The organism is Peribacillus aracenensis, from assembly GCF_025175645.1.
Classification (GTDB): Bacteria; Bacillota; Bacilli; order Bacillales; family DSM-1321; genus Peribacillus; species Peribacillus aracenensis.
Map to the genome: position 1 here is coordinate 57,672 of NZ_JANZMJ010000009.1, position 57,671 is coordinate 115,342.

General features: G+C 42.6%; 51 protein-coding genes, 1 tRNA gene and 1 riboswitch (2 of these 53 cut by a window edge). Of the genes, 35 read left to right on the forward strand and 17 right to left on the reverse strand.

Going from position 1 to position 57,671, the window contains the following annotated elements; translation table 11 throughout:
- The 4 genes in view from N0M92_RS11405 to N0M92_RS11420 are tightly spaced (at most 22 nt apart) and all read left to right on the forward strand, a layout consistent with a single transcriptional unit that may run on beyond the window.
- Positions 1-1,077 carry the 3' portion of an IucA/IucC family protein gene (locus tag N0M92_RS11405; protein WP_260285791.1) on the forward strand. It extends 726 nt beyond the left edge of the window, so 1,077 of the gene's 1,803 nt are visible here — the last part of the coding sequence; its start codon lies off the left edge, out of view; it ends in the stop codon at positions 1,075-1,077.
- Positions 1,067-1,651 carry a GNAT family N-acetyltransferase gene (locus N0M92_RS11410; protein WP_260285792.1) on the forward strand — a complete coding sequence of 195 codons (585 nt, stop codon included), beginning with the start codon at positions 1,067-1,069 and terminating at the stop codon, positions 1,649-1,651. Before N0M92_RS11405 ends, N0M92_RS11410 begins: the two co-directional genes overlap by 11 nt.
- Positions 1,626-2,954, forward strand: a complete 1,329-nt coding sequence (locus tag N0M92_RS11415; RefSeq protein WP_260285793.1) for a lysine N(6)-hydroxylase/L-ornithine N(5)-oxygenase family protein — start codon at positions 1,626-1,628, stop codon at positions 2,952-2,954. Before N0M92_RS11410 ends, N0M92_RS11415 begins: the two co-directional genes overlap by 26 nt.
- A 22-nt stretch (positions 2,955-2,976) precedes the next feature.
- Positions 2,977-4,788 carry an IucA/IucC family protein gene (locus tag N0M92_RS11420; RefSeq protein WP_260285794.1) on the forward strand — a complete coding sequence of 604 codons (1,812 nt, stop codon included), beginning with the start codon at positions 2,977-2,979 and terminating at the stop codon, positions 4,786-4,788.
- 1 nt (position 4,789) lies between these two features.
- Here the strand turns inward: N0M92_RS11420 and N0M92_RS11425 are convergent, their stop codons facing one another.
- Complete coding sequence (locus N0M92_RS11425) at positions 4,790-5,008, reverse strand: hypothetical protein (protein WP_260285795.1); 219 nt, start codon at positions 5,006-5,008, stop codon at positions 4,790-4,792.
- 129 nt (positions 5,009-5,137) lie between these two features.
- Here N0M92_RS11425 and N0M92_RS11430 point away from each other — a divergent pair, with 129 nt between their 5' ends.
- Genes N0M92_RS11430 through rbsB form a run of 6 tightly spaced genes read left to right on the forward strand, consistent with a single transcriptional unit; the run spans position 5,138 to position 10,776 of the window.
- A complete protein-coding gene (locus N0M92_RS11430) occupies positions 5,138-6,124 on the forward strand; it encodes a LacI family DNA-binding transcriptional regulator (protein WP_260285796.1) in 987 nt (328 codons plus the stop codon).
- The gene (rbsK, locus tag N0M92_RS11435) at positions 6,121-7,005 is read left to right on the forward strand and encodes a ribokinase (RefSeq protein WP_260285797.1); all 885 of its coding nucleotides are present in this window, start codon (positions 6,121-6,123) and stop codon (positions 7,003-7,005) included. The genes N0M92_RS11430 and rbsK overlap by 4 nt, the downstream gene beginning before the upstream one ends.
- Entirely contained in the window at positions 7,002-7,394 is a 393-nt protein-coding gene (rbsD, locus tag N0M92_RS11440) for a D-ribose pyranase (protein ID WP_034316088.1), read from the forward strand. The genes rbsK and rbsD overlap by 4 nt, the downstream gene beginning before the upstream one ends.
- Before the next feature lie 18 nt (positions 7,395-7,412).
- Entirely contained in the window at positions 7,413-8,894 is a 1,482-nt protein-coding gene (locus N0M92_RS11445) for a sugar ABC transporter ATP-binding protein (RefSeq protein WP_260285798.1), read from the forward strand.
- 1 nt (position 8,895) lies between these two features.
- Positions 8,896-9,840: an ABC transporter permease gene (locus N0M92_RS11450; RefSeq protein WP_192207343.1), complete on the forward strand. Its 945-nt coding sequence runs from the start codon at positions 8,896-8,898 to the stop codon at positions 9,838-9,840.
- A gap of 15 nt (positions 9,841-9,855) precedes the next feature.
- A complete protein-coding gene (gene rbsB / locus N0M92_RS11455; protein ID WP_260285799.1) occupies positions 9,856-10,776 on the forward strand; it encodes a ribose ABC transporter substrate-binding protein RbsB in 921 nt (306 codons plus the stop codon).
- Positions 10,777-10,979: 203 nt separating this feature from the next.
- Here rbsB and gdhA read toward each other — a convergent pair whose 3' ends face one another.
- Positions 10,980-12,362 (reverse strand): NADP-specific glutamate dehydrogenase, encoded by a 1,383-nt coding sequence (gene gdhA, locus N0M92_RS11460; RefSeq protein ID WP_260285800.1) that lies wholly within the window; start codon positions 12,360-12,362, stop codon positions 10,980-10,982.
- Between the two features lie 156 nt (positions 12,363-12,518).
- On the opposite strand from gdhA, the gene N0M92_RS11465 reads away from it, so the two are divergent.
- The 3 genes from N0M92_RS11465 to N0M92_RS11475 all read left to right on the forward strand — a co-directional run bounded on the left by N0M92_RS11465 (position 12,519) and on the right by N0M92_RS11475 (position 16,116).
- A complete protein-coding gene (locus tag N0M92_RS11465) occupies positions 12,519-13,421 on the forward strand; it encodes a LysR family transcriptional regulator (RefSeq protein ID WP_260285801.1) in 903 nt (300 codons plus the stop codon).
- A 394-nt stretch (positions 13,422-13,815) separates the two neighbouring features.
- A complete protein-coding gene (locus N0M92_RS11470; protein WP_260285891.1) occupies positions 13,816-14,808 on the forward strand; it encodes a PTS transporter subunit IIC in 993 nt (330 codons plus the stop codon).
- Positions 14,809-14,916: 108 nt separating this feature from the next.
- Entirely contained in the window at positions 14,917-16,116 is a 1,200-nt protein-coding gene (locus tag N0M92_RS11475; protein ID WP_260285802.1) for a class I SAM-dependent rRNA methyltransferase, read from the forward strand.
- An 87-nt stretch (positions 16,117-16,203) separates the two neighbouring features.
- Here N0M92_RS11475 and N0M92_RS11480 read toward each other — a convergent pair whose 3' ends face one another.
- Both N0M92_RS11480 and N0M92_RS11485 read right to left on the reverse strand, forming a co-directional pair.
- Entirely contained in the window at positions 16,204-16,875 is a 672-nt protein-coding gene (locus N0M92_RS11480; protein ID WP_260285803.1) for a lysoplasmalogenase, read from the reverse strand.
- 135 nt (positions 16,876-17,010) lie between these two features.
- On the reverse strand, positions 17,011-18,273 hold the full coding sequence (locus N0M92_RS11485) for a dicarboxylate/amino acid:cation symporter (RefSeq protein ID WP_260285805.1): 1,263 nt from the start codon (positions 18,271-18,273) through the stop codon (positions 17,011-17,013).
- A gap of 166 nt (positions 18,274-18,439) precedes the next feature.
- On the opposite strand from N0M92_RS11485, the gene N0M92_RS11490 reads away from it, so the two are divergent.
- The 3 genes from N0M92_RS11490 to N0M92_RS11500 all read left to right on the forward strand — a co-directional run bounded on the left by N0M92_RS11490 (position 18,440) and on the right by N0M92_RS11500 (position 20,753).
- Positions 18,440-19,246 carry an alpha/beta fold hydrolase gene (locus N0M92_RS11490; RefSeq protein ID WP_260285806.1) on the forward strand — a complete coding sequence of 269 codons (807 nt, stop codon included), beginning with the start codon at positions 18,440-18,442 and terminating at the stop codon, positions 19,244-19,246.
- A 285-nt stretch (positions 19,247-19,531) separates the two neighbouring features.
- Positions 19,532-20,287: a threonine/serine exporter family protein gene (locus N0M92_RS11495; protein ID WP_260285807.1), complete on the forward strand. Its 756-nt coding sequence runs from the start codon at positions 19,532-19,534 to the stop codon at positions 20,285-20,287.
- 16 nt (positions 20,288-20,303) lie between these two features.
- Positions 20,304-20,753 carry a threonine/serine exporter family protein gene (locus tag N0M92_RS11500; RefSeq protein ID WP_260285808.1) on the forward strand — a complete coding sequence of 150 codons (450 nt, stop codon included), beginning with the start codon at positions 20,304-20,306 and terminating at the stop codon, positions 20,751-20,753.
- 104 nt (positions 20,754-20,857) lie between these two features.
- Here N0M92_RS11500 and N0M92_RS11505 read toward each other — a convergent pair whose 3' ends face one another.
- The gene (locus N0M92_RS11505) at positions 20,858-22,396 is read right to left on the reverse strand and encodes a solute symporter family protein (RefSeq protein ID WP_098370283.1); all 1,539 of its coding nucleotides are present in this window, start codon (positions 22,394-22,396) and stop codon (positions 20,858-20,860) included.
- A gap of 14 nt (positions 22,397-22,410) precedes the next feature.
- Positions 22,411-22,701: a DUF485 domain-containing protein gene (locus N0M92_RS11510; RefSeq protein ID WP_260285895.1), complete on the reverse strand. Its 291-nt coding sequence runs from the start codon at positions 22,699-22,701 to the stop codon at positions 22,411-22,413.
- A 293-nt stretch (positions 22,702-22,994) separates the two neighbouring features.
- On the opposite strand from N0M92_RS11510, the gene N0M92_RS11515 reads away from it, so the two are divergent.
- The 9 genes from N0M92_RS11515 (at position 22,995) to N0M92_RS11555 (ending at position 31,878) form a co-directional block, all read left to right on the forward strand.
- Positions 22,995-23,963: an efflux RND transporter periplasmic adaptor subunit gene (locus N0M92_RS11515; RefSeq protein ID WP_260285809.1), complete on the forward strand. Its 969-nt coding sequence runs from the start codon at positions 22,995-22,997 to the stop codon at positions 23,961-23,963.
- Position 23,964: 1 nt separating this feature from the next.
- Positions 23,965-24,705, forward strand: a complete 741-nt coding sequence (locus N0M92_RS11520) for an ABC transporter ATP-binding protein (protein WP_311202545.1) — start codon at positions 23,965-23,967, stop codon at positions 24,703-24,705.
- Positions 24,632-25,822 (forward strand): ABC transporter permease, encoded by a 1,191-nt coding sequence (locus N0M92_RS11525; protein ID WP_311202546.1) that lies wholly within the window; start codon positions 24,632-24,634, stop codon positions 25,820-25,822. Before N0M92_RS11520 ends, N0M92_RS11525 begins: the two co-directional genes overlap by 74 nt.
- A gap of 108 nt (positions 25,823-25,930) precedes the next feature.
- Positions 25,931-26,602 (forward strand): response regulator transcription factor, encoded by a 672-nt coding sequence (locus N0M92_RS11530; protein WP_260285810.1) that lies wholly within the window; start codon positions 25,931-25,933, stop codon positions 26,600-26,602.
- A 10-nt stretch (positions 26,603-26,612) separates the two neighbouring features.
- A complete protein-coding gene (locus tag N0M92_RS11535) occupies positions 26,613-27,851 on the forward strand; it encodes a sensor histidine kinase (RefSeq protein WP_260285811.1) in 1,239 nt (412 codons plus the stop codon).
- 125 nt (positions 27,852-27,976) lie between these two features.
- Positions 27,977-28,435, forward strand: coding sequence for a hypothetical protein (locus N0M92_RS11540; RefSeq protein ID WP_260285812.1), 459 nt, complete (start codon positions 27,977-27,979; stop codon positions 28,433-28,435).
- Positions 28,436-28,699: 264 nt separating this feature from the next.
- Positions 28,700-29,884, forward strand: a complete 1,185-nt coding sequence (locus N0M92_RS11545; protein WP_260285813.1) for a NupC/NupG family nucleoside CNT transporter — start codon at positions 28,700-28,702, stop codon at positions 29,882-29,884.
- Between the two features lie 157 nt (positions 29,885-30,041).
- On the forward strand, positions 30,042-31,001 hold the full coding sequence (gene msrB, locus N0M92_RS11550) for a peptide-methionine (R)-S-oxide reductase MsrB (RefSeq protein ID WP_260285814.1): 960 nt from the start codon (positions 30,042-30,044) through the stop codon (positions 30,999-31,001).
- Between the two features lie 22 nt (positions 31,002-31,023).
- Entirely contained in the window at positions 31,024-31,878 is an 855-nt protein-coding gene (locus tag N0M92_RS11555) for an STAS domain-containing protein (protein WP_260285815.1), read from the forward strand.
- 62 nt (positions 31,879-31,940) lie between these two features.
- On the opposite strand, the gene N0M92_RS11560 is transcribed toward N0M92_RS11555, so the two are convergent.
- The 4 genes from N0M92_RS11560 to N0M92_RS11575 all read right to left on the reverse strand — a co-directional run bounded on the left by N0M92_RS11560 (position 31,941) and on the right by N0M92_RS11575 (position 36,121).
- Entirely contained in the window at positions 31,941-33,593 is a 1,653-nt protein-coding gene (locus tag N0M92_RS11560) for a glutamine--tRNA ligase/YqeY domain fusion protein (protein WP_260285816.1), read from the reverse strand.
- Between the two features lie 307 nt (positions 33,594-33,900).
- The gene (locus N0M92_RS11565) at positions 33,901-34,638 is read right to left on the reverse strand and encodes an amino acid ABC transporter ATP-binding protein (protein WP_286182402.1); all 738 of its coding nucleotides are present in this window, start codon (positions 34,636-34,638) and stop codon (positions 33,901-33,903) included.
- Positions 34,639-34,649: 11 nt separating this feature from the next.
- Positions 34,650-35,315, reverse strand: a complete 666-nt coding sequence (locus tag N0M92_RS11570) for an amino acid ABC transporter permease (protein WP_076368450.1) — start codon at positions 35,313-35,315, stop codon at positions 34,650-34,652.
- A gap of 26 nt (positions 35,316-35,341) precedes the next feature.
- The gene (locus N0M92_RS11575) at positions 35,342-36,121 is read right to left on the reverse strand and encodes a transporter substrate-binding domain-containing protein (protein WP_260285817.1); all 780 of its coding nucleotides are present in this window, start codon (positions 36,119-36,121) and stop codon (positions 35,342-35,344) included.
- 438 nt (positions 36,122-36,559) lie between these two features.
- Between N0M92_RS11575 and purU the strand changes: the two genes are divergently transcribed.
- Complete coding sequence (gene purU, locus N0M92_RS11580) at positions 36,560-37,462, forward strand: formyltetrahydrofolate deformylase (protein ID WP_260285818.1); 903 nt, start codon at positions 36,560-36,562, stop codon at positions 37,460-37,462.
- A 66-nt stretch (positions 37,463-37,528) separates the two neighbouring features.
- Here the strand turns inward: purU and N0M92_RS11585 are convergent, their stop codons facing one another.
- The 3 genes from N0M92_RS11585 to N0M92_RS11595 all read right to left on the reverse strand — a co-directional run bounded on the left by N0M92_RS11585 (position 37,529) and on the right by N0M92_RS11595 (position 40,149).
- On the reverse strand, positions 37,529-38,185 hold the full coding sequence (locus tag N0M92_RS11585; RefSeq protein ID WP_260285819.1) for an SIMPL domain-containing protein: 657 nt from the start codon (positions 38,183-38,185) through the stop codon (positions 37,529-37,531).
- 140 nt (positions 38,186-38,325) lie between these two features.
- Positions 38,326-38,520, reverse strand: coding sequence for a YwbE family protein (locus tag N0M92_RS11590; protein ID WP_076368446.1), 195 nt, complete (start codon positions 38,518-38,520; stop codon positions 38,326-38,328).
- A gap of 108 nt (positions 38,521-38,628) precedes the next feature.
- Positions 38,629-40,149, reverse strand: a complete 1,521-nt coding sequence (locus N0M92_RS11595; protein ID WP_260285820.1) for an FAD-dependent oxidoreductase — start codon at positions 40,147-40,149, stop codon at positions 38,629-38,631.
- A 1,202-nt stretch (positions 40,150-41,351) separates the two neighbouring features.
- Here N0M92_RS11595 and N0M92_RS11600 point away from each other — a divergent pair.
- Positions 41,352-42,548 (forward strand): ParM/StbA family protein, encoded by a 1,197-nt coding sequence (locus N0M92_RS11600; protein WP_057278235.1) that lies wholly within the window; start codon positions 41,352-41,354, stop codon positions 42,546-42,548.
- A gap of 8 nt (positions 42,549-42,556) precedes the next feature.
- Complete coding sequence (locus N0M92_RS11605; RefSeq protein WP_192207321.1) at positions 42,557-43,099, forward strand: hypothetical protein; 543 nt, start codon at positions 42,557-42,559, stop codon at positions 43,097-43,099.
- Between the two features lie 97 nt (positions 43,100-43,196).
- On the opposite strand, the gene N0M92_RS11610 is transcribed toward N0M92_RS11605, so the two are convergent.
- Positions 43,197-44,489, reverse strand: a complete 1,293-nt coding sequence (locus tag N0M92_RS11610; protein ID WP_260285821.1) for an NCS2 family permease — start codon at positions 44,487-44,489, stop codon at positions 43,197-43,199.
- 296 nt (positions 44,490-44,785) lie between these two features.
- Here N0M92_RS11610 and N0M92_RS11615 point away from each other — a divergent pair, with 296 nt between their 5' ends.
- From N0M92_RS11615 to N0M92_RS11625, 3 genes are read left to right on the forward strand one after another with little or no spacing between them, the layout of a single operon-like run.
- Positions 44,786-46,471 (forward strand): DEAD/DEAH box helicase, encoded by a 1,686-nt coding sequence (locus tag N0M92_RS11615; protein ID WP_260285822.1) that lies wholly within the window; start codon positions 44,786-44,788, stop codon positions 46,469-46,471.
- Positions 46,472-46,486: 15 nt separating this feature from the next.
- The gene (locus N0M92_RS11620; protein ID WP_260285823.1) at positions 46,487-47,395 is read left to right on the forward strand and encodes a phosphotransferase; all 909 of its coding nucleotides are present in this window, start codon (positions 46,487-46,489) and stop codon (positions 47,393-47,395) included.
- 33 nt (positions 47,396-47,428) lie between these two features.
- Positions 47,429-48,616: a class I SAM-dependent methyltransferase gene (locus N0M92_RS11625; protein ID WP_260285824.1), complete on the forward strand. Its 1,188-nt coding sequence runs from the start codon at positions 47,429-47,431 to the stop codon at positions 48,614-48,616.
- A gap of 106 nt (positions 48,617-48,722) precedes the next feature.
- Here N0M92_RS11625 and N0M92_RS11630 read toward each other — a convergent pair whose 3' ends face one another.
- A complete protein-coding gene (locus tag N0M92_RS11630) occupies positions 48,723-50,273 on the reverse strand; it encodes an ABC-F family ATP-binding cassette domain-containing protein (RefSeq protein WP_260285825.1) in 1,551 nt (516 codons plus the stop codon).
- A gap of 214 nt (positions 50,274-50,487) precedes the next feature.
- Here N0M92_RS11630 and N0M92_RS11635 point away from each other — a divergent pair, with 214 nt between their 5' ends.
- Entirely contained in the window at positions 50,488-52,680 is a 2,193-nt protein-coding gene (locus N0M92_RS11635) for a DNA topoisomerase III (protein WP_260285826.1), read from the forward strand.
- A gap of 146 nt (positions 52,681-52,826) precedes the next feature.
- Here N0M92_RS11635 and N0M92_RS11640 read toward each other — a convergent pair whose 3' ends face one another.
- Positions 52,827-52,991: a hypothetical protein gene (locus tag N0M92_RS11640; protein ID WP_260285827.1), complete on the reverse strand. Its 165-nt coding sequence runs from the start codon at positions 52,989-52,991 to the stop codon at positions 52,827-52,829.
- 612 nt (positions 52,992-53,603) lie between these two features.
- Here N0M92_RS11640 and N0M92_RS11645 point away from each other — a divergent pair.
- On the forward strand, positions 53,604-55,592 hold the full coding sequence (locus tag N0M92_RS11645) for an acyltransferase family protein (protein WP_260285829.1): 1,989 nt from the start codon (positions 53,604-53,606) through the stop codon (positions 55,590-55,592).
- Positions 55,593-55,788: 196 nt separating this feature from the next.
- Here N0M92_RS11645 and N0M92_RS11650 read toward each other — a convergent pair.
- Positions 55,789-55,862: transfer RNA gene (locus N0M92_RS11650), tRNA-Arg, on the reverse strand.
- A gap of 229 nt (positions 55,863-56,091) precedes the next feature.
- Here N0M92_RS11650 and N0M92_RS11655 point away from each other — a divergent pair.
- Together N0M92_RS11655 and N0M92_RS11660 are read left to right on the forward strand one after the other, a co-directional pair.
- Positions 56,092-56,946, forward strand: a complete 855-nt coding sequence (locus tag N0M92_RS11655; protein WP_397443841.1) for a polysaccharide deacetylase family protein — start codon at positions 56,092-56,094, stop codon at positions 56,944-56,946.
- A gap of 86 nt (positions 56,947-57,032) precedes the next feature.
- Positions 57,033-57,207: riboswitch (cobalamin riboswitch) on the forward strand.
- A 173-nt stretch (positions 57,208-57,380) separates the two neighbouring features.
- Positions 57,381-57,671, forward strand: the 5' portion of a protein-coding gene (locus N0M92_RS11660; RefSeq protein ID WP_260285898.1) for an ABC transporter substrate-binding protein. The gene runs 681 nt beyond the window's last position; 291 of the gene's 972 nt are visible here — the first part of the coding sequence; its start codon is at positions 57,381-57,383; the stop codon falls past the right edge of the window.

Sequence of the window (57,671 nt, forward strand, 5' to 3'; positions counted from 1 at the left end):
CCGCTGCAGGCAAAAGTGCTTATCGAAAAAGAAGAGGTCAAGAGGCTGATCGAGCAAGGGACACTAGTTTATGCAGGACCGCTTGGAAAAAAATTCACGGCCACCTCTTCCTTTAGGACGGTATATAATGCCACATCGAGATATATGTACAAATTTTCCGTTCCGGTTAAAATCACGAATTCCTTACGTGCAAATCTGCAAAAAGAATTAGATCGCGGTGTGGAAATTGCTAAATTAATAGATTCTAAAGTGGGCGACGATCTAAAAGAACGGCATCCCTCCTTCCGTATCATCAAGGACCCGGCATACCTAACGATCAAAACAACCGAGCAAGAATCGGGATTCGATGTCGATATCCGGGAAAACCCTTTTTATGAAAACGATAAACAAGCAAGCTTGATTGCCGGCTTATGCCAGGATAATGCCTATGGTGCACCATCAAGGCTTGGAGCGATCATCCGCAAATTATCAGCTGAAGAAAACCGCAGTACCGAAGAAGTAAGTAAGGATTGGTTCAAAACCTATCTGTCAATGACATTAAAACCGATGCTTTGGCTTTTTGAAGAGTATGGGATTGTTTTGGAAGCCCATCAACAAAACTCCATCATTCAACTTCAAGATGGTTATCCAGCCACTTTTTATTATCGTGATAATCAAGGGTATTACTATTGTGAGTCCAAAGTGGACAGGCTGCTGAAGATCTTGCCTGAACTAAGTGAAAAAAGCTTCACGATTTGTTCTGATGAAGTCGCTGAAGAAAGACTGCAATACTATTTCTTTTTTAATCACTTATTAGGCTTAATCAATAATTTTGGTACGGAAGGATTAGTATCAGAGAACAAACTGTTACAGCTCGTTCAGGAACAACTGGAAACATGCAGCAGGGAAAGCGAAGATGAAGGGATGAAACGAGTTGTTTCAAAGTTGCTTCATGCCCGGGAATCATCGTGTAAGGCTAATTTACTGACACGATTCCATGATATGGATGAGCTTGTTGGTTCACTTGAGACACAATCCGTTTATACAACGATTGATAATCCGTTCGCGCAGGGGGTTATGGCCGTCCATGAAAAATAGTTATGAAGAAATACTGAAGGACCGCAATCAACAGCTTTCATTTGTCAAAGTTGAATTTGAGAGGGATTTGGAAATATTGCATAAATGGATGCATGAAGGTCATGTGATACCCTACTGGAATTTGAATTTCACAAAAGAAAAATTCGCCGTTCATTTAAAAAAGGCATTGGCTGATACACATCAAACACTCTATTTGGGCTGTCTGGACTCCATTCCCATGAGCTATTGGGAATCGTATTGGGTAAAAGGCGATATCATCGAAGATTATTATGAATCCGAAGAGGGAGATCAAGGCATACATTTACTCATAGGTGATCCGGAATATCTAGGAAAAGGACTGGCTTTGCCATTTTTACGTGCAATGGTGAAATACAAATTGCTTTCTGCGAATACAAAAAAAGTGATGGCTGAACCGGATATTCGAAATGCAAAGATGATTTACTTATTTGAAAAGTGCGGGTTTACCCCGATTAAAGAAATTGAGCTCCCTGATAAAACAGCATTACTTATGTCATGTACACGGGAGAACTTCGAGAGGAAGTGGAAGTATGGAGAAGCAACAATCTATTTATGACCTGGTAGGGATAGGGATAGGCCCCTTTAACCTTGGACTTGCGGCCCTTTTGGAGAAAACCCCGGAGCTGAATGCCGTCTTTTTTGAGAAAAAGCGGGAATTTAATTGGCATGAAGGAATGCTGTTGGAAGGGACAACTCTGCAGGTACCTTTCTTTGCCGATCTAGTCAGCATGGCAGATGTGACAAGCCCATATAGTTACCTGAATTATTTACAGCAGCATGATCGGCTTTATCATTTCTACTTTCTTGAAAAATTCTTGATTCCACGAAAAGAATATAACGACTACTGCCGCTGGACTGCCGATCAACTTGATAGCTGCCGTTTCGGAAAAGCGGTGGAGGCAGTTGAATATATAGGGGAACAAGGTGAACCCTGCTATCAAATCAGTGTAAGGGATGCACAAACACAAAAGATCGAAGTCTATTATAGCCGTCATGTAGTCATGGGAATTGGCAGCGCCCCGACCGTTCCATCGGCCTTTCATCCATATATGGGAGAGAGCATCCTGCATTCGGCCGATTATTTACGGAATAAAGCAAATGTCTTAAAGAAAAAATCCATAACGGTTGTCGGGTCTGGACAGAGTGCAGCAGAGGTCTTTCTGGATCTGCTTAATGAGCAGGGGGAAAATGGATACCAGCTAAACTGGTATACAAGATCCAAGGGGTTTTTCCCTATGGAATATTCAAAACTCGGTTTGGAATACTTCACTCCGGATTACCTTGATTTCTTTTATCGGCTGCCACAGGAAAAGAAGGATGAAATCCTGCCGAAACAGGATTTATTGTATAAAGGGATCAGTGCTACGACAATTGCAGCAATTTTTGACAAAATGTATGAAAAATCGATTGGAAATGCCGAACTTTCCATTGAACTTCGGGCCATGACGGAAGTTGCGGCCGTTACCCCCGCAGAAAATGGCTGGAGTTTGAAATGCCGACAGTGGGTAGAAGATAGCGAATTTGATGTGGACACAGAGGCGATCGTTTTTGGAACGGGCTATAAATCAACCCTTCCGGCATTCCTTGAAACCATGGAGGACCATTTAGTCCGCGATGATTTAGGGCGTCTTGCAATAACGAAAGACTATAGGGTAGGCACGGACATCCCTACACCGAATCACCTTTTCATTCAAAATGGCGAGATACATACACATGGTGTGGGTGCTCCGGATCTAGGCTTGGGAGCATTCCGAAATTCGATTATCATCAATCAATTGGCAGGTAAAGAAGTTTATCCATCCGAGCCAAAGGGTGCATTTCAGTCATTCCGTGTAAAAACACCTGTCATGGCTTACTAAGAGAAGGGAAGGGGAGAATGATATGCAGTTCATAAATGAGGTGGAACAGGCAGTTTCAGAAAACAATTGGTCGATAGTAAACCAAAACCTGCTGGCCAAGATGATTTCTGAGTATATGTATGAAGATATGATCCATCCAGCTATTCTGAACGAAAATGAAACGGGAAACCTATATGAGTTAAAAATAAATGAGGGGAAATCTTATCAATTTTTGGCATCGCCCCGTCTTTTTGACAGCTATGAAGTACAGGCCGAGTCGATCCAGGTATGTGAAAAGGAAGGCTTTACACAGGCCAATGATGCCATTCAATTCATTTTAGACATCCAGCCATTAATTGGGATGACTGCAGAAACTACAGGACATTTAATCAAGGAATTCCATCATACGCTGCTTGCGGATCTCCAATTGCTATCCAAACCTGAACAAGATGCAGATGATTTAGTCGAACTGGATTATGCATTACTTGAAGGAGAAATGAGCGGTCACCCTTGGATTGCTTATAACAAGGGAAGAATCGGTTTCGGTTATGATGATTATTTGAAGTTCGCTCCAGAAAACCAGAAGGAAGTCCAGTTATCTTGGATTGCCGTCCATAAAACGAGGGGGGAGTTCAATTCAGTCGAAACGTTATCCTATAAGCAATTGATGGAGAATGAACTGGATGGGAAAACCCAAAAATCATTTGCAAAGATATTGACGGAAAAAGGGCTGAACGCAGAAAACTATTACTACCTCCCAGTCCATGAATGGCAGTGGAAGAATATAATCATCCAGAACTTTACCGATGACTTGGCCAAAGGGCTGATCGTAGCTTTAGGAAATGGTCCTGATAAGTATCTGCCGCAACAATCCATCCGGACATTCGTTAATGTATCGAATAAGGATAAACACCACGTCAAGCTGCCGATGAGCATTTTAAATACGCTGGTCTACCGAGGATTGCCAGCTGAACGCACGGTCATTGCACCAAAAATCACAACGTATATAAAGAACATTTATCAAAATGATTCATTCTTGAAAGAACAATGCAAAGTAGTGCTTCCTGGTGAAGTGGCCAGTTTAAATGTTGATCACCCGTATTATTCCAAACTAGAGAATGTACCCTATCAATATTTAGAGATGCTGGGTGGTATTTGGAGAGAAAGCATATACAGTTATATGGAAGACGGTGAAAAGCCCATTACGCTTGCGTCCCTTTTACATGTGGACAGCAAAGGGAAACCATATGTAGAAAGCCTCATTGAAAAATCGGGATTGACTGCAGAAGCCTGGACAGCTCAATTGTTCGACGTCATTCTATCACCATTATTACATTTTATTTATCAATATGGATTGGTCTTCTCGCCGCATGGTCAAAATACCATTTTAGTTTTGAAGGATTACAAGCCTCACCGTTTGGCCATCAAGGATTTTGTGGATGATGTGAACGTCAGTGATCAGCCGCTTCCTGAATTAAGCAAGCTTCCTGATGATTTAAGGAAAGTACTAAGAAGTGAGACTCCCGAGGGGCTGGTTCAATTCATTTTCACGGGACTATTCATCTGTCATTTCCGATACTTGTCAACACTCCTGATGAAGAGGTCCCTTTTGGATGAGAATGCTTTTTGGGAAGGCGTAGCTCAAACAATCCTTACGCATCAGAAAAAATTCCCTATGTTACAGGATCGTTTCGATACATTCAATTTCTTTGCGCCAAAATTAACGAAACTCTGCCTGAATAGAAATCGGATGCTTCAATATGGATATAGCGATGGTGAAGACCGTCCGCATGCATCTGAATTCGGGCATGTGAATAATGCCCTTTATGAAAAGTTACCTGCAAAAACGCTATAAGTTAAACTGGCTCAGACTTTTGGGCCAGTTTTCTTTTGGCTTTTACAAATTGACCGTTGATTTCCGCTCCAGGCACTCGCTTACCGCGGGCGGTCAGCCCTCGGCTTGCGCATGCAGTGTCTCCCCTAGATGCACTTTTCCCGCAGGAGTCTCGTACACCTGTTCCAATCAACTTTGTTACAAAGTTTATAAAGCGGTAATGGTTAATAAATATACGCATAAATAAGAATATGTTATCCTATTTGGTTCGAATTACCTAAAAATTATCTTTGGAATAGGGCTTGCCGTTCATATAATTTGGTGATAAGCTATGTGTAAACGGTTACACAAAATTATTGAGGGTGATATATTGGCAACTATTCGGGATGTGGCAAAGGAAGCTGGGGTTTCTGTGGCAACGGTTTCCAGAGTTATGAATGGCAGTGGTTATGCACATGAGGACACAAAAAAGGTGGTCATGGCAGCTGTTGAAAAATTAAATTATAAACCGAATGAAGTGGCAAGATCCCTCTACAAACGTAAATCCAAATTGGTTGGATTGATTTTACCGGACATTACGAATCCCTTCTTCCCAGAAATGGCAAGAGGTGTCGAGGATTATCTGCAGCAATTTGGATATCGGTTAATTTTTGGAAATAGTGATGAAAAGAGAGATAAAGAAATAGAATATATTGACACTTTTCTGCAAAATAATGTAGTGGGCATGATTGCTTCCACTAGTGTAGAAGCCAATGAAAATTTCGATAATCTGGATATTCCAGTAGTCCTTCTCGACCGTACGGGAGAGAAATTACCAGCTGTTTATTCCGATCAAAAAACAGGCGGTAAACTGGCAGCACGCGTATTGCTGGATAGAGGCAGTACGAATATCGTCCTCATTAGAGGGCCAGTCGAAATAAAGCCTGTATATGAACGGTACATGGCAGCACTGGAGGAATTGAAACAAGCAAAAGTGAACGTGCAAGTCATGGATTCATCCCTAACACTTCAGGGCGGCCAAACTTGCGTGAAGCAGCTGTTCGAGAAATATCCGGAAACGGATGGAATCATTGCTTGTAATGATATTGTTGCAGCTGCCGCACTTCAAGAGATTTTAAAACGGGGAATACGAATACCGGAAGACATACAATTGATCGGCTATGATGATATCTCCTTCACGGCGTTATTGCACCCACCGTTATCGACAATTCGGCAGCCAGCCTATGAGATGGGGGCACAAGCGGCAGAAATGCTAATTAAAAAGATCGATCAAGAAAAAATGGAAGTAACACATAAAAAGCTCCCTGTTTCTTTTGTGGAGAGACAAACAACGAGAAGGAAGGCGGAGAAGACATGATTAGAATTGCAGTAGTGGGAAGTTCCTCAATGGATTTAGTGGTGACATCGACTAAGAGGCCAATGGCCGGGGAAACGGTTTTAGGAGAGTCATTTATCACGGTCCCTGGAGGAAAGGGAGCCAATCAGGCTGTTGCAGCGGCACGTCTTGGTGCAGAAGTGTCAATGGTTGGATGTGTAGGGGATGATGTCTATGGAGAGATCATCTTAGAAAACCTGAAAAAAAATCATGTAAATACGGAGTATGTGGAACCGGTTACAGGTTCCGCTTCCGGGACAGCACACATTACCCTTTCTGAAGGTGATAACAGCATTATTGTTGTTAAAGGTGCGAATGATTTCATTACTCCCGAATATGTACAAAAGGCGAAAAAGGTGATAGAGGAATCGGATATCGTGATGGTTCAGCAGGAAATACCAGAGGAAACCGTAGAATATCTGGCTGAAATGTGCAACACGCTTCAAAAGAGATTACTATTGAACCCAGCTCCCGCCCGCAAGCTAAGCGAGGCTGTCATTCAACAGGCGTCATTCCTTACTCCGAATGAACATGAATTCGAGATTCTATTCAATGGGAGAGATAGAACGAAAGTCCTGACTGAGTATCCAAATAAATTATTCATTACCGAAGGAAAAAATGGCGTCCGTTATTTTGACGGACATGAAGAAAAGGTTGTTCCAAGCTTTGAAGTCGAAGCGGTGGATACAACAGGCGCAGGGGATACATTCAATGCTGCCTTTGCCGTGGCGGTTGCAGAAGGAAAAAGTTTTGACGAATGTTTGTCATTCGCGAACCGGGCAGCCTCCATTTCCGTGACGAAGTTAGGCGCTCAAGGTGGCATGCCGCAAAGGTTAGAGGTCGAGAGGGGCTTTGAAGCATGAAACGTCAAGGAATCATCAACAGTTCAATAGCCAAGGTCCTGGTTGACCTTGGTCATACCGATTATATTGTCGTAGGTGATGCCGGGCTGCCGGTGCCACCGGGAGTTTGCAAGATAGACTTAGCATTGACGCCTGGAACACCATCATTTCAAGATGTCGTCCGGGCGGTTCACGAAGATATGGTTGTTGAAAAAGTTATCGCTGCCACAGAAGTGAAGGTTAAAAACCCGGAACAGCATCAATACATGGAGCAGCAATTCGGAGCAGCGATTGAATATGTTTCCCATGAGGATTTTAAAAGGCTGACAAGTAACGCGAAAGCAATAATCCGGACCGGGGAGACGACGCCATATTCAAATTGCATATTGCAGTCTGGAGTATTCTTTTAAAGAAATGAGATGATGAGCATGCAAATCGAAATGCACAATATTTATAAAGCATTTGGTCAAAATAAGGTATTGGAAGGTGTTCATTTTTCTTTAGAGGCTGGGGAAGTACATGCACTAATGGGGGAAAATGGAGCGGGAAAATCAACCTTGATGAACATTTTGACCGGGCTGCACAAACAAGATCAAGGAACGATTGAGATTAACGGTAAAGAAACCTCATTCAAGGATTCAAAGGAAGCGGAAGAGGTGGGAATGGCCTTTATCCGTCAGGAATTGAATATTTGGCCGGAAATGACTGTGCTTGAGAATCTATTTATCGGCAGGGAAATGGTGAATGCCTTCGGTGTCCTGAAGGAGAAACAAATGAAAGCGCGTGCAAACGAGATTTTTAAAACACTTAATATTTCCCTTCCTTTTGATAAGGAAGCCGGACTTTGTTCTGTCGGGGAACAGCAAATGATTGAAATTGCCAAGGCGCTCATGACGGATGCCGAAGTCATCATCATGGACGAGCCCACTGCCGCTTTAACTGATAGAGAAATAGAGAAGCTCTTTGAAGTGATGAAGGGACTTACCAAAAAGGGAGTATCGCTTGTTTATATTTCTCACCGAATGGAAGAAATATTCGCCATTTGTGACAGGATCACCGTAATGCGTGACGGTAAAACAGTCGATACGAAAAGAATTGCAGATACAAATTTCGATGAAGTCGTTCAGAAAATGGTCGGGCGGGAGCTGGAGGATCGGTTTCCTCATCGTGAAGCGAATGCTGGCGACATAGTCCTTGATGTAAAAGGTTTAACTAAAAAGGGGCTTTTTGAAGATATCCATTTCTCGGTTCGGCAAGGTGAGATTGTCGGTGTAGCCGGATTAATGGGAGCAGGCAGAACAGAAATAATGCGCGCCCTATTTGGTGTCGATCAAATAGACAGGGGTGAAATTACCATTGAAGGCAAAAAAGTTTCCATACGGAAACCAACTGATGCAGTTCGGCACGGTCTGGCTTTCATTACGGAAAATCGTAAAGAAGAGGGGTTGATCCTGGACTTTTCTGTAAGGGAAAATATCGGCTTGCCGAATCTCAAGAGTTTTGCTCCTGGCGGAATCGTAAAAACGGAAGATGAGATGAACTTTGCCGAAATGATGATTAAGCGACTTCATGTGAAGACATCTTCTGCCGAAACGGTCATCGGCAATCTGTCCGGAGGAAATCAACAGAAGGTGGTAATAGCCAAGTGGATCGGCACTTCCCCTAAAGTTTTAATCATGGATGAACCGACCCGGGGCATAGATGTTGGTGCGAAACGTGAAATTTATGAATTGATGAATGAATTGACGGAGCGGGGCATAGCCATCATCATGGTTTCGTCAGAACTTCCCGAAATCATTGGAATGAGTGATAGAATCCTTGTGGTTCACGAAGGTGAAATTGCTGGGGAATTGTTAAAACAGGATGCGACACAAGAAAAAATTATGGCATTGGCGACAGGAGGGAACTAGGATGAAACTTGAGGCTACAGGGAAAAGCGGGATTTGGCAGAAATTTGGTCCGTTACTCGCCCTGGTACTTTTATTTATCGTAATAACCGTTTTAAATCCATCATTCATGGAACCGAATAATATTTTGAATTTATTGCGTCAAACCTCCATCAATGCACTTATTGCATTTGGAATGACTTTTATCATATTGACAGGTGGCATCGACTTGTCCGTCGGTTCCATTTTAGCTCTATCCAGCGCACTTATGGCTGGTATGATGGTCTCGGGATTAGATCCGATTTTAGCTATACTAGTAGGGATTCTACTAGGTGCAATAATGGGTGTAATCAATGGGATTCTCGTTTCTAAGGGGAAAATGGCCCCTTTCATCGTGACACTGGCAACCATGACGATTTTCCGGGGATTAACGCTTGTGTATACAGATGGAAAGCCGATTACTGGAATCGGCGATTCTGAAATGTTCCAGATGCTTGGGAGAGGTTACTTCCTGGGACTGCCAGTACCGGCCGTGGTGATGGTCATCGCTTTCTTGATCCTATGGTTCCTGCTTCATAAAACATCCTTTGGCCGTAAAACATATGCCATTGGGGGAAATGAAAAGGCTTCCCGTATTTCAGGGATTAAAGTTGACCGAGTCAAGGTGGCCATATATGGTCTGGCCGGTACGATGGCGGCAATCGCTGGTGCCATTTTAACATCCCGTCTTAATTCGGCACAGCCGACTGCAGGCCAATCCTATGAAATGGATGCCATTGCAGCCGTGGTGCTAGGCGGAACGAGCCTTTCAGGCGGTAAAGGGCGGTTGTTCGGTACGCTGGTGGGTGTCCTGATCATCGGTACCTTGAATAACGGCATGAATTTACTTGGTGTATCCTCTTTCTACCAGCAAGTGGTAAAGGGTGCAGTTATATTAATTGCGGTCTTACTTGACCGTAAAAAATCATAAGAAGAGGTGTAATCAATGAAAAAAATAGTATCAATCATCATGGTTCTTTCTTTAATGGTCTTGGCTGCCTGTTCAATGGACTCTGGTTTATCGGATGATAAAAAAGAAAAGAAAGACTCCATGAAAGACGTGAAAGTCGGAGTCAGCATCTCCACTTTAAACAACCCATTCTTCGTTTCCTTAAAAGATGGCATTGAAAAAGAGGCAAAAGAAAAAGGCATGAAAGTCACAGTTGTTGACGCCCAAGATGATACAGCAAAACAAATTAGCGGAATTGAAGATTTAATTCTTCAAAAGGTTGATGTCCTTCTTGTGAATCCTACTGACTCTGCGGCAATATCTTCAGCCGTTCAATCAGCAAATGAAGCAGGCATTCCAGTTATCACGATTGACCGTTCTTCAGACGAAGGTGACATTGAAACATTCATCGCTTCCGACAATGTGGCTGGCGGGGAAATGGCTGCAGAATATCTAGTTAAGGAGCTTGGCGATAAAGCGAAAGTAGTGGAGCTTGAAGGGGTATCCGGAGCATCCGCAACTCGTGAACGCGGGAAAGGTTTCCACAATATTGCGGACAAGCAGCTAGATGTCCTGACAAGCCAAACGGCGGAATTCGACCGGACAAAAGGGCTTAATGTCATGGAAAATATCCTGCAAGGCAATAAAGACATCCAAGCGGTATTCGCCCATAATGATGAAATGGCACTAGGAGCCATTGAAGCAATCAAGGCAGCAGGAAAAGACATCATCGTGGTTGGTTTTGACGGAAATGATGATGCATTGAAAGCAGTTGAAAACGGTGAACTAAAAGCTACAATCGCCCAACAACCGGCACTTATCGGTGAAGAAGCGGTTAATGCGGCTGAAAAAATCCTAAAAGGTGACAAAGTGGATGAGACAATATCCGTTCCATTGAAATTGGTCACAAAAGAATGATTGTCTTTCAACAAAAAGAGTGCCGGAACTTTTCCGGCACTCTTTTTTGTCGTAAGAAAGAAATGTTTTGAATCCAATTGATGTTATCTAATTGTGGATACCCAGCTTGAATTGATATGAATGAGTGGTATAAGAAAATGAAAACGCTCTTTTACAAAAGTAAGGCGGTCCTAGTCGGAACCGCCTCCTAAATCAACTGATTGCTAGAGTATACCTTGAGTCAGCATCGCATCCGCCACTTTAAGGAATCCGGCAATATTGGCCCCGACAACTAAGTTGCCAGGCGCACCATATGCCTCTGCGGCCTCTACACTATTTTTATAGATGTTTTTCATGATCTCGTGCAGCTTGGTATCGACATCTTCAAAAGTCCAAGGCATTCTGGCACTGTTTTGAGCCATTTCAAGTGCAGACACGGCAACGCCGCCTGCATTGGCTGCTTTTGCTGGTCCAAAAAGGATGCCGTTATTGAGGAATACATCAATGGCCTCGAGGGTTGAGGGCATATTGGCACCCTCACCAACTGCCTTCACATTGTTTTTGACCAGTAATTTTGCTGCTTCTTCATCGATTTCATTTTGTGTGGCACAAGGCAGTGCGATGTCACATGGTACAGACCAAATACCATAGCTTCCTTCATGGTATACGGCTTCCGGGTGCGCATCGACATACTCGCTCAAACGTTTTCGTTCCACTTCTTTTAGACGTCGAACTGTGTCAAGGTTCAGGCCATTTTCATCATATATATAGCCATTGGAGTCGCTGCATGCAACAACTTTTGCGCCTAGCTGTGTAGCTTTTTCAATGGCATAAATGGATACATTGCCAGATCCGGAGATAACGACAGTGCTGCCATGGAATTGTAACCCTTTGTCTTTTAGCATTTCTTCGACGAAGTAAACCGTTCCATAACCAGTCGCTTCTGTACGGGCCAAACTTCCGCCGTAACTTATGCCTTTACCGGTTAAGACACCAGCATGGTAGCTGCCTTGCATCTTTTTATACTGACCGAACAGGTAACCGATCTCCCTTGCACCGACTCCGATATCTCCAGCCGGTACATCTGTATCAGGTCCGATATAGCGAGCTAGTTCTGCCATGAAACTTTGGCAAAAGCGCATGATTTCCGCGTCCGATTTTCCTTTAGGATCGAAGTCCGATCCGCCTTTTCCCCCACCGATCGGCTGGCCAGTAAGAGAGTTTTTAAAGATTTGCTCGAAACCAAGAAACTTAATGATGCTGGAATTGACAGTGGGATGGAATCGAAGACCGCCTTTGAATGGCCCGATTGCACTGTTGAATTGTACACGAAAACCACGGTTGACTTGAACATTTCCCAGGTCATCAACCCATGTAACACGGAAGGTGATCATTCTTTCGGGTTCAACCAGCCTCTCCAATATTCCGCTTTTCATATATTCAGGATGATTTGCAAAAACGGGGACCAATGAAAGGAATATCTCTTTTACGGCTTGATGGAACTCACTTTCGTGGGGATTGCGCTCCTTCACCTGTGCATATACTTGACTTACGAACTCTTTGGCAACTTGTAATTCCTTATGCTCGACTTCTTGTGAAGTGGTCATTGTTCTCTCTCCCTTAAGGTAATTTAGTCTTAAAATACAATTGAATAAGATATCAGTCTTTATACGATACTTTCATGATATAATTTAAAAATAAAACAAACAATCTGAATATTAGATAAGTAACATGCTGTTTTGATATGGAAGAGGGAGCTTAGAGTGGAATTAAGGCAAATCGAATATTTCATTGAAGTGGCAAAGCGTGAACATATGACGGAAGCAGCAGTGAACTTGCATGTTGCCCAGTCGGCAGTCAGTCGTCAAATCTACAATTTAGAAGAAGAATTAGGTGTGCCCCTATTTATCCGGGAAGGCCGAAAGATCAGATTGACGCCTATAGGACATACATTTTTAACGAATATGGAACAAGCTATGGATATAATCGATCGTGCCAAGCGTGAGATGGCTGAAAGTCTGGATCCAGAAAAAGGGACAATCCGCATTGGCTTTCCCAGCAGTTTGGCTTCTTATGTATTGCCAAGGGTCATTTCCGACTTCAGGGAAAGTTATCCGCAGGCAAAGTTCACTTTGAAACAAGGCTCATATCGATACCTGATAGATTCAGTAATAAAAGGTAATATTAACATGGCCTTGATCGGGCCTCTGCCGACGAATGAAAAGAAAATCAAAGGTGAAACGCTATTTATTGAGAACTTAGTTGCCCTTTTACCAGAAAGTCATCCTTTGGCCTTGAAGAAATCACTATGCTTGAATGAACTTAAAGGAAATCCGTTCATCCTATCTCCAAAGGGCTATGTTTTAAGGGATCTTGTCATGAAAGCTTGCAAACTGCATGGCTTTGAACCGGAAGTGGCATTTGAAGGAAAAGATACTGATGCTATAAAAGGCCTGGTGGGGGCAGGGTTGGGTATAACCTTGATACCTGAGATTTCCTTGATTGATAGCTTGCCACGTTTTACGGTTAAATTGCCGCTGGAGGAACCGTCTGTTACCAGGGCTGTAGGGGTCATCGTTCCAACTGACCGGGAACTTATGCCAACGGAGAAATTGTTTTACCAATTTTTGAAGGACACTTTTGCAACATTGGAAGGTTTTCAATAAGAATAAGTTGGGTCCAGATATCCAGCTAGTGAGAGAATCCTTGAATCGGGTTCTTTTTTTTGTCGCGAATGTCTCGAAATATCTTCCATATAGCACATCCTAAAAAAGGAAAATCTATTTTGGAATAATATAATATTAGTATTTTCTTGTATAATAATGGGTTAAACCTTTATTTTTGAAAACGCTTTTATTTTATTAGAATAAAAATACTTCTTACATTATCAGAAAATTCATGTTATTATACGAACAGACGTTATAGGAAGCGGTGCGATATACTTAATAGGTTTTTAAAATGAAGACCTTTATTTTTTTTGTGTTTTATAAAATTGAATATTTTGATAATTAATTAAGGAGTGGAGATATAGTGAGCAGGAAAGAATACTTCAGCGATCGAATGTACAAGGCATCGACAGGGATAGCCAACGCTGTTTTGGTTACATTAGGGATCGGGTTATTGTTTGAATCCATAGGGGGATATTTAGATTGGGAGGTCTTCCTGGCAATAGGCGGGGCCGCAAAGGTCTTGCTGGCACCGGCTTTAGGAGCAGGCATCGCATATCAGCTAGGTGGAAATTCATTAATTATCTTTAGCGCCATGGCTTCAAGTGCTGTTGGGGGTGCTGCCATTCACAGAACTGCTGAGGGTGCTTTCACGATTGTTACGGGTCAGCCGCTAAGTGCTGTCTTGGCAGCAGTAATTGCAACATATATAGGTAAGCGCCTAATCGGCAAAACGAAGTTGGACATCATGGCCATCCCAATGGGAGCAGTTCTTGTCGGTGGAGTTTCGGGGTATGGCCTGGCTCTTGTCACCACTCCGCTCCTAACATGGATAAGCAGCCAAACCACCGCTGCGGTCGCAGGTTCTCCCTTAATCGGTTCAATGGTCATTGCCTTGGTATGGAGCATATTATTGATGACACCGGCGTCTTCCGCTGCACTGGCGATCGCTCTGCAATTAGATCCCGTTTCCAGTGCTGCAGCTCTAATCGGATGTACCGTTCAGTTTGTAGGGTTCACTGTCATGTCTTATAAAGATAATGATATGGGCGGGTTCCTGGCACAGATGGTCGTTACGCCAAAAGTTCAATTTCCTAACTTAATCAAGAAACCATTATATGCCGTTCCGCCTTTTGTGGCGGCAATCATCTGTGCGCCTATCGCTACCTTGGCATTCGATTTTCAAGTGCCGTATGAGCTTGGAGGCATGGGGTTAAGTTCAATGATTGCCCCGATTGCCATAATAACTGGTCAGGGGTTGTACACGTTCTTGGTTTATGTGGCAGTGGGTATGGTATTGCCAGCTTTGATCACACTTGCATTGCATCGGGTATTGAAGATGATGGGTAAAGTTAAGCCAGGAGATCTACATTTGGAAGTTTCATAATCAAAGTTTCTAGAAACCAGCCTGGTTAAGGAACCGGGCTGGTTTTTATTTATAAAGGGATTAGGGTAAAATGGGGAGGAAAGCATATGCATAGATAGGATGATATATATGGGAAAAGAAATAGATATAAAAGTGAAGGCTAAGTTCGTGAGTAAAATCGGCAAGGGTTTTCCCTTGATTGTTAAAGAGTCGATAGCCAACCTTAATGACCTTAGGGAAGAGGGGGCATTGGTGCGTTTGGTGGATGAAAACAACCGCTTTCTGGCAAAAGGATATTATGGTAAACAGAATAAGGGCTATGGCTGGGTATTGACCCAAAGAGAAGATGAAAAGATTGATCAAGCCTTCTTTACCGGCAAAATCCAGGCAGCATGCGAATTCCGAAAGTCATTTTTTGAAGATGGGGAGACTACAGCTTTCCGCTTGTTTAATGGGGAAGGTGACGGAATTGGCGGTTTAATCATTGATCATTATGATGGTCACTATGTCATTAGCTGGTATAGCAAAGGAATATATTTCTTTAAAGACTACATCATTAAGGCATTGCAGGAAACGGTCGAGGTTAAATCGATTTATCAGAAGAAACGCTTTGATACAAAGGGGCAGTACGTGGATGAAGACGATTTTGTCATGGGCGAACAGCCGGCATTTCCGCTTCTTGTAAAGGAAAATGGAGTCCACTTCGCTGTTTATCTGAATGATGGGGCAATGGTCGGTGTCTTCCTTGATCAACGCGATGTCAGAAGGAAAATCCGGGATGAATATTCAAAAGGGAAAACGGTGTTGAATATGTTCTCCTATACGGGGGCATTCTCCGTGTTTGCCGCTTTAGGCGGTGCTGTTAAAACAACGAGTGTCGACCTGGCGAATCGCAGTTTACCAAAGACGATCGAGCAGTTCAGTGTGAATGGCATAGATCCTGAAGCTCACAATATCGTGGTGATGGATGTTTTCAAATATTTTAAATATGCGGTGAAGAAAGCTTTGAAATTTGAAATGGTCATCCTTGATCCGCCCAGCTTTGCCAAATCGAAGAAGTTTACTTTTAGTGCCGGGAAAGACTATACGAATCTATTGAAGGATACCATTTCCATTACGGAAGACAATGGGATCATTATCGCCTCAACTAATTGCAGTACATTCGATATGAAAAAATTCAAGAGCTTCATTGATGTTGCTTTCAAGGAAATGAATGGAAAGTACGAGATCATGGAACAATTCTCATTACCGGCTGATTTTAAAACAAGCAGGGAATATAAGGAAGGCAATTATTTAAAAGTAGTCTTCATTAAGAAAATTAAAGGTTGAAAAAGGGCGTCCACAGTTCCATTAGAGCTGTGGATGCCTTTTTTAATGGAAAAATTGTTTCATGTGAAACGAACGGATATTCGGGGTTCAAAGGTTTGGCCGTTCACTTTGCAAATCTTTCGATAACTGGAAAGAAGGTTTCATGCGAATGCTGTTAGCGATGCAAAACTGGGCTGCATAGTAGGTAAGCATGATCAGTGGTCCGGAATAGGCAACAGCATCGATGAATTTGTTCCAAGATAAAATGGAGTCGGAAATCACGAACAGGACCCCGCCGATGATGACGGCCGCATTGCCGGTCATGAATGCCGCCCAGCCCATGAGGGAGATGACCGTTACATAACAGATTACAGGGATGATGAGGTCATGCTCACCTTTTTCGATTAACGAATGTACAATTTCACGTCCAATCCAAGTGGAGTAAATGCTAATCGGAAGAATTGCCGCGAATCGGAGCCATGAAAAGTTCCACAGTCTAAAGAATGCCGAAATATAGAAAAGGTGGCCGATCAAGAAGGCACAAAGCCCGATGACGAACCAGATTAACAAAGCATCTCCAAGCATGCAAAAGAATAAACCAAGAAGTATGAAGGATTGGTATCGATCCCGTCTTCCCACATTTGTGCAGGCGTAGAGCAAAATTAATAACATGGGGATGACCTTGAACATGATTTTAATGATTAAAGGCTCTTCCGGTATAAAAAAAATATATAATAGTCCCGTGATAAGGATTGCGGCAGGTAAACATTTCATTAACATTCAAATCCCTCCTCCAATCTTTAATTCTATGTAAGGGGTAGGAACCCCTTGTCAATTAAAGTACTGTTTGAAAGAAAGTCGCGAAAATGAAAAAACTGGCTCCTGTTTTAACCAGGAGCCAGTCAGTTATAAGAATCATACAGCTTCTTTAATGAATGCTTGTTTTAACCATTTTTTTCCCTCAACTAGCCTTGTGACAAGCATGGCACAAACGGTGTTTCCTGTTGAGTTAAGCAGTGTAGCAGGAGCATCGATGATCGTGGATATAACGGCAATGATCGGCAGGACTTCAACAGGGAAGCCGAATACACTCAGAATCAGCATTTCCCCAATCATGCCGCCCCCAGGAATGGCACCCATAACGGCTCCAACCAAAAAGGCAACAGCCAGTATACTTAAAATGCTTGATATGCTTGTCATATCCTTTCCAAATAAGCTGAATAGGAAAACGATTTTCAATACCCCGCCGAATACCGAACCATCTTTATGAGTGTTGGCTCCGAGTGGGATGACAGTCTCCGCTATATCCTTAGGCACGCCCATTTTCTTGACTGATTCCAGATTGACTGGAATGGATGCGGCACTAGAACAAGTTGCAATGGCTGTAATGGACGGTGTCAGGGCATTTTTCCAAAATAGTTTAACCCCATCTTTCCCGCCTGCGATAAAGGCATACAAAGTGAAGAAGCCGAAATAATAAATCAAGGCCAAGACTAGATAAAGAATGAAAGTGCGAGCGTAGCCTTCTAAAATCTGCGGCCCAAGCTGGCCGATTATCGCCGCAAAATAAGCACCAAGTCCAATTGGAGCATAGTACATGACGATTTTGACGACCTTCATCATGACAGCTGTACCCGCTGTCAAAAACTCGGTAATCGGTCTTGCTTTCTCACCGGCCAGTGCAGTGGAAAGCCCGATTAATACCGAGAAAACGATAAGCTGAAGCATATTGCTTCTAGAGAACAGTTCTGGGAAATCGGAAACGGTTACAGTGTTGACCAGCTGACTGAAGAAAGAAACTTCTTCGATGGTCTCTTCAGGGGAACTGTTTTCCATCAGTTCCTTAATGGCTGTCGTATCTGTGCCTTCCAACGGATTTACGATGGTTGTCCCAATAAATCCAATGACGGCAGCTAAAGCGGCTGTTGTCAGGAAAACGAGAACGATGCTTCCCATGATTTTTCCGAGACGCTTCATTCCGCTCATATTGGCAATCGCTGAAGCAATGCTGAAAAATACCAATGGCACGATGATCGTGAACATCAGATTTAAGAATAAGTCCCCTAGCGGCTGTATGATCGAGGTTTTTTCCCCGAAAACCACGCCAGCTATCCCACCGATAATAATGGCAGTCAGTAATATTAAAGAGGATCGATAGTTTTTGATAAAGCTCTTCATTAAATTTCCGTCCTTTCAGGATGAAGATATCAATAAAAATATACTTCATTATCAACTCTAAAATCAGGTTTGACAATATTTTTTTATAGGAAGGAATGTTAAAAGGAGATATGCAATACATAATAATAGGGAATGGGTTGTGAAAAAATAGTGAAGGAGGGATAGAATGGCATTTGTTGAGGTGGAAGAGGGCGTTCGGTTATTTTATGAAGAAAAGGGACAGGGAAGACCGGTTATTTTCATCCATGGTGTGTGGATGAGCAGCCGGTTCTTTAAAAGGCAGCTTCCGTACTTTTCGGATAAATATAGAACGATCTTACTTGATTTAAGAAGCCATGGTCAGTCAAATCATGTACATTACGGAAATACGGTCTCCGTTTATGCCAAAGATCTTCATGCATTCATAGGTAAACTGGGATTAAAGGATGTCATACTTGTAGGCTGGTCCATGGGGGCATTTGTCGTCTGGGATTATCTTAAGCAATTCGGTGAGGGAAATATTCATTCAACCGTGATTGTGGATGAATTGGCCTCTGACTTTAAGTGGCCCGATTTTAATATCGGTGCATTTGATATGGACACGTTGATTGCCTTCATGACTGAAATTCAAACGAATCGTGCCCCATTTTTACAAAGCTTCCTTGCTTCCATGTTCAACAATGAATTATCTGCAGAGGATGCAAGCTGGATGCTTGGGGAAGTGACCAAAATGCCGGAATCCATTGCCAGTAGCATTCTATTTGACCAATCGATTGTGGACTATCGTGAATTCTTGCCAAAAATCAATATTCCGACACTTCTCTGTTTTGGAAGGCATGAAAAAGTAATTCCTGTTGCAGCAGGGGAACATTTGCATGAAAACATTCCAAATTCCAAACTAGTAATCTTTGAAGATAGTTGCCATTGTCCATTTATGGAAGAAAGCGATTTGTTTAATGAAACCGTGGATTGCTTCATTCAAAAGGGCATATAGTCGTACTGAACGGGAAAAAGGGGATGCAGGGTTCGTGTGCCCGCACTCCTTTTATTTATGGTTATAAATGAATCTTTCTGTTAACTAAACGGTTTCGGCAAGAAATAAGGGGAATACTGGTACTAAGGAAGTCTGAAGTGGCGGTTAATGGAATTGATAAATTAAATAGGTAATATTTTTATATCCTTTTCACGGGAATTGGGCTATTATGAGGTGGATTTAACTTGGTATGATCGTTATCTGTTATTGAGGGAAACTCATGCATGAAGTGATGGAGAGGATAAAATGGATGATCGTTTACTATACAATGAAATTATAGATGTATGTTTACTTGCGGGAAAAATCATGCTTCAGAATGGAGCGGAAACTTCACGGGTGGAGGATACGATGGTAAGAATCGCTGCAGCGTTTGGATGCGGTGACTCACATAGTTTTTCGACCCCTACAGGAATTATTTTTTCGCTGGATGGCATGCACCCGGCTTCAAAATTAATTCGAGTTTCCCAACGATCTACAGATTTACATAAGGTGACGCTGGTCAACAGCATATCCCGAAGCATTTCCAGCAAGGAAATGACACCGGAGGAAGCTTATTTACAGTTAAAACAAATCGAAAAGGCCGGGATGGGGTATCCCATGTGGGTACAGGTCTTTGCTGCATTTATATCGAGCGGCTGCTTTTTAATCATGTTCCAAGGCCAGTGGAATGATTTCATCTGGTCCTGTATAGCTGGAGGAATGGGCTTCTCATGCCTGTTTTATTTGCACCGGTTACTGGAAGTTCGTTTTTTTGCTGAATTCATCGCCTCATTAGTCGTAGGTCTAGCAGCTATGTTCTTTGTCCAGATTGGAGTCGGAAGTCATTTGGACAAGATAATCATTGGAGCGGTGATGCCGCTTGTGCCAGGGCTGTTAATTACGAATGCAGCAAGGGATTTAATTGCAGGACATTTGGTTTCAGGCCTATCCAAGGGTGTTGATGCAGGTTTGACTGCTTTAGCCATTGGGGCAGGAATATCGGCTGCGTTTGTTTTCTTATGATTTTAGGGGAGGAAGAATGATGATTGCACAGCTTATTACAAGTTTCATTGCCTCAGCCGCCTTTGGAGTCATCTTCAATGTACCAAAAAATTCATTGTTACAATGTGGCTTCGTAGGGATGTTAGGGTGGATCTTATACTTTTTTCTGGTTGAAAATGAGATAAACAGCATCATGGCAACATTAGCGGCTGCATTTATCGTTGCGGTTATCAGTCAGTATTTTGCTAAAAGGTATAAAACGCCGATCACGGTTTTCAATATATCGGGAATCATCCCGCTCGTGCCTGGGGGTTTGTCGTATGATGCGATGAAGCATTTTGTTGGAAATGATTTTTATGTTGCTGTTCAATTGGCCGCCAAGGTCTTCATGCTGGCTGGTGCCATTGCGATGGGGCTGATCTTTGCAGAAGTCATGAACCAGTTAGTAACTAAGTACAATAGAAGGAAGTTAAGATTGAGAAGTTAGCAGGAATCTTCTTGATATATGTTTCTAAATAAAGAGAAAGGAGATCAGGCCGAACCCTGATCTCCTTTCTCTTTTTAATATTTTAAAATAATAAGTAAGCTAGCTTATATAGGATCTTTCATCCCAGTGTTGGCTGTTACCAAAATTTCGTCGAATTTTTTTGCATCGGCTTTCTTGCTTGACAGAAGTGTTCCGGCGATGGCTGCGATAAAACCAATCGGGATGGAGATGATGCCTGGATTGGCAAGCGGGAATAATGGCTCCCCGACGAATATTGCCGCTCCCTCCACCGGTGACCAGACATTGGGACTCAGGAACACAAGCAATAAAGAACTGACCAGTCCAACTAACATGCCCGTGACAGCCCCAGCTGTGTTAAAACGTTTCCAGAATACCGTGAAGACAATGATGGGCAGGTTGGCACTGGCAGCGACGGCAAAGGCAAGTGAAACAAGGAAGGCGACATTCATGTTTTGGGCAAACAAGGCAAGGATGATGGAGAGGACGGACACTCCGATCGATGCCCAACGAGCAGCAACGACTTGTTCCTTGTCAGTGGCTTGGCCCTTCCGGATAATGTGGCCATAGAAGTCATGGGCAAAAGCAGATGCTGCCGATAGAACGAGACCTGCTACAACCGCTAAAATGGTAGCGAATGCAACTGCAGAGACAAAGGCGAACAGGAAGTCACCCCCAATGGCTTCGGCAAGCAGCGGGGCAGCCATATTCCCGGCCGCATTCGCGCCAATGATTTTGTCGTATCCAACAAAAGCTGCCGCTCCAAATCCCAGGAAAATGGTCATTATATAAAAGATCCCAATGATCCAAGTGGCATATACGACGGACTTTCTGGCTGTGATGGCGTCTTTCACGGTAAAGAAACGGATGAGAATGTGAGGAAGTCCTGCTGTACCGAGTACAAGGGCTAAATTAAGGGATAAGGTATCCAAGGGATCCTTGAATTTGTTACCGGGGTTGAGGAAATCCCCGCCCAAAGGAGTGGCTGTTTTCATCTGCTTGAACATTTCGATCACGCTAAAGTCGAATTTCGCCAATACGATGATGGAGATGATGAATGTACCTGCCATCAATAAAACGGCTTTGACGATTTGGACCCAACTGGTGGCCGTCATACCGCCAAATACGACGTATACGGTCATTAAAATGCCTACAATGATGACGGAGTAAAGATAATCAATTCCAAGTAAGAGTTTTATAAGGGCACCTGCACCGACTAATTGGGCGATCATATAAAAGGTTGAAATGGAAATGGTGTTAAGGGCAGCGACACCGCGTACTTTCTTTTCATTGAAACGGGCAGCGATCATGTCCGCCAATGTATACTTGCCAAGGTTACGGAGCGGTTCGGCCACGATATAAAGAACGACCAGATACGCAACCAGAAAACCTATGCTATAGAAAAAACCATCAAATCCAGAGAGTGCGACCATGCCGGCTATCCCCAAAAACGAGGCAGCGGACATATAATCTCCCGCAATGGCCCAACCATTCTGCCACCCGGTAAGGCTGCTGTCCGCCGTATAAAAGTCCGCGGTCGTTTTGGTGCGCCGTGAAGCAAAATAGGTAATGACCAATGTTAGCCCGACAATGATTAGAAACAATATGAAAGCAAGTATATTCATTGTGAATTCACCTTTTATCCTTTCGATTCTTTAATGATTTTTTCCACTAATCGGTCAAATGTCGCAGCTTTTTTGGAATAGAGGATGCATAATGTCCAGGTCATGATAAATTGAGCGAAGGCAAAAATCCAGGCCCAGCTGATTGCCCCGAAAGCATAGGAGTTAAGAACTTTGGAGTAGGAAGTTAGTAGGGGTAGGGTGAAATAAAAGACCATGAAAAAGATGGATAGCGGGACGATGAAATTGCGTTTTTTCCTTAACAGTTCTTGAAAAGATTGTGATTGGACGATCTTGGTGTAGTCCATGGAAGCGCTTACCTTGGTTTCCTTAGCGATTGAATCGTTAGATGCCAAGTTGGTTCCCCCTTCATCATTATTGATTCGGATTACATTACCAAATTCCGATATCAGTATCAGTATATAATTTTCAGAATATATTGTAAATTAAATTTTCGTTCGACATCGTTTTAATTTTTTCGTACAGGGAGTGTCCTGTATAAATGGAATACATTGGAAATAAAATGTATCGCCATTAAGGAAAAGTTAAGCTTCTTTCACGATACTGGTTTCAACGAAGGAAATCTGAAAGGAGAAAAGTGATGAAAAAGTGGATAATGATATGTACGGTTTTAGTGCTGGCGATTGGGGGATGCGCTTGGTTTTTCATGAAGGACAGTGCTGAGCCTGTCATCGCAAAGTCGGTGACCGCAACAGTTGAAAAGGGAGATCTTGAAGTTCAAATAAGCGGTTCCGGATCGGTCGCCGCAATCAATAGTGAGGACATCACTTCCTCTGTAACGGGTGAAGTGGATGAAGTTCTTGTAGAGAAGAATGAATTGGTTGAGAAAGGTGATGAACTTATTACCTTCACGGATGGAAGTGACCCGATAACGGCCCCATTCGATGGTACCGTTACAACAATGGATGTAGAAAAAGGGGATCGTGTATCAAGCAGTGAAGTGTTGGCACATGTTACGGATTATAAAAAATTGAAAACCACGATCAGTGTAGATGAATTGGATGTTCCAAATGTTAAAAAAGGACAAACAGTTGAAATTAAAGCCGGTGCTTTTGAAGATGAAACGTTTACGGGGGAAGTGACCAGTGTAGCAAGGGAAGGTACATATGAGAATGGAGTTTCTTCGTTCGATGTTACGATCAAAATTGACAAACCCGGCGATATAAAAATTGGGATGTCGACTGAAGTGAGCATTTTGACGAATAGTGTTAAAGATGCTTTATATGTTCCGATTGAAGCAGTCCAAATGGATGGTGAAGAGAAATATGTAAATATACAACAATCCGGTACACCTGAAGGAACTGCCAGTACAAAGACAGCGGTTGAGACTGGGATCAGCAATGATAGGTATATTGAAATAACTTCGGGACTTGAAGAGGGCCAGTTTGTTTCCTTGCCTATCACCATCAATGAAAGCTCGACTGGCAATGGCAGCAATGGAATGAGGGGAGGCCAAGGAGGCGAAATACGAATGCAGGGCGGCAGCGGAATGCCGAGCGGCGGGATGCCAAACGGTGGCGGAATGCCAAGCGGCAAGGGAGGTCAGTAAAATGGCGAAACCCATCATAGAAATTAGGAACATGTCTAAATCATATGAATTAGGCGGTGAAACGGTTAAGGCACTTCAAGATGTCTGTCTTACAATCGATAAAGGCGATTTCATTTCGATCATCGGTCCTTCTGGGTCGGGAAAATCGACGTTCATGAATATGATTGGCTGCCTTGACAAGCCTGACATAGGTGAATATCTTCTTGATGGAAAAGAAGTGGAAAAGATGAAGGATAATGAGTTAGCTGCCATTCGTAATATTAAAATAGGATTTATCTTTCAAAATTTCAACCTGTTGGCAAAACTGACAGCGTTGGAAAATGTCGAACTTCCCCTGGTTTATAGAGGGGCAAGCGTGAAGGAAAGAAGAAAAGTGGCCAATGCATGCCTTGATATGGTAGGCCTGAGTGACCGGAAGAATCATCTGCCGAACCAACTGTCTGGCGGACAGCAGCAAAGAGTTGCGATTGCAAGGGCACTTGCCGGTGACCCGCCCGTTCTATTGGCGGATGAGCCGACGGGGGCCTTGGATAGTAAAACGAGTAAAGAAGTGCTGCAGATGCTGAAAGAATTGAACGAAAATGGACAAACAATCATTCTAATAACCCATGACTTGGAAGTGGCAAAAGAGGCGACTCGTGTCGTCCGGATACAGGATGGTCAGCTATTTGAGAACGGAGGTGATTGGATTGAACCTGAGCGAATCAATGAAAATGGCTATACGCAGTATCAAAACCAATAAAGTCAGAGCATTTTTAACCATGCTTGGGATCATAATTGGAGTTGCCTCCGTAATCGTTCTGGTTTCGATCGGGCAGGGTTCCTCACAGTCCGTTCAGGATGAGATCAATAGCCTGGGAACGAACTTGATAACGGTAAGTGTCACGGATACCGACTCCGTGGAGCTGACGGATGATACAATTGAACAGTTTAAAGAGCTGAACGGGATATCGGAAGTGGCACCTGTGGTCACCGGACGCGTTTATGCTAAAAACGGAGAAGCTTCGGCACAGGTTTCAATGACCGGTGCAACTTCATCCTACTTATCGGTTAGGGATCTGGAGCTCAGTCAAGGCCGATTTTTGACTGATATGGAAACGGAATTAAGATCCAAGGTCGTCGTCCTGGGGTCGGATACAGCCAGCACGCTTTTTGAAAATCAAAAAGCTGTGGATCAGAACGTGCTTATCGGCGGAGTTTCCTATCGAGTGATTGGTGTGCTGAAATCGGTAGGCACCTCAATGGGGTCGAGCGGGGATGATGTAATCATTGCACCGATCACCACTGCCGAAAGGGCCACAGGCAGCACAACAATCGGAACCGTATATTTAAAAGCGGAGAACGAGAATATCATAGATAGGGCGATGTACCAGGTACAAGGTACGATGACCACATCATTCCCAGAACAGAGTGATAATTATTCGGTGTCCAATCAAGAAGATCTGATGGATACAATGAGCTCTGTGTCGGATACGTTCACACTCATGCTTGGCGGTATAGCCAGTATTTCGTTACTGGTGGGCGGAATCGGGATCATGAATATCATGTTGGTTTCCGTATCAGAAAGGACGAAGGAAATCGGGATTAGAAAAGCAATTGGGGCGAATCGGAAATCGATTCTTCTTCAGTTTTTGATTGAAGCGATGGTCCTGAGCTGCTTCGGGGGATTGTTGGGTGTTGGAATCGGATTGGGAATCGCAAAATTGATTTCAGTTTTTTCAAGCTTAACGATCAGTTATTCATGGTCGGTAACACTGTTTGCTTTCTTATTCTCCATTTTAATCGGGATAATGTTTGGTGTATTTCCTGCCAATAAGGCATCCAAATTAAATCCAATCCAGGCACTGCGTCACGAATGAACATACAATTTGAAAGAAAGCAGGCGATTAAAAGCCCGCTTTCTTTTGCATATGAAAAAGGATAAAATCAACATATATCACAATTGAGGCGGTTGGGAGGTACCCTGCATGAAGGTTTTGGTGGTAGAAGATAATGTTTCATTATTAGAGTCGATCCGTCAGATTCTGACGGATGAATATGAAGTGGATACAGTGGATAATGGGGAAGATGGACTATTCATGGCTCAGCAAAGTATATACGATATCATCATTTTGGATGTAATGCTTCCGGGAATCGATGGATTTGAAATCGTACGGAAAATCAGGGAAGCAAAAATAGATACAAGTGTCTTGTTTTTGACGGCAAAAGATGCACTTGAGGATCGTGTCAGAGGATTGGAAATGGGTGGCGATGATTATTTAGTCAAGCCGTTTCAGGCACCGGAACTTAAGGCCAGGATTCGTGCCCTGCTTCGAAGGAGTGGCATTTTATCGCTTGAGCAGCATGTGAAATACCGTAATATTGAACTGTTGGAAAAAGAAAAGGATATTTTAGTTGATGGAAAGGTCATTAAAATGACCTTGAAACAGTTTGAATTACTGGAATACCTAATTCAAAATAGTGGGAAAATATTGACCCGTGAGCAGATTTTCGACCGCATTTGGGGGTTTGATTCAGATACGACGATTGCCATTGTGGAAGTGTTCATCCATCACCTTAGGAAAAAATTGGAACCTTTCAATTACCATAAAGATATTCAAACCGTCCGGGGTATTGGTTATATGCTAAAACAACCATAAGGGGATCATTATGTTCCAAAAAACACGACTTCAACTAACCATATTGAATTCTATCGTCTTTATTGTCTTAATAGCCATTTTAAGCAGAACAATTTATTTTTATACGGAAAATCAGATTTATAGGGATGTCAATGATTCACTTCAACAGGATTACAGGGATTTCAATAATGGCGGCAGGCCAGGCGGACGTCCGCAAGGTGAGTTTCTCTTAGGACCGGGACCGAGCGTCATCATTTGGGGGCCGGATGATACGATCATTGAGCCAAGACTAAGTGCAGACAATTTCTATAAGGTCAATGAATTGGAATTTTACCCTGAAAGATTTGAAGAGATTGAAGAAATATCGGTGAATGGATACACGTACCGTGCACTTTCCACCAAGGTCGATACGGAGTATGGAAAGATGACCGTACAATTCATCAGGAATGTGGATACAGAAAAAGAAATGCTCGATCGCTTGCTGCTCATCTTGTTTGTTGGTGGAGGAATTGGAAGTTTGGTGGCGGTAGGCGCAGGCTATCTTCTGGCAGGACGGGCCCTGATCCCTGTCAAGAAATCCTGGGATCAGCAACAGCAGTTTGTCTCGGATGCTTCGCATGAAATTCGCACGCCGCTTGCTGTCATTCAATCGCGGGCTGATTTGCTATTTCAATCACCGAATGCGACCATCGAGGAAAAGGCCGTTGATATATCCATCATTTCTAAAGAAGTCCGGCGATTGAATAAGCTTGTTAACGGACTTTTAACCTTGACCAGAACGGATTCGAATCAAATCGAGGTTAAGAAATCGAACTTTTTCCTTGATGACTTACTAATGGATATCGTGGAACAGTATAGGGATATAGCTTCTTTTCAAGAGAAATCGATCATTAGCCATGCTCCTGAACAGGTGGTGTTTCATGGGGATAAAGAGAGAATTCATCAGCTATTGGTGATCTTGGTGGATAATGCCATGAAATTCACCGAGGAAGGCGGGGAGATTTCCCTATCCTGCATCAAGAATGCTTCATCCATCATTCTTACTGTAGAGGATAATGGAAAAGGCATTCCGCAGGAAGATCTCCCCTTGATTTTTAATCGTTTTTACCAAGTCGAGCAATCCCGTTCAGCAAATGAAGGCTCCGGCTTAGGTTTATCCATAGCCAAATGGATTGTAAACACACATCAAGGGAACATCAAGGTTACGAGTGAACAGAATGAACGCACCCGTTTTGAAATCACTTTTCCGAGAAATCAAAAGAAAAATTAATCCAACAATAGATGCCATCCAATACGAAAAGGACCCTTACTTTTTTCCTTGTTGCTTAAGGAAAAATTAAGGGTCTTTTTAGATAATCATCGTATAAATACATTTATTTTCGGAGGAGAAAACCATTGATGAAAAGACTTGGTAAGTTACATTTTTTGGTTGGAACATTGGCGTCGGTTCTTTTAATGGCTCAAGCAGTCATCGGGGTCATGATGTATGTGTATGGCAGCGGCAATGAACCCGTGAATCGACAGGCGATGATGGGTCAGCCTGCCGATCGCAACACAACAGAATCGGATGTTGCGGAAGAATCGGCTAATAGCAGTCCGGCGACACACGATTCAACTTCAACTACGGGAGCGGCATCAAATGATATGCAGGGCGCTCCACAAGGCGGGCCTAATGGTTCCGGGACTCCAGGAGAGATGCCAAGCGGTGGCGGTTTCCAAGGCAGAGACTCTTTTGCAGGGAAATTGATCGGCTTTTATCAAGGGGCAGGTGGCTTGGCCGCATCCATCATCATCTTTATCGTTGGAGGCGCTGGATTAGCGATGTCGGTGATATCCAGACAAACAACAGCCTAAAAAGTCAATGCTATTTGAGGAAAGAGAAGGCTCCTTTCGAAGGGGAGCCTTCTTTTTTCATTCATGAAACCCATTATTGTAATTAATTGTTATTTTAAAAAGGGAAATAATAATTGCACTTAAAAAAATATTAGTTTAATATAGACTTCTGGAGAGGTACGTACATGTATTTTGGATGAAAGAGAAAACGTTTGCATAATTTTTTTGAGGGTAACCTACTAGTAATGCACGACATAAAATTCACCCTTAGTGGAGGCAGAATATATGAAATTTCTGATTGCAATTTTAGGGCTGCTTATTGTTTTTGGACTAGCTTTATTAGCCAGCAGTGACCGGAAGAAAGTTAAAATTAAACCGATCATCCTCATGGTGGTCATTCAGCTTATTTTAACTTATTTATTATTGAATACGAAGTTTGGTTTAGTGATCATCAATTCGATTGCCGATGCTTTCGGAAAACTTTTAGAATGGGCAAATGAAGGGATCACCTTTGTATTTGGCGGGATTGTAAACGAAGGAGCATCGCCATTCTTTTTAAATGTCCTTCTTCCAATCGTCTTCATCTCGGCATTAATCGGGATTTTACAGCATTTCAAGATCCTTCCGTTCATCATGAAGTGGATTGGATTCCTTTTAAGTAAGGTGAATGGGATGGGTAAATTGGAATCTTACAATGCGGTTGCATCAGCAATAGTGGGCCAATCCGAGGTTTTCATAACCTTGAAAAAACAACTCGGTGCGATTCCGCCATCTCGCATGTATACGCTTTGTGCATCAGCCATGTCAACTGTATCGATGTCGATTGTCGGTGCATACATGACGATGATTGAACCAAAGTATGTTGTGACGGCAATCGTTATTAACATGTTCGGAGGATTTATCATTGCATCCATTATCAATCCTTATACCGTAACGGATGAGGAGGATATTCTCCCTGTTGAAGAAGGGGCAGAGAAGCAGTCTTTCTTCGAAATGCTTGGGGAATATATCATGGATGGATTTAAGGTTGCTATCACTGTAGCAGCGATGTTAATTGGTTTCGTTGCATTAATCGCAGGAATCAACAGTGTATTCGACATGGTCTTCGGAATCAGCTTCCAAGACATCATGGGGTATATCTTTGCACCGTTTGCCTTTATCATGGGTGTACCGATATCAGAAACCGTGACTGCTGGCGGAATCATGGCGACGAAGCTGGTAACCAATGAGTTCGTTGCCATGCTGAGCCTAGGGGAAGCATCAGCAGCGTTGAGCGATAAGACGATAGGGATCGTTTCGGTATTCTTGGTTTCATTCGCTAATTTCTCATCTATTGGAATCATTGCCGGTGCAGTCAAAGGACTTCATGAAAAACAGGGTAATGTTGTAGCCCGTTTCGGCTTGAAGCTGTTATACGGTGCGACTCTTGTCAGCATCCTATCAGCGATCATTGTAAGCGTGATACTTTAATTAACGGATCTAACACAAAAGGGCACTTGGGTTTACTCCTAAGTGCCTCTTTTTATATTTGGGCAGCAAAAAGAGTAAAATAATTTTTGAATTTGAAGGCGTTTGGCCTGCTGGTATATAATACATAAAATGACAGGCGTGAAAGGGGAGTTTTAGAATGACGATGGCTGGAAAAGAAACGGCTATCTTTGCAGGAGGCTGTTTTTGGTGTATGGTTGCTCCCTTTGATGAAATGGATGGCATTATTTCAGTGACATCAGGTTATACAGGCGGAGAATTTGCCGCGCCCAGTTATAAACAAGTGATTACCGGTTCGACTGATCATGTTGAAGCGGTTCAAGTGGTATTCGATCCATCAATCATTTCCTATAAAACGTTATTGGAGATATTCTGGCGCCAAGTCGACCCTACGGATGACGAAGGACAATTCGCGGATAGGGGAAAGCAATACAGGGCAGCCATTTTCTATCTCAATGAACGTCAGAAACAGGAGGCAAAACAATCGAAGGAAGATTTAATGATGAGCGGGCGGTTTAAGAAACCTATCGTTACGGGTATTCTACCCTCGGGGAAATTTTACGAGGCTGAGGAATATCATCAAGACTTCTATCGGAAAAATCAGTTTCGCTATGCATTGTATCGTAAAGGGTCAGGCCGTGAAGCTTTCATTAAAGAAAATTGGCCTAAGGATAATGCACATCTTAGAAAGACCTTAACGGAGAGTCAATTTCATGTCACCCAGGAAAATGGCACCGAGCCGCCTTTCGATAATGTTTATTGGGATCACTTTGAAGAGGGCATCTATGTGGATGTCGTTTCTGGGGAGCCTCTATTCAGTTCACGGGATAAGTATGATAGCGGTTGTGGGTGGCCAAGCTTCACCAAGCCCGTCATGTCCGCAAGTGTCAATGAAAAAATGGATCTCAGCCACCGTATGACCCGGACCGAGGTGCGCAGCAGGGACGCCGATTCACACCTTGGACATGTTTTTCCTGATGGCCCAAGTCCCAAAGGCAAGAGATATTGCATAAACTCTGCGGCCCTTCGATTCATTCCTAAAAGTGAAATGGAGAGGGAGGGATATGGAGACTTATTATTACTTTTTAAAATGAAATAACTAGTGAGATAGGGGAACACAAATGGATAAACTAGATGAAAATTTATATCGATATATCATTGATAATTCATCCGAGATTACGGAAAACTGGCTGGCTTTAAGGGAAAAGCAGTCTGGATCCATCTATTCAATGGACTCCAATGAGAAAATAGAAAAGCTTCTTAGAGAACAGAATACATTGACCATCAAGACAGTGACAAGTGCTTTACTTGAAGATAAAAATGCTTTTATTGCAACGATGGAGCAGTGGGCCACACTTGTCGCGAAGAGCAGGGTTGAATCGGGTACCCCCATTTACGAAGTGTTGGAAGCGCTTAATAAGGTCCGTGAAACATATTGGGCCTTTATCACTGATTATATGCTAAAGGATACGGGGATAACGAAGGATACAATCATCCGGTGGGGCCGGCTCATTAATGGTGCCTTCGACCAATTGAACCGTGAGTTCACAGAGCAGTATTACCTTTTGACAAAAGAACGTTTACTAGCTCAACAGGAGCTGATTAATGAACTGGGCGCACCTGTCATTCCCATTGTTGATGCCATTGCGGTATTGCCGTTAATCGGTGAAATCGATACCTATCGGGCAAAGGAAATTTTGAATGCGACTCCAAGCAAATGCATTAACAAAAATGTCACTCACTTATTCATCGATTTATCGGGAGTCTCCCTTTTAGATACGATGGTTGCCCAACAGATCTATCAATTGATAAGTACCCTGAACCTATTGGGCATTCAATCGACCATTTCCGGGATTCGTCCCGAAGTGGCCCAGACATCGATTCAGTTAGGTCTTGATTTTAGTCAGGTTTCGACACATAGTACTCTTAAGCAGGCCCTTTCCAAGCAAGGGATCAAACTTTACGAGAAAAAGTGACATAAGGTGCAGAGAATGGAAAAGAACCAGATTCGCTAGGAATCTGGTTCTTCTCTGTGATTCTATAACTTGAATGAACTTTTCAACCCAACGATTTGGTTGAAGACCAAGTGATCGGCCACAGTGAGTTTTGAATCAACATTATAATAGCCATGCCTGAAGAATTGGAATTTATCCTGAGGCTTAACATCTTTCATGTTAGGCTCGACAAATCCTTGTAAAACTTCTACGGAATCAGGGTTTACTCGGTCCAGGAATGATTTTTCTTCCTCTTCATCATTTTCCTTATCCAAGATTAAAGGCTGGTAGTTGCGGAATTCTGCTGAAACGGCTTGTGAAGCTTCGACCCAGTGCAATGTACCTTTTACTTTACGGCCAGTGAAGCCCGATCCGCTTTTCGTTTCAATGTCGTATGTGCAGCGAAGTTCAATGACGTTACCGGCTTCGTCTTTTATCACTTCTTCACATTTAATGAAATAAGCATGTTTCAAACGGACTTCATTGCCCGGGAAAAGTCGGAAATACTTTTTCGGCGGATTTTCCATGAAATCGTCCTGTTCGATATATATTTCACGTGAAAACGGGATTTGGCGTGTGCCCATTTCCGGGACTTCCGGATTGACCTCAGCATCCAGCCATTCTACCTCGCCTTCCGGATAGTTGGTGATGACCACTTTAAGCGGATTTAGGATAGCCATAGTCCGTGGAGCCTTCAGCTTTAAGTCTTCCCGCACGAAATGATCAAGCATTTGAGAGTCTACGACACCGCTTGTTTTGGCGACGCCAATCTCTTGGCAGAATGCACGAATCGCCTCAGGTGTATACCCGCGTCTCCGCAAACCTGAAACGGTAGGCATCCGTGGGTCGTCCCAGCCGTCCACGAAGCCCTCATCGACAAGCTGCTTCAGTTTTCGCTTGCTCATTACTGTATTGGTCAGGTTAAGACGGCCAAATTCATATTGTTTTGGCTTGCTTTCCATTTCACAATTTTCAACGATCCAGTCATAAAGAGGGCGTTGATCTTCGAACTCTAGCGTACAAATGGAGTGTGTGACTCCTTCGATGGCATCTTCAATTGGGTGGGCAAAGGCATACATTGGGTAGATGCACCATTTGTTCCCGGTATTATGGTGTTCAGTATGGGAGATACGGTATATGACAGGATCACGCAAATTGATATTAGGCGAGCTCATATCGATTTTGGCACGCAATACTTTTGCACCGTTTTCGAATTCGCCGCTGCGCATCTTTTCAAATAGTTCAAGATTTTCCTCGACGGTTCTATTGCGGTATGGGCTATCTTTTCCCGGCTCAGTCAGCGTTCCGCGATATTCACGGATTTGGTCGGCATTAAGGTCGTCCACATATGCCAGTCCTTTATTGATGAGCAGCACAGCTCTTTTATACATTTCATCAAAATAGTCGGAAGCGAAGAAAAGGTTATCCCAGTCGTAACCGAGCCATTTTACATCTTCCTTAATGGAGTTGACAAACTCAATATCTTCTTTCAATGGATTCGTATCATCGAAACGAAGGTTAGTTTTCCCATTGAAATCATCAGCCACCCCAAAATTCAAAATGATTGATTTGGCGTGCCCGATATGTAAATATCCGTTCGGCTCAGGAGGGAAGCGGGTGATGACATGATCATGTTTTCCGGACTCTAGATCATCTTTTATAATATTTTTAATAAAATTCGAAGAGTTATTTTCCAACTGAATTCGACCTCTTTCATTTATATACTTCTTTTAATTTTACCTGTATATATACCATAAATACAGATATTTTTCCATGTTCGAGCCGGAATCAGGGTTTATCTGAAACAATTCATCAAGTATTTAGTTTGTACAATCAGAGCGAAAATATCCCTGAAACTTGGTTCATGTAACTTAGGGAACGATCCATCCCGCGAATATAGCAATCAAATAAGCAATACAGGAAGTCTCGCCTGTATTGCTTATAATGGTGATTTACGTTCGAGGACGAATTATTCTCGCTAATAGACAGATTTTAGGGTGGAAATCAAAAGACTGTCGTTTGCAAAAATTCTTTTGTCCGTTCTTCTTTTGGATTGGTGAAGAATTCTTTTGGCGGGCCGCTTTCGACAACCTTCCCATTATGCATGAAGACAATCCAATCACCAACTTCACGTGCAAAGCTCATTTCATGTGTAACGACTACCATTGTCATCCCTTCCAAGGCAAGTTCCTTCATCGTGGCAAGAACTTCCCCGACAAGTTCGGGATCCAGAGCCGAGGTAGGCTCATCAAAGAGTAGGATATCAGGCTTCATGGCAAGGGCACGGGCTATGGCGACACGCTGCTTCTGCCCACCTGAGAGTTTGCTTGGATAGACATCCGCTTTATCTGATAAGCCGACTTTGGCAAGCAATTCTTTTGCTTCTTCGATCGCCTGGGCCTTGGGGACTTTTTTAACGTGAGTCGGTGCCTCGATTACATTTTCAAGCACAGTCATATGCGGGAAGAGGTAGAAATGCTGAAAAACCATTCCGACTTTCTCGCGGATTTTATTAATATCAGTACTCGGTTGGATTTCCGTCCCTTCAATGAGGATTTGCCCGCTGTCTTTTTTCTCTAAATAATTCAAACAGCGAAGCAGGGTGCTTTTTCCGGAACCGCTTGGCCCGATCAGACAGACAACATCGCTATCCAGTACCTTCATATCAATATCTTTGAGTACATGCAGGTTTCCATACGATTTATTTAAATTCCTAATGCGAATCATTTCTTTTTGTTCCATTTCAATTCCCCCTATCGATCACTAATGGAAAGTTTCTTTTCGAATAAATTGACGATAATGGTCAGGAATGCCACTAGAATCAAGTAGTAGACCGCTACAATCAGTAAATAAGTCATTTCATCGAAATTATTCGAACCTAACGTAGTCGCCACGTTAAACAGCTCATTCATGGAGATGAAGGCTGCCAGTGATGAATCTTTCAGCCCGATGATGAATTGGTTGCCCAGAGGCGGCAATGCGCGACGGAAGGCTTGAGGTAAGATGATTCTTCTTAATGTAAGCGATTTGCTCATGCCAAGGGAGCGTCCGGCTTCCATTTGGCCTTTATCGATGGATTGGATCGTACCACGTAAAATTTCAGAAATATAAGCTCCATTATGGAAGGCCAAGGCAAGTGACGCCGCCCAGAAGTCCGGCAGTAAGAAGAGATTGCTGATACCGAAATAGAGTATGAATATCTGTACGATTAGCGGTGTTCCCCGTACCAGGAATACATATGTATCCGAAATCCAGGCAAGAATTTTTATATTGGAAATTTTTAAAAGTGCAAATAGCAATCCGATGACGATTCCTACCAATATGGAGACTACCGTCAGTTCCAATGTGAGGAGCATGGCTCGGATGAATACGTCCGAGGAGTTAAATAATGTATCAAAAAAATGAGAAAAACTTGGCAATGTAATGACTCCCTTTCTATCAATCTTTATTCAGGCTTGGTTGTGATGTCCTCACCAAAGTACTTTTTGCTGATTTCCGCAAGCGTTCCATCTTCCCGGAGGTTTTCAAGCGCTTCGTTGATGCGTGCAAGCAGCTGAGGGTTGTCGTTAGGCAGTACGATGGCTTGCTCGCTTCGTTCGATCAATTGCCTTCCTTCGACGTCGAACCCTTCCTTGGCCGCTTCCTTGCCGGTTACGAAGTCGGTGATGACGGCATCATGGCGTCCTCCGCTCAATGCTTTCAGGGCGGTGATATCACTGTCATAGGTTTTTACATTGGTTGTATACTTTTCTGCTGTGGTTGCGTACGTGGAGCCTTTAGAAGCCGCAACTTCCTTTCCCTTTAAATCTTCGACCGTTTTAATTTCACTATCTGAGCGGACGAAAATTTGAGGACCTGAGTAGTAATAAGGGGTCGAAAAGGCAACATGTTTACTTCGTTGTTCATTGATTGTATGACTGGCAACCGCGGCATCTGCCCGACCGGTTTTGACACCTTCCACGATACCTTTGAATTTTATCCGTTTAGGTACTGGCTCCAGGTCCAGTTCCTTTGCTATTGCATCGCCGACCTCAATATCGAATCCAGTTACGGTCATGTCATCATTGACATAACTGAATGGCTTGAATTCGCCTGAGGCAGCGAAAACAAACTGGTCCTTATTGATCAGCTTGCTTCCATCCTCCAGCTGGTCCTTTTCAGCACAGCCGGACAGAAGACCGAGAACAGCCAGAATGGATACAAAAAATGTAACTGATGATTTCATGATAATTTCATTTCCCCCTTTGAAAAAAACTAATAGAATGGTCTATACCCTTGTGAGGCGGTGAAATAACCTCATTAACTAGGGAAATTAAAACGGAAATAAAAAAGGGTATCCAGATCATGCCGGCACTTCATTCAAGAATCCCTTTCACTATGCATTTCATAAAGGTTCTCGGTCTTTGCCTTCATTTCCTTCCAAATTACCGGTAATTTCCTGAAATAATGACAAATATTATATGGTGGAGTAAGAAATTTAGTTAGATTCAGGTCTAGAGATGAATTTGAAAATTCACTCTATCGAAACCAAATCTAATGAATGGGATGGGGTAAAACTGGAGGATTTGTCTGCCAACAAAATTCCGTATTGTATGGACTGACTTTAATTTTGCCCTTGAATTGAAGTATAATATAGCAAAATAGAAGAAGGGCAGTTGGGAAAATGGTTAGCAACTTTGTGCAAGAACAGTTACAGGAGTTTCGCGAAAAGAATCAAGATAGAGGCCGTTTGATTATAAAGTGTCCGGACCGGCCAGGAATTGTTTCGACAGTTACTGCCTTTCTAAAAGAATATGATGCAAATATTGTTGAATTGAGTCAGTATTCGATGAATCCTGAGGGCGGTACCTTTTTCACAAGGATCGAATTCGATTGTCCGGGATTGAAGGATAGGGCAGCGGATATGCAACTGGCATTCCAGGAAGTTTCGACAGCATTCTCGATGCAATGGACATTTAACCATGTGAGTGATCTGAAACGGACGGCAATCTTCGTTTCCAAGGAACCGCATTGTCTTCTGGAATTGCTATGGGAATGGCAAAGCGGGGATTTATTAGCTGATATTGCGCTGGTCATCAGTAATCATGAAGATACGAGGCAAATTGTCGAATCGATGGGCATCCCATTTTATTACATTCCTGCAAATAAGGATATACGTAGGGAAGTGGAGACAAAACAGCTTGGACTTCTGGAAGAATTCAAGGTGGACCTTATTATCTTAGCAAGGTATATGCAGATATTGACGCCGGACTTCGTAGCGGCCCATCCAAACAAAATCATTAATATCCATCATTCATTTTTACCTGCATTCATTGGAGCACGGCCTTATGAAAGAGCTTATGACAGAGGTGTTAAGCTGATTGGTGCGACTTCCCATTATGTGACGAATGATTTGGATGAAGGTCCAATCATCGAGCAGGATATTGAACGTGTGGACCATCGTGATTCTGCTGGGGATATGAAGAAAATCGGTCGTTCAGCTGAACGCAGGGTGCTGGCACGTGCCGTTAAATGGCATTTGGAGGATCGCGTCCTTGTTCATGAAAATAAGACGGTAGTCTTTTAAAGTCTTTTAAAGTAAAACCCCCCCATTGTTCACAAGGGGGGTTTTTAGGAAGGAATTTACTGAGTGCTAGTACGTGTACTCTACCCTTACTGAGGCAGTGATGTTCAATTCACCAGGCTGAATCGGGGTAGTCGCCATTTTTGAAAAGGTACTTGTTTGGTAAAGCATCGGTGTTATAGTTTCAGATAGCTCTTCAACCTTATTAGGGACTGGGTTCAATGAGATTCCTAGTGTTCGGGCCATGGAGAGTGCTTTTTCGTATGCATTTTTTAAAGCGAGAGAAAGTGCCTGGTTATAGTATGCATCTGGGTTGGATAAAGAGAAGCGGATGCTGGTAATTGAATTGGCGCCGTTTCTGACAGCCGTGTCGATTATGCTGCCTATTTTCTCGATGTCTGTCGTTTGGGCTTGGATGATGTGCTGGACTTTGTAGTTCTTGAACAGTTCCTTTCCGTCAATAAAATCATATTGCGGATCGATTCTGTAATCACTCGTTTTCAATTGCTCTTCGGGAATGCCTGCGGATTTAAGTGATGCGATGACATTTGCGATTGCTTGGGAATTGGCTTGCTGGGCCTTTTGCGGGTCCTTATCCTCTGTTATGACTCCTAGGGTGATTGTGGCTTGATCCGGAGCGGCAGATAGCGTCCCAGAGCCGGAAACTTTCAATGTATGTTCATCGTTGCGGTAATGAACCCTATCGGGGGCATTGTATTCTTTCATTTAGACACCAGCCTTTTTTAAAAGAGATAATCTCACCCCTATTGTACGAATTACAAACGGGAAAGATGATTGAAATATCCCATTGTCATTAATTCGGTCGAATGATCACAAAAAAACACTCGGCCTGGACCGAGTGCGCATTACTTATGAATGACTTGAACCCTGCCAACCTGGCCATCAGTCAATCTTACTTTAATTCCATGAGGGTGAGTGCTTGAGTTGGTCAAAATATCCTTTACAGTGCCGCTTGTCAGTTTTCCGCTGCGTTGATCTGCTTTAAGTACAATGTCCACAGAGGCACCTGGGGTAATGTCCTTCCGATTCTTACCGTTCATTTCAATTCAATCCTTTTCAAAGTTATTTGCAACCATTCAACCATGCAGTAACTTCAGTATAAGGAAAACAGCGGACCTAGTCGACTATTAGATAAATCACTGTGACCATCAGCGTATTTTTTTCAAAGGTTCAACAGCAGGGCCATTCAATACTTCACCAGCGATGGAGTAGCGGGAGCCATGACATGGGCAATCCCAAGTACGGTCGCCGCTATTCCAGGAAACTTCACACCCCATGTGCGTACATGTGGAATCGACAATATGTAGCTGGCCATCATGATCACGGTAACATCCGGCCTTGTCTCCATTCACCTTCACGATTGCTCCTTCATCAATTCCTATGTCTTCAGGCGTTTTATGAATGACGGCCAATTTGCTTTTAATCAAATGCTTCGCTACATCAGCATTATCTTGGACTATATTCTTCATGCCTTTTAACCGGGCTGGGTTATACAAGTCCGCATAGCGGTTATCCCTTTGCAAAACCCGGTCAGTTAAGATCTTGGCTGCAATCGATCCATTCGTCATTCCCCATTTCGCATAGCCGGTAGCTATCAAAACGTTTGGATTATTGGATGTCACTGGTCCGACGAAGGGGATATTATCCGGTGTCACAATATCTTGTGCCGACCAGCGGTAGGGAATGTCCTTCACATCGAAATATTGGGAACTGAAGTCCTTCAGTGCTTCATAATGCTCGATCATCGAGACTCCCTGGCCTGTTTTATGACCATCGCCGCCGACTAGTATAAGTTTTTCCCCATTGTCCAATTCTGTATAGCGAAGGGAGCGGGTAGGGCTGTCTGCACAGTAATACATCCCACCGGGATATTCCTGTTCAGTCCTGATTCCAAGCACATAGGACCTATCTACATGGACACGGGCAAAGTATAAGCCCTTTTCATCATTAAAAGGGAAGTGGGAGGCAACGATTACCTGATTGCTTTTGATTGTATGTCCATTATCGGTCTGAACGGTTGGTGGATCGCCGTCTTCAATCTTCATTGCCGTTGTCCGTTCATAAATTTCTCCTCCACTTTCGAGAATGGTCGAAATGAGGGCCGTTAAATATTTTAACGGGTGAAACTGTGCTTGATCTTTCATGATCACCGCAGCTTTAGAAGGGATGGAGAAGGGGATACTCTCTGCATAATCCCCACGAATGCCGAGCTTTTGATAGGCTTTCAGTTCATTTTGAATTTTAATTTTATATTCATCTGTATTTGCGTAGACATAGGCATCCTGTGCAGTCAAATTACATTCAATGGAATGTTCTTCTACCAAGTCTTTAATTAGCTTCATTCCTTCTGCATTGGCTTCATAATAAAGTTTGGCCTTCTCTTCTCCATGATCAGTTATCAATTGGTCATAAATCAAGCCATGCTGGGCCGTGATTTTTGCTGTAGTGTGCCCTGTCGTTCCAGTTAGGATTTCGCCTGCATCAATCAGTGTGACTTTAACACCTTGTTTGGCTAGTAGATAAGCAGAAGTGATTCCAGTTATTCCGCAGCCTACTATTAAAACATCAGTATTTATATCTGTTTCTAGTTTAGAAAAAGATGGGAAAGTTAACGCAGTGCGCCAATAGGGTTCCGGAAACCGGGGAAGGTCTGTATTTTTTTCAGTCATTTGAATACCTCCATACAGTTCATTAGTCAATTGTCCATTTATTACCATGCCCAATTTCCCCATTTATACGCTTATTTTTGTAAGAAGAAAGAGTGAAAAAAATACATTATTTGGTTTGTTTACAAAAACGTATACATGTAAACAAAAATAGATGTGATGTACACAAATAAGTATACATGTTTACAAATACGTACACATGGCTATATATCAGGCTATTGCACATTTATTCCTATTGTAAATTATTCGAAAGTTATAGCTGCTATTAATGAAGCATTGACTATCGTGGAAACTTTTTCAGCTTCCAGAATCGTGGAGAGGAGGCCGTTAAATATTTTAAAGGGGTGAAACTGTGCATGGTTAATGGAAGATTTACAAGGAATGGAGAAAGGGATTTTCTTCTGTATAATCCCCTTGAATGGCTAGTTTCGATAGGCTTTTGTTCTTTCGGGATTTTACTTTTATATTCATCAGTATTTGTGTGAATATAGGTATCCATTTCAGTCAAATTACTTTCAATGGAATGTTCTTCTATCAAGTCTTTGATAAGACCATTCCTTCTGCATTGGCTACATAATATATTTTGGCTTTCCCTTCATCATGTTTTAGTGAACAAACAAATCGTAAATCAGGCCATGCTGTGGTGTGTCCCGTTTATCCGTTAAGGATTTCGCCAGCCTCTAACAATGTAACTTTGATCCCTTGTTTAGCTGAGTAATCCCTGGAATTCCGCCGCCTGCAATTAAGGCGTCAGTGGTTATATCTGTATCTATTTTAGAAAACGAAGGGGAATTTAATGCTTTGCGACAATAGTGTTCTCGAATTTGGGAAGTTTCTGTATTTTTCTCAGCTTTGAATACCTATATACAGTTCATTAGTGGATCGTCCATTTATTAACATACCCAAATCCGCTAATTTTGTAAGAAGAAAGAGTGAGAAAATATATTATTTGGTTTGCTTACAAAAGTGTATACATGTAAACGAAAATAGATGTAATGTACACAAAAAGGTATTCATGTTTACAAACACGTACACATGGCTATATATATGGTGTATACATACTTGTTCCTATTGTAAACAATTTGAAAACAATTCGACAAATATAGCTACAACTTATGAAGGATTGACTATGGGGGAAACTTTTTCTATCCTTAAAGGGAATGCTTCACTTAAAATTTTTTTCTATAAAAAGGGGATGTTTTTAGATGAGTTCTAGAATCGCAGCAGTAGACGTAGGAAATGATGCTATCAAGGCTATTTTTGGAAAGCTAGAGTCTGAACTTTATATACCGAACGTCATTGCAAAAGACATAGAAGACCGTCCGGTCATCGGGATTGAGGAACTTGATGAAAAAAACCCATTGGAAGGGATTCATATTAGGGTCCATTCACCGGCCCTGCAAGACAATAATGCGATTTATCGCGTTGGGAACTTGGCGACAAAAAGTGATAATCCTACCGAATTGGATTTAGGAAGCAGTAAATCGGAAGAAGATCAAACATTAGTCATGCTTTTTGCGGCTCTTGCATTAGACGCTGCAAAGTTGGGGGACAACGATACATTCAAAAAAGTGAATAACGTTGTGGAAGCCAACTATACGCTTGGAACAGGGTTGCCACTTCGGGAGGTCAAAGAAGGGAAAGACGTCGGGTACCGCTCGAAATTACTTGGCTCAGTCCACCAGGTGGAATTTTTAATTACTCCTAAATACCAAGGCATGAAGGTTAATATAAAATTTGATGAAGTGAAAGTCTATCCAGAGGGCTTTGCTGCATACATAAATTTGGTCATGGATAAAGATTTGAATATCATTAACCGTGAATTAATAGATAGAAGAATACTCATCCAGGATATCGGTGGATTATCGACGGATATCGCTGTCATTAAAAATCGTAAAGTTGACGATGACAAGGCACAAGGATTTAATTTGGGAGTAGCTGAAGCTCTTGAATCGATCCGTGAAGAAATCAGGAAGAAACATGGTGTCGAGCTGGATAGCAGGCGCGACGTCGTTGAAATCATCACGAAGAAAAATGATCGCAATCATATTATGGTTCGCGGAAGCAGGACAAGCGTCCATGATATCGTCGACCGCATTTTAGGTGAATTGGCCAAAAAGCAATATCGTCACCTGCGCAACGTATGGCAAAAAAATTCCCAAACGGAAATCTGCTATTTTGTAGGCGGGGGATCGATTGTCCTGAAAGATTACTTGAAAACATTGAATCAAAATTTCGATGGCTACAATATAGACTTTTTCGAAGATGAGAGGGAAAGCGTTTGGATGATGGCAAACGCCTATTATAAATTGATTTCGGATTTTAATCGCCGCCGGAATGCAAAGGAACAGAATCAGTCACAGCAAAAGAAGAAAGAACAAAGAACGGGCTCCATTAAATAGGTGAGAGAATGAAAAAAACAGCTTCTTCTGAACTTAAAAGAGGACAAGCCATCACTTTTCGTATCCCTTCGGATGTATCAGATTATACGTTAAGACAGCTGCAGAAATTGAAGGAAACGGAAAGAAGGAATTTTTCCAGTAAAATTGCCGAGTATGTTCTCGATGGAGTCGGGCAATCCTCCCATCAGGATCGGGAAATGATTGTCCTGCCCATGCCGAACAAACTAAGCAAATCTCAGCGTGATTGGCTCAAGCATTCCCACTCAGAAGCTATGCTTGGAACGATTATGTACCACCTTTTATCCGATCCTTTACGCGCTACGGCCCTGCTTGCCTCTTTGAACAATAATGAACTGAACGAGGAACTATATGTGCAGGCCGAGCCTGAAGAAAAGGTAGTGGAGGAGGTCAAGGAAGACTTACCTAAGAAAGACCTGGATGACTTTGATTGGAATTTGGATCAACCCGCACAGCAAGAGGAAGAATCGGAACCGGAAGAAGAAAATCTTGACGATCTCCTGGGTGATTTCCTTGATCAAATGAACCAGTGAACATGTAGGAGGATATCCGACGATAAGTCGGATATCCTCCTTTTTCTTTACAGGAGTTATAAAAAAGAGGAACCACAATGGATCCCTCTTAAAATGATCAAGCCAGGAAAATAAGTTGGTAAAGGAATAAAACGGCAAACATGTACACGAACGGATGCACTTCCTGGAATTTGCCCCTTGCCATTTTTAAAATGGGATAGGAGATGAATCCGAGTGCTATCCCGTTTGCGATGCTTGATGTTAAAGGCATGGCTACAATGACCAAAAAGGCTGGGAATGATTCATCAAAGTGTGTCCAGTCAATTTCATTAATGCTTTTAATCATCATGCTTCCGACGATGATCAAGCTAGGTGCCGTGATTGCCGCTACATTTGAGACAGCTCCTATCAGTGGGCTGAAGAAGGCGGTCATTAAGAAAAGGATGGCCACAACCAACGCGGTTAAACCTGTCTTGCCGCCCGCTCCTACACCAGCTGATGATTCGACTGAGGCAGCGGTCGGGCTTGTACCGAACATGGCGCCGACAGTAGTGCCGATGGAATCCGCAAAGAAGGCACTGCCGGATTTTTCAAGCTTATTATCCTTCAGCAATCCAGCTTGCCGGACTATGCCTAATAAAGCACCGGTCGTATCGAAAAGCATTACAAGCAAAATGGAGAAGACGACGCCATAAAGGCCATAGTTAATGACATCGGCGATGGATGTGATTGGATTGGCGACAATAATCCCTTCAGGTAATGAAGGGGCGGAAACTAAACCGTTAATTTCCAATTGGCCTGTAAAGAAAGCGATTATGGCAGTCACGATCATTCCGATGAATATTGCTCCCTGCACATTGCGAACGATCAGCACGATCGTTATGACCAAACCAACCAATGTAAGCGCCACATTAGGATCCCTGAAGCTTCCGAGGGTAACCAGGTTGGATTCATGCTGTGTTACGACACCTGACAAGCGAAGTCCGATGAAGGTGATGAAAAGACCGATTCCGGCACTGATTGCATGCTTCAAGTTATTTGGGATGGCCTCGATCAATTTTGAGCGGAAAGAGGTCAGGGATAAAAGGATAAAGATGATACCGGTAACAAAGACTGCAGAGAAGGCAACTGTGTATGAAATATCATGGGTTCCCAATACCGAGTATGCAAAATAAGCATTCAATCCCATTGCGGGTGCTATGACAATAGGGTAATTGGCTAATAGGGCCATGCTTAGGGTACCGATTATTATAGCGATTATGGTTGCCGTGAATGCCTGGTCAAATGGAACGCCGGCATCAGAAAGGATCATTGGGTTTACAACGATGATATAAGCAAGAGTTAAAAAGGTTGTAAGCCCCGCAAGTACTTCCGTCCTAATATTTGAATTCCGTTCTTTTAATTTAAACATGCGGTCACTCCTTTTTTATATACAAAAAATCCTTGCAAAAAACTACAAGGATGAGATGCTTACCCTTTAATTTAAAGTAAGTAGCTCGATTGGATAATCTTATAAATTATATTAGAAAAACAACTAAAGTACAATAGCATGAAAAATTTTAAGGTACAGGTTTTCTCGAAAATAGATAATGATATACTAACAATTAGCTTAGACTAAGGAATATGACATTAAGTGAAGGAAGCTGTTACCATTTCAGTGGATTTATCAGTCAATTAAATGAAGAAATTCAGAAAGTAGGCCCATACATGACAAAATTCATCGACCTTGGCGTCAGCCCGGCGATTAACATGATATTAAAGCAAATAGGAATAACCGCCCCTACCCCGATCCAGGAGAAATCGATACCAGATATCCTTGCTGGAAGGGATGTCATTGCGAAGGCTCAAACGGGGACGGGGAAGACTTTGGCATTTTTGCTGCCAATCCTGGAAAAAGTAGATCCCGCCGCATCCCACATACAATCCCTGATCGTCACGCCGACCAGGGAATTGGCTTTGCAAATCACTGCTGAATTGAAGAAATTCGCTAATGAAATAGAAGGACTCCAAGTGCTTGCAGTATATGGCGGACAGGATGTCGAGCAGCAAATGAAAAAGCTGACAAGAAACATCTCCGTGGTGGTCGCCACGCCAGGCAGGCTCTTAGATCATTTACGAAGAGGCACCATCGATCTGTCACAAACTGGAACACTCGTGCTGGACGAAGCTGATCAAATGCTACATATTGGTTTCTTACCAGAGGTCGAAGAAATCATGGGACAGCTTCCAGAAGAACGCCAAACGTTGCTCTTTTCAGCGACGATGCCTGAACAGGTGCATCAATTGGCTAAACGCTATATGACTAAACCATTAACTGCGGCGGTGAAGGCCGAGCAAGTAACGGTCGAGAAAATCAGGCAGCTTGTCATCGAGACTACCGATCGTGCCAAACAGTCATCATTAATCAACATGATCAAAGAAGAACAACCATACCTTGCGATCATATTTTGCCGTACAAAACGTCGCGTCTCGGTATTGAATGATGCCTTGAAGGCAGCTGGATTCAACTCTGAAGAGCTTCATGGTGACCTTTCACAGGCAAAGCGGGAACGTGTCATGAAAAACTTCAGAGACGCAAAGCTTCAATATTTAGTGGCAACGGACGTTGCTGCACGAGGACTCGATGTAGAAGGTGTGACACATGTTTTTAATTATGATGTTCCCGAGGATGCAGAAAGTTACATCCACCGAATTGGCCGGACAGGCCGAGCGGGTGAGAATGGCTTGGCTGTAACTTTCATAGCAACGAAGGATTTACAGCTTTTAAGCGAGATTGAAAAAGGGATCTCCATGAAAATTGAAAGAAGGACGATTGAAGGAGTGAAAATGTTCCAACCCGATGAGGTGAGGCAAAAGAGGAAACGCTATGAGGACTCTTCTGATGAAGGTACCCGCCGCCCGCGTTCGGGAGGGGGAAGGAAACACCGGGAACGGATAGATACGAGAGGACCGAATCGAGGCAGTCACCGTTCTGTAAATCAAGCGGACAATCGTGAGATCGAGAGGGAGAAACCACGGGGAGGCCGGATGGAAAACGGCCGCGGACCAAAGCGTGAGGATACACGGGGAGGCCGGATGGAAAACAGCCGCGGACCTAGACGTGAGGAAACACGGGGAGGCCGGATGGAAAACGACCGCGGACCAAAGCGTGAGGAAACACGGGGAGGCCGGATGGAAAACAGCCGCGGACCTAGACGTGAGGAAACACGGGGAGGCCGGATGGAAAACAGCCGCGGACCAAAGCGAGAGAATCCGCGGGGTGGTCGGTCGGAAGACAGCCGTGGTCCAAGGCGTGAAAATCCACGAGGAGATCAAAGAGACAGCCGTAGACAAGGGCCAAGTAATCTTAGAGGTGGATCTGGCAGCAACCCCAATAGAGGGAGAAACCGGTAAAAGGGGGAGACGGGAGTGGAAAAGCCTTGGTTGGCAGAATATCCGGTTTCGCTGGAGCTAGCGGGGAAATTGATCATGATGCAGTTTCCAGAAATCGAGTTGAAAGAAATCAAGCAACTTGGGGAGGGTTTCGATAACACGGTCATACAAATCAATGGGCAATTTGTATTCCGTTTTCCCCGCCGCCCTATTGCAGTTACGTTGATTCAGGTGGAAAACCAGCTTTTGCCTTCCATTGCAGGCACTTTTCCGCTTGCTATCCCTGAACCAATCTTTTTTGGGAAACCAAGTACACTGTATCCGTATCCTTTTACCGGTTATAAAATGGTAAAGGGACACTTGCCTGTAGAAGGATCAGTGGCGAATAAGGCTGAATCGGCAAAAAGGTTTGCCCATTTTTTGAAGGTTCTTCACAGTTTCCCTGTGGAAAGGGCTATGCGTTTAGGTGTGCAGCCTGATGGGATGATGAGGCTTGACGTATCCTATCGTAAGAAATCGCTAATGGAAAATGTCTCGAATCTATTAAAGCTAGGATTCTTTGAACAGGCGCATGCGGTTAAGGATTTTGTTGAAACCTTGGGTGAATGGGATGTTCAGCATCCGGTTTCACTCGTTCACGGAGACATTCATATCCGGAACGTTTTACTTGATGACGAAGGCGTTCTCGCGGGTATCATTGATTGGGGAGATGTTCATGTCGGGAATCCAGCCATTGATTTCTCCTTTTTATACAGTTATTTCCCCAAAGAAGTGCGCAGGTTTTTTTTTGATATCTATGGTGAAATCGAAAAGGAAACAGAGAGTTTAGCCCGGTTCAGAGCGATATATATGCTCGTTACATTACTCGTTTATGGCATAGACCGCCATGATGAAGAATTGATTGCCATTACGAGCACCGGTTTGAAATTTGCTATAGAAGAATAAGTGTCATGTTCTTTTGATGTTTAGGAGGTTCATATGAAGGCAAGTTATTATCATTCAATCACATTAATGGCGAAAATGTTGGATCAAGCTAACATCCCATACCAATATACAGGTCGATCCGCTCTGTTCGTGCAAGGAGTGGACATCGGTGAGTATAAGAAAATCAATATTGATGTACAATGGGATGTCTTTAATGAGGCAGTAGATCTTTTTTCCGAATACGCACCAACAAAGCCTGAAAGAAGCCCTGAGACTGCCTCCTTTCTAATGGATGTCGAGGGGATTTCTGCCGCTGTGCGCTGCCGGTTTAACACGACCATTAAAACGGACCCTTATCGTTTGTCCATCAAGATGGGGGATATGGAGGTTTGGTGCAGGTCCTTATACAGTTATCTATACGACGAAGAAATGAGAAAGTGCAGTTCCGAGATCCATGCTTACTTATCTGCCGAGCAGAAGGGGTTCACAGCGGAAAATGAACAGGCGTGGAACCAGAATAATTATTTAGCGCTGGTCAATCGTTATGGAGATCCCGTTGAATTGGCATCGAAAATCAAGCAAAACCCAAAATGGAGACTGCACCCTTTTTATAAATATATGGGAGAAACATCCGGTAAAAAAATCACTCATTTGATGGGATCGAACGGTGTTAAAGCAGTTGCCCTCGCCATATTGGGAGCTGAAGTGAAAGTAGTTGACTTTTCCCAGGAAAATGCAATGTTTGCAAATGAGCTGGCCAGTGGGGCCAATGTCTCCATCGAGTATATCGTTTCTGATGTCCTTTCATTATCATCCGAGCATGAATCAGGGAATCAGGATTGGGTTTTAATGGAGCTCGGTGTACTTCACTACTTAATAGATCTGCAGCCTTTATTTGAAAAAATTAAAAAGATGCTGAAACCTGGAGGCCGATTCGTCCTGCATGAATTTCACCCGATTTCCACAAAGCTCATTACTTCAAATGGTAAAAAACATAAAATAACAGGCAACTATTTCGCTCCGGCAATCGAAAACAATGAGGTCGCTTTTTCGAAGCATATGCCGGATGAGGAAAAAGGGAGCCTTTCAAGAGTTGTTCAGCGTAAATGGACAATCGGGGAACTGATAACGTCAATAGGTCAATCAGGGCTTGTTATTAAAGTGCTCGAGGAAGAACCGAATCATAAAATCCATGATATCGGGCTTCCGAAAACATTTACCTTGGTGGCGGAACGAGTTTAAGCTGCATATTGAGGAAATGAAAGCTGACTGAAGGTGACTTTTCAGTCAGCTTTTTATTTATTTCATAATAAAGGGGATGCCGCTTCTGCGACATCCCCTGAAAAAATTAATTTTGGGCGGACCATTCCTCTACATCCCATACCTTGGTTACCCAATCTTCATAGAATTCAGGTTCATGGCATACGAGGACAATCGTTCCTTTATACTCTTTCATTGCACGTTTCAGTTCTTCTTTTGCAACTACATCCAAATGGTTGGTCGGTTCATCGAATAACAGCCAATTGCTTTCGGTAAGCATGAGTTTACATAGGCGCACTTTTGCTTGTTCCCCACCGCTTAAATGGCTCATCGGACGTGTAATATGCTCGTTTTTCAAACCGACACGGGCAAGGATCGCACGTACTTGCGGTTGGTCCAGATGCGGGAATGCATTCCATACTTCATCGATCGGCGTCGTATCGCCTGCTTTCACTTCCTGTTCAAAATAAGAAGAAAAAAGGAAGTCCCCAAGTGATCTTTTACCGCCTAGAGGATCGATTTTACCCAAAATCGTTTTTAAAAGAGTGGATTTACCAACTCCGTTACAGCCGACCACGGCAATTTTTTCTCCCCGTTCGATGGTCATGGATAGCTTTGGAAGCAATGGGCGGTCATATCCGATTTCCAGATCTTCACCTTCAAAGACATAACGGCTGCTCGCACGTGATTCTTTAAAGTCGAAGGTAGGTTTCATTGCAGTTTCTGGACGATCGATGCGTTCCATGCGATTCAATTGCTTTTGACGGCTCTTTGCCCGGCCGGTCGTTGAATAGCGCGCTTTATTTTTTGCAATGAAATCTTCCTGCTTTTTAATGAATTCGCGCTGTTTTTCATAGGCGTTAATATGTTGGTTTTTATTCAATTCTGCCAGCTCAAGGAATTTTTCATAAGTTGCCGTGTAACGGGTCAGTTTAGAAAATTCAAGATGGAAGATGACGTCGACGACGCCGTTCATGAACTCGGTATCATGCGAAATCAATAGAAATGCATGTGGATATTCCTTTAAGTAGCTGCTTAGCCAGCGGATATGCTCCACATCCAAGTAGTTGGTTGGCTCGTCGAGCAGCAGGACTTGCGGTTGTTCCAATAGTAACTTCGCCAATAATACCTTTGTCCGTTGTCCGCCGCTTAGGGCAGAGACATCACGGTCCAACCCGATTGCATCCAAACCTAAACCGCGTGCCGCTTCTTCAATTTTAATATCGAGATTGTAAAAACCGCCGGCTTCCAGCTTGTCCTGGATTTCACCCATTTGTTCCAAGAGTTCTTCCAGTTCTTCTGGAGTGGCCGTACCCATTTTTTCCGTAACTTCATTCAGTGCTTTTTCCTGCTCGAATAAAGGTAAGTATGCATCCCTTAAGACGTCGCGAATGGATTTACCTTTAGAAAGTATCGTATGTTGATCAAGATAGCCATATTCGACACCAGGTGTCCATTCCACCCGGCCATCATCATGGATGAGTTGTCCTGTAATGATATTCATCATCGTTGACTTCCCGACACCATTCGCCCCTACCAGGCCTACATGTTCACCGGCCATCAGGCGGAAGGATACATCCTTGAATAAGGTACGGTCGCCAAAGCTGTGTGCTAATTTATCTATAGAAAGTAAGCTCATTTTATATTGAACCTCCCAATTAATTTGAAAAAATCCCTACGTTTCATCATACTAAAATCTGCACAGGATTGCTATCTAATCTATTAATTTACATATATGTGGGTGCGGGGAGCCCTGTTCGATCTGTTTATCAATGCCATGCTGTGCATTATCGCCCTGTCATAAATTATATGAGATAATAGAGGAATCAGTTTAAAAGCGAAAGGATGTTATTATGAGTAAAACAGTCGTACTGGCCGAGAAACCTTCGGTCGGAAGAGATATAGCTAAAGTGCTGAATTGCGGGAAAAAGGGTAATGGCTTTTTTGAAGGCGAACAGTATATCGTCACTTGGGCACTAGGTCATTTAGTCACCCATGCAGATCCGGAATCTTATGATGAAAAATATAAAACGTGGCGCCTTGAGGACCTGCCCATGTTGCCGCCTACTTTGAAATTGGTCGTCATCAAGCAATCAGGCAAACAATTTCAATCGGTTAAAACACAATTGAACCGCAAGGATGTCAAGGATGTCATCATTGCAACGGATGCAGGCCGTGAAGGGGAACTTGTTGCACGCTGGATTCTCGAAAAAGCGAATGTGAAGAAGCCCGTCAAACGGCTTTGGATTTCCTCTGTAACGGATAAGGCGATCAAAGATGGATTTAAAAACCTGAAGGATGGCAAGGAGTATGAAAACCTATTTGCCTCTGCTGTAGCAAGGGCGGAAGCGGACTGGATCGTTGGGATGAACGCCACGCGTGCCCTGACGACCAAGCACAATGCCCAGTTATCCTGCGGGAGGGTCCAAACGCCGACACTTGCGATGATCTTAAAAAAAGAAGAGGAAATAAAACAATTCCAGCCTAGGAAATATTATGGCGTATCCGCAATGGCAGAAGCTAATTTGCGCCTGGTTTGGCAAGATGCCCATTCAAAAGATATCCGTACATTCGATAAAAACAAGGCAGAAAAGGTTCTTGCAGCCGTGAAGGGGAAAAGTGCAGAAGTCGTTGAAGTTAACAAGTCCCATAAGAAAAGTTTTGCCCCTTCTTTATATGATTTAACTGAACTTCAACGGGACGCCAATAAGAAATTCGGCTATTCGGCGAAAGAGACGCTATCGATCATGCAGCGCTTATATGAAAGCCATAAAGTCCTGACTTATCCAAGGACGGATTCACGCTTTTTATCAACGGATTTGGTTGATACGCTAAAAGAAAGATTACAGGCTGTAAGCATAAAGCCATATGCCCAGTATGCATCGAGGATCCTGCGCAGCCCGATTAAGGTCAATAAATCGTTCGTGGATGATAGCAAGGTTTCCGATCACCATGCAATCATCCCTACTGAGCAAACACCGCTGCCGGGAAAACTGAGCGACAAAGAATCGAAAATCTATGATTTGGTCGTGAAAAGGTTCCTTGCTGTATTGATGCCGCCTTTTGAATATGAACAAACGACCATCACCGCAAAAATGGGGCAGGAGACGTTCATGGCAAAAGGGAAGGTCGTCCTGAAGTCAGGTTGGAAGGAAGTTTATGATCACCAATTCGATGAGGAAGAAGCTAAAGATGGCCTTGCAGAGCAGCTGCTTCCGAACGTTCAAAAAGGTGACAATTTAACCATTTCGACCATGAAACAAACAGAGGGTGAAACGAAACCGCCGGAACCATTCAATGAAGGGTCGCTTCTTTCGGCAATGGAAAATCCTGCTCGTTTCATGGCAGGGGAAAGCAAAGAGCTCATCAAGACCTTGGGTGAAACTGGCGGGATCGGAACTGTTGCAACGCGTGCTGACGTTATTGAAAAGCTGTTCAATAGCTTCCTGATCGAGAAGAGGGGAAAGGGCCTTCATGTTACCTCGAAAGGAAAACAACTTCTTCAATTGGCACCTGAAGACCTGCGATCTCCAGCTTTGACAGCTCAATGGGAGCAGAAGCTAACCGCGATTGCAAAAGGGAAGCTGCCAAAACAGGCTTTCATCGGCGATATGCGCGCCTACGCCAAAAATATCGTCCATGAAATCAAAAATAGTGACCAAAAATTCAAGCATGATAACGTGTCAGGAACGAAATGTCCTGATTGCGGCAAGCTGATGCTTGAAGTGAATAGTAAAAAGGGAAAAATGCTTGTCTGCCAAGATCGAGAATGTGGCCATAAAAAAAGTGTTTCACGTGTAACAAATGCTAGATGCCCACAATGTCATAAAAAGATGGAAATGCGCGGTCAAGGAGAAGCACAGACATTCACTTGTAAGTGCGGTTTTCACGAAAAACTTTCTTCTTACAATAAACGAAGAGGGCAAAATAAAAATCAAAAAGTATCCAAAAATGAAGTCTCCAATTATATGAAAAAGCAAAATAAAGAAGAGCCGATCAATACTGCCTTGGCGGATGCCTTGGCAAAACTGAAATTCGATAAATAAAAGAAAAGAGTCCTTCACCTTTAGCTCCGTGGTGAAAGGGCTCTTTTTTTATGGGGTTATTTGAAATGGCGAAATCCTTATAAATGAAAATGACGGCAGAAAGGGATGGAGCGAGTGCTCCATCCCTTTCCATATATCTGCTTCTGTTAAACTTCATTCAGTACGGTGCCATGTAATTCATATTCAAGTGTTTTGTCAGTGTGTGTGTGTTTATCCGAATCTACTCGTGTAAGTGTACTGAATGGTTTCTGATCACCCGGACTGAAAATTGCTTCATCATTCTCTGGATTCCATAGGCTGTAAATACTCATGATCGTATCCTCCTCCTTTGGATGAGAAGACTAGTAATTCCCATACTTGATTATCATCTAACGCTTCCATTGACTCTAACGCTGATCACCGGGACTAAACACCGCTGCGTCATTCTCTTTGTTCCATTGGCTTCTGATTGTACTCATCATGCACATCATCTCCTTTGGTGAGAATGTCTTACAGTATTTTTATACCCGGATGGGACAGGTTAAAACATAAATTTTAAAAAAAGCATGATTTTATCCAGAAATCCATGTAATAAAACAAACCTCCTTTTACAATCAAACAGTTTGAATTGTATTGTTCGTTTTTTTGCGGGGATGTTCTTGAATTTGACAGTTTAATAAACCCGGTCAGTTGGAGCATGCCCACGTTTTTGTTAGTGCCTGGTGGACTGACCTTTTTTATAAAGTAACGTTCTTTTTCAATGAATGGAAAAGCGAGGGGGCTTCGTATCCAGGTAACATACATTTTCTGTAAGTGTCCTGGTTGATAAGTTGGAAGAAGCTCCGAACTTTAAAGAACCTTTTCTACTATATTGACAAATCATTATTGTAAAGTGATATAATTTTAAATTGTATGCATGACGAAAAAGTAGGAGATAGAATCAAATGAAACAACCATTAATTAATATTGAGAGTAAATTCAGACCCGAGATCGAAGGGTTACGCGTTGTTGCGGCACTGCTGGTAGCGGTATATCATATATGGTTAAATCGTGTTTCCGGCGGGGTTGATGTATTCTTTGTAATTTCAGGTTTTCTTATTACCACTTCAATCGTTTCCACAATTAATCGAACAGGGGAATATCGTTTTCTGCCATATGTCACAAAGTTAATGAAAAGATTACTTCCTTCTGTATTTTTTATTCTTGCAATCGTTCTCGTTTTAAGTTGGTTTTTATTACCTAAATCAATTTTAGATAAAACTTTACATGAAGTATTTGCCTCCATGTTTTTCTACCAAAACTGGCAATTGGCATTTTCGAGCACGGATTATTTAGATTCCAGCCAAATGAAAACGCCTGTTGAACACTTTTGGGCTTTGTCCATACAAGGACAATTTTATATCATCTGGTTTTTGGTATTCACTTTAATTTTATTTTTAATAAAAAAATATAAATTAACTAAAGTAAAAACATTAATCAATACTATTTTAGTCATATTATTTGTTTCTTCTCTTATATATTCCATATATTTAACCTCTGTCAATCAGCCATGGGCTTATTTCATTACGATGACACGTGTGTGGGAATTTGCTTTAGGCAGTTTGCTCTGTATCAATTTATCATTAATCAAGGTAAATAAATATATTGCTACAGTGATAGGCTGGCTCGGATTAATCGGATTAGTTTTAACTGGAATAGTCTTCAATGTATCTGAAATGTTTCCAGGGTATATTGCCTTATGGCCAATGACCTGCGCATTATTCATTGTTTTGTCTGGTACACGCGATACGAAATATGGTGTCAAACGCTTTTTAGGTTCCCCGGTAATGGTGAAGCTAGGTGGAATAGCCTTTGGAATCTATTTGTGGCATTGGGTATTATTGGAGTTCTACCGTTATAATGTCCAGGAAACTCCAGGATTCATCGTTGGGACTCTTATTATCATTTCATCAATTGCCCTTTCGTTTTTAATGACTCGATTTATAGAAGAACCAATCCGAAGCTCAAAGGACAATAAATTCTCATTCAAGAGAATCGGGTTAATGGGCAGTGTGAATGTACTCTTGATTGCCTCTCTTTTAATTGGAGTATATATAGATAAAAATAAGCTGGAAAATAATATAAACGATAAAAATTATCCAGGAGCGTTAGCTGTAAAAAACCCTGACGATATACCTGATCAAGAACCAATTCCGTCATATTCTGAAGTCTTTGATGATTTACCAAAAGCGCATTTGGACGGCAGTAACCAAGGGTTAAAGGAAAGTGACTTGAAAATTGGGAAATATGGCAAAACTGAAAATTACGATGCTACAATTGCCCTGATCGGCAGTTCCCATTCAGAGCATTGGTTAGGTGCCATTTTAGAAGCAACAAAAGATGATAATTATCGTGTATTGAATATGACTCGTTCAGGTACACGTTTTTCAACAGGTTATGCGGATGATGATTTGAAAGGTATCTGGGTCAATAATGTTCTCGATTATCTAAAGGATGCAGATGTAGATCTTGTCATTTCTCACGCCACAGCTTCTGATTCGCCTAATAATAAAATACAACAGCAAATGGTCGATCAGCTGCAGTATGTTAAAGATGAATATGGTATTGAAGTGTTAGCGATTCGTGATGATCCAAGATATAGTTTTAACGTACTGGAATCATTAGAAACAGATGGACTAGAAGAAACTACAAAAAAAATGAATTCAGCAGATAATCAGAAAGACGAAAGCTTTTGGAGACAATTTGAAAAAGAGAATAAATCCTTGCATAAAATTGACTTAACAGATTACTTCAAGGTAAACGGTAAATTCCAGCCCATTATAGGTAATGTTATAATTTACCGTGACAATAGACATTTAACGAATACTTATTCTGAAAGTTTCGGACCTGTTTTTGAAGAAAAAATCAATGAGATAGGTTTAATTGAAAAGTAAGTATAGCTAATTGGAATTTGTTTGAAGTCTAAATATAATAAAAATCTGAGTTCTGTTTTTTACAGGGCTCGGATTTTTTTATATCTATAGGGATTGATGAAGTAGTGGTTAAATTTTCTGACCGTCACATAAATCACAGAAAAAAACCCAGTTACGATGCGGAAGAACTGCATTGTAACTGGGTTTTTCAAATTAGCGTCCCAGATAGGAATCGAACCTACGACCTACAGCTTAGGAGGCTGTCGCTCTATCCTGCTGAGCTACTGGGACATATATTTAAGTCGACGACTTATTTATTATATTTCTTATAGGCAAACTTTTCAAGCTTATAGCACATACTTATGAAAAAAAATCTTCATAAATGCTCAGCAAATCACTATGCCCTTTTGTTTTCCTATTAATTCTTTAAATGGAATACTTTATTATCGAATAGTATTCTGATACTATTATACTAGAAAAAATTAGGGGAATGATAGTGAAAAGATATAGAGTTTTATGGATGGTGGCATTGCTGGGAATTTTAATTTTACCTGGATGTTCACAAGGGATTGTAGAGGGTATAGGCATAAAAACGGCTGCACCGATTGCGGAAGATGACATTGAAGTGGTCGAAGCGGCCGAGAATGAGACTGAGACTGGTCAGGATTTGGATGGCCAGATCGATACGGGAGACTGGATAATGGCCAAGTCCCCGGTCAGGCTTCCAATCTTGATGTATCACAGCATTTCTGAAGGGAATGGACTTCGGGTTCCAATTGAGGAATTCCGAGCACAGATGGCTTGGCTTCGGGAGAATGGTTACTATACATTATCCCCTGAAGAAGCATACCTCGTTTTAACCGAGAATCGGATGCCAAGTGAGAAGTGCGTCTGGCTTACTTTTGATGATGGCTATACAGATAACTACACGGAGGCTTTTCCGATATTAAAAGAAAATGATATGAAAGCAACTGTCTTCATGATCGGTAAGTCCATTGATAAAGGTCATCACCTGACTGAAGATCAAATGTTGGTGATGAGCAGGAATGGTATTTCGATCGAAAGCCATACCATCAACCATTTGGAGCTGAACCGCATGACGGCAGTACAGCAAGAAGCTGAAATGGTCCAGTCAAAGGATCTGTTCGATCGTATCCTCAAACAGGACACGACAGTGCTTTCCTATCCTGTTGGTCGGTATAATGAGGAGAGTCTTAGGGTGTCAGAAGAGGCCGGATACAAGATGGCAGTCACTACTGAACCTGGAGGAGCTTCAAGGGACCAAGGGATGTATGCCCTGCATCGAGTTCGGATTTCACCCGGATTATCAGTCGGTGGGTTCGCGTCGCTGATAGAAAATGCTTCTAATCATTGAAGATGGATGGTGCATTTCGAATTTGTTCAGAAAAATCATATAATAATCGATTCTTACATGGTGTATAATGAAGGCAGTGAAAATTATATACATATGAACGATTTGGTGTCTTAATGACTTAAAAGGGAAGTTGGTGAAATGCCAACGCGGTCCCGCCACTGTATATGGGAGCTGACGGCTATGTACCACTGTATGAGATATGGGAAGGTGCCGTTGACGATGACCATGAGCCAGGAGACCTGCCAGAATTCGTACACCTGTAACCTACGCGGATGGGAAGGTGTGTGGCAGACCCTAAGAAAGAGTCCGTAATGATATTGTTGCCATGCAAGCACCTTCCGTTTAACGGGAGGTGCTTTTTGTTTTGGGGCATCTTCCAGGAATGCGTTTTCTTTATTTAGGTGGGAAGAAATTAAATGAAAAGATTGTGGGGAATGAAAATGAAGAAGATTTTTGGTCTGATACTGTTGATGTTGCTTACTGCAGGATTGATGGTTGGCTGCAGTGACGCTGCTGATGAAGGAAAAGAAAAGCAACAAACGAATCATGCTCAACACGAAGCTTTCCCGATTACGATTAAAGATGCAACTGGGGAAAAAGTGACGATAGAACAAAAACCGAAGAAAATCGTTTCGTTGATACCAAGTAATACGGAAGTGGTCTTTGCACTTGGTTTGGGTAAAAATGTCGTTGGTGTATCCGACAATGATAATTACCCGGAAGAA

Bases quoted from the DNA above. Each gene is read 5' to 3' on its own strand.
- N0M92_RS11410 (WP_260285792.1), top strand. From the start codon at position 1,067: ATGAAAAATAGTTATGAAGAAATACTGAAGGACCGCAATCAACAGCTT.
- N0M92_RS11415 (WP_260285793.1), top strand. From the start codon at position 1,626: ATGGAGAAGCAACAATCTATTTATGACCTGGTAGGGATAGGGATAGGC.
- N0M92_RS11420 (WP_260285794.1), top strand. From the start codon at position 2,977: ATGCAGTTCATAAATGAGGTGGAACAGGCAGTTTCAGAAAACAATTGG.
- N0M92_RS11425 (WP_260285795.1), bottom strand. From the start codon at position 5,008: ATGCGTATATTTATTAACCATTACCGCTTTATAAACTTTGTAACAAAG.
- rbsK (WP_260285797.1), top strand. From the start codon at position 6,121: ATGATTAGAATTGCAGTAGTGGGAAGTTCCTCAATGGATTTAGTGGTG.
- rbsD (WP_034316088.1), top strand. From the start codon at position 7,002: ATGAAACGTCAAGGAATCATCAACAGTTCAATAGCCAAGGTCCTGGTT.
- N0M92_RS11445 (WP_260285798.1), top strand. From the start codon at position 7,413: ATGCAAATCGAAATGCACAATATTTATAAAGCATTTGGTCAAAATAAG.
- N0M92_RS11450 (WP_192207343.1), top strand. From the start codon at position 8,896: ATGAAACTTGAGGCTACAGGGAAAAGCGGGATTTGGCAGAAATTTGGT.
- rbsB (WP_260285799.1), top strand. From the start codon at position 9,856: ATGAAAAAAATAGTATCAATCATCATGGTTCTTTCTTTAATGGTCTTG.
- gdhA (WP_260285800.1), bottom strand. From the start codon at position 12,362: ATGACCACTTCACAAGAAGTCGAGCATAAGGAATTACAAGTTGCCAAA.
- N0M92_RS11470 (WP_260285891.1), top strand. From the start codon at position 13,816: ATGTACAAGGCATCGACAGGGATAGCCAACGCTGTTTTGGTTACATTA.
- N0M92_RS11475 (WP_260285802.1), top strand. From the start codon at position 14,917: ATGGGAAAAGAAATAGATATAAAAGTGAAGGCTAAGTTCGTGAGTAAA.
- N0M92_RS11480 (WP_260285803.1), bottom strand. From the start codon at position 16,875: ATGTTAATGAAATGTTTACCTGCCGCAATCCTTATCACGGGACTATTA.
- N0M92_RS11485 (WP_260285805.1), bottom strand. From the start codon at position 18,273: ATGAAGAGCTTTATCAAAAACTATCGATCCTCTTTAATATTACTGACT.
- N0M92_RS11490 (WP_260285806.1), top strand. From the start codon at position 18,440: ATGGCATTTGTTGAGGTGGAAGAGGGCGTTCGGTTATTTTATGAAGAA.
- N0M92_RS11495 (WP_260285807.1), top strand. From the start codon at position 19,532: ATGGATGATCGTTTACTATACAATGAAATTATAGATGTATGTTTACTT.
- N0M92_RS11500 (WP_260285808.1), top strand. From the start codon at position 20,304: ATGATGATTGCACAGCTTATTACAAGTTTCATTGCCTCAGCCGCCTTT.
- N0M92_RS11505 (WP_098370283.1), bottom strand. From the start codon at position 22,396: ATGAATATACTTGCTTTCATATTGTTTCTAATCATTGTCGGGCTAACA.
- N0M92_RS11510 (WP_260285895.1), bottom strand. From the start codon at position 22,701: ATGGACTACACCAAGATCGTCCAATCACAATCTTTTCAAGAACTGTTA.
- N0M92_RS11515 (WP_260285809.1), top strand. From the start codon at position 22,995: ATGAAAAAGTGGATAATGATATGTACGGTTTTAGTGCTGGCGATTGGG.
- N0M92_RS11520 (WP_311202545.1), top strand. From the start codon at position 23,965: ATGGCGAAACCCATCATAGAAATTAGGAACATGTCTAAATCATATGAA.
- N0M92_RS11530 (WP_260285810.1), top strand. From the start codon at position 25,931: ATGAAGGTTTTGGTGGTAGAAGATAATGTTTCATTATTAGAGTCGATC.
- N0M92_RS11535 (WP_260285811.1), top strand. From the start codon at position 26,613: ATGTTCCAAAAAACACGACTTCAACTAACCATATTGAATTCTATCGTC.
- N0M92_RS11545 (WP_260285813.1), top strand. From the start codon at position 28,700: ATGAAATTTCTGATTGCAATTTTAGGGCTGCTTATTGTTTTTGGACTA.
- msrB (WP_260285814.1), top strand. From the start codon at position 30,042: ATGACGATGGCTGGAAAAGAAACGGCTATCTTTGCAGGAGGCTGTTTT.
- N0M92_RS11555 (WP_260285815.1), top strand. From the start codon at position 31,024: ATGGATAAACTAGATGAAAATTTATATCGATATATCATTGATAATTCA.
- N0M92_RS11565 (WP_286182402.1), bottom strand. From the start codon at position 34,638: ATGGAACAAAAAGAAATGATTCGCATTAGGAATTTAAATAAATCGTAT.
- N0M92_RS11575 (WP_260285817.1), bottom strand. From the start codon at position 36,121: ATGAAATCATCAGTTACATTTTTTGTATCCATTCTGGCTGTTCTCGGT.
- purU (WP_260285818.1), top strand. From the start codon at position 36,560: ATGGTTAGCAACTTTGTGCAAGAACAGTTACAGGAGTTTCGCGAAAAG.
- N0M92_RS11585 (WP_260285819.1), bottom strand. From the start codon at position 38,185: ATGAAAGAATACAATGCCCCCGATAGGGTTCATTACCGCAACGATGAA.
- N0M92_RS11590 (WP_076368446.1), bottom strand. From the start codon at position 38,520: ATGAACGGTAAGAATCGGAAGGACATTACCCCAGGTGCCTCTGTGGAC.
- N0M92_RS11595 (WP_260285820.1), bottom strand. From the start codon at position 40,149: ATGACTGAAAAAAATACAGACCTTCCCCGGTTTCCGGAACCCTATTGG.
- N0M92_RS11600 (WP_057278235.1), top strand. From the start codon at position 41,352: ATGAGTTCTAGAATCGCAGCAGTAGACGTAGGAAATGATGCTATCAAG.
- N0M92_RS11605 (WP_192207321.1), top strand. From the start codon at position 42,557: ATGAAAAAAACAGCTTCTTCTGAACTTAAAAGAGGACAAGCCATCACT.
- N0M92_RS11610 (WP_260285821.1), bottom strand. From the start codon at position 44,489: ATGTTTAAATTAAAAGAACGGAATTCAAATATTAGGACGGAAGTACTT.
- N0M92_RS11615 (WP_260285822.1), top strand. From the start codon at position 44,786: ATGACAAAATTCATCGACCTTGGCGTCAGCCCGGCGATTAACATGATA.
- N0M92_RS11625 (WP_260285824.1), top strand. From the start codon at position 47,429: ATGAAGGCAAGTTATTATCATTCAATCACATTAATGGCGAAAATGTTG.
- N0M92_RS11630 (WP_260285825.1), bottom strand. From the start codon at position 50,273: ATGAGCTTACTTTCTATAGATAAATTAGCACACAGCTTTGGCGACCGT.
- N0M92_RS11635 (WP_260285826.1), top strand. From the start codon at position 50,488: ATGAGTAAAACAGTCGTACTGGCCGAGAAACCTTCGGTCGGAAGAGAT.
- N0M92_RS11640 (WP_260285827.1), bottom strand. From the start codon at position 52,991: ATGAGTATTTACAGCCTATGGAATCCAGAGAATGATGAAGCAATTTTC.
- N0M92_RS11645 (WP_260285829.1), top strand. From the start codon at position 53,604: ATGAAACAACCATTAATTAATATTGAGAGTAAATTCAGACCCGAGATC.
- N0M92_RS11655 (WP_397443841.1), top strand. From the start codon at position 56,092: ATGGTGGCATTGCTGGGAATTTTAATTTTACCTGGATGTTCACAAGGG.